We start from the raw sequence: 56,959 nt of genomic DNA, 5'->3' as shown, positions 1-56,959 counted from the left end.
CATTCCCAAATACATAGGCGGATCGGCCATGGGAAACCCCACATTAATCACCTCAACTTTGGGCGCTCCATAATAGTCTTCAAACTGTTGTTCTAAGAGTGCCGTATAGTTGCCATCTAGATTGCCTGCCCAGCTATAGGAATCTCCAACGACTACAATGCGGTAGGTTCCCGGTGCTTTCTCTAGGGGATAATCGCGATCGTTAAACCCAAATTTATTCGTGCCAGGAGTCTCAGGATTGACTCGAAATCCCAGATCTGCATCATACTGGAAAAAACCCTTAAATAGATAAGGTTCCATCACGATCATAAACAGTTCTGCGGCTAACCAGGGAACCCCTATCCACAGAAATCCTAAAAATGCCCAATTAACTACTCTACGAAAATTGAGTTTCTGCCACCCTTTCATATTATTTGGTTTTAACCTCATCCAATAAATTTTGATATAAAATATCTGATGCTAATTGATTCCCTGCCAGATTCCAATGGGTATCTCTGAGTAAATATAAGGTTTGGGTTTGACCCACTTGACGGAATTTATCGAGCATATTAATATAAGGAATCCCCTCTTGATCCAGAAACTCAATGAGCAACTTTTGCATCAGATTTAGATCGTAGTCTTCCCGATTGAGTTGATACGTTTCAAAGAGTTGATCGGCTAAGGCTTGACTAACTTGAAACTCATCGGGATAAATCGCTACTTTAAATTCGATTTGGCGCTCCGCCAAAATCTGCTTCATTTGGGTAATACTGTCAAACAAGTATTTAATTCTATCATCATATTTACCTTCTGCGTGCGCTCTAAGATTACAAAACTCTAATCTGGCTCGCTGAATTTTTAAGAAAGTTTCCTCGGTAAATGTACCCTGTTCCTCTTGTGGAGTCGGGTTGGCCCATGCCGGTTGTTCAATTTGAGCAGTTTCTTGAAAAACCTTATATTTTTGCTCGATAAACATCCATAGGCGAGACTTAAAAATAATTGGATATCCTAATATCTGAATTTCGTTGCGTTTATCAATATCAATTTGAGTATCATTGACCACAATACGCTTGCGGTAGGGGTCGGCATCAATAAAATCATTACCCACAAAAACCCCCAAGATAACTAAATCTGGTTGATATTGCAAACCGAATTTCTGCAACATAATTAACTGCTCCCCAGCATGGGTCATGGGATAGCCTGCATTAATAACTTCTACAGGAGGTAAATCTGGGGTTTGAGCGAACTGATTTTCGAGTAGGGTCGTATAGTTACCCTCTAACCCCCCCGCCCAGTTGAACGAATCACCAACAATCATCATTCTCACCGTTCCGGAAACTCGCTCAAGGGGATAGTCTTGGTCGTTAAATCCAAAACGGTTTGAGCCTAATGTATCGGGTCTGACTCGAAAGCCCATGTCGGGATCATACTGGTAGAAACCCTTGAAGAGAAAGGGATCGAGCAGGATCATGGCTATCTCAACGATAATCCAAGGGATGCCAATCCAGCAGATCAATAGAAGGGCAACTTGAGAGACTTTATTGACTTTGAGGGATTTTGTCGGTTTAATCATTAAGAAAGTTTACAATATGAACGCACCTGAAGATTATGCCAAGCGATCGTAATCATTAAGGTAGTCCAAGATGAGAGCGAACCGATGTTCGTCTTTCCTGAAAATAGTGAACACAGTGCTTATAGGGTAAACCCTAAGTTACAATCTCTATTCATGATCCCAAAAAAATCCCAAAATTGGCTTAAATTAACTGGCGTAGGGGTGAACTAAATGAAGATCCTAGGAATTTCAGCGTTTTATCATGATAGCGCGGCGGCAATCGTCTGTGATGGCGAAATCGTTGCGGCAGCGCAGGAAGAGCGATTTTCGCGCAAGAAGCACGATCCACGGTTTCCAAAACATGCGATCGCCTATTGCCTGGAAACAGCTCAAACCACGATCTCTGACCTAGATCATATCGTCTTCTACGACAAACCCCTACTCAAATTTGAACGGCTCCTGGAAACCTACCTCAGCTATGCCCCCAGAGGGTTTCGCTCATTCCTGGCGGCTATGCCCATCTGGTTAAAAGAAAAGCTCTATCTCAAAACTGTATTAAGAACCGAACTCTCAGAAATCGGCCAGTGCAAGAAAACCGAGCTGCCCAAACTGATGTTCACCGAGCATCACCAGTCCCACGCAGCCTCCGCCTTCTTCCCCAGTCCCTTTGAGAGGGCCGCCATTCTTTGTCTCGACGGTGTTGGCGAATGGGCAACCACCACCGCCTGGCTCGGAGAAGGAAACCAGCTCATTCCCCAATGGCAAATCGACTTTCCCCACTCCTTGGGCTTACTCTATTCTGCCTTCACCTACTACACCGGCTTCAAAGTCAACTCTGGGGAATACAAACTCATGGGACTCGCGCCCTATGGTGAACCCAAATATATTGACACCATCCTCAGCAACCTGATTGATGTCAAAGACGATGGCACATTCCGGTTAAACATGGATTACTTCAACTATGCCACCGGTCTGACGATGACCAACAGCAAGTTTGATGACCTCTTTGGCAGCCCTCCCCGGAAACCCGAAACCCCCATCAGTCAGCGAGAAATGGACATCGCCAGCTCCATCCAGTGGGTGACTGAAGATGTGGTCATCCGTCTGGCGAATACAGTGAAAAAAGAACTCCAGGTGGAAAACCTCTGTTTAGCCGGTGGAGTTGCCCTCAACTGCGTCGCCAATGGTCGGATTTTACGCGAATGTGGATTTAAGGAAGTCTGGGTACAACCGGCTGCTGGCGACGCGGGTGGAGCGTTAGGAGCTGCTCTATCTGCTTGGTACGAATACCACAGTATGCCACGCACAGTGACAGCCGAGAAAACGCCTGTAGTGTTCAGTAATGCTAAAGAAACAGCTACAGCAACAGTGGGAACCTTAACCCCAGAAAAAATTGCTGCTCCCGTACAAGACCAAATGCGTGGGTCTTATTTGGGACCGAAGTTCTCCGATGCTGAAATTCTCGACTATTTGAACGTGGTGAAAGCCTCCTATGTTTGCCTGGATGATGCGGAACTGATGCCTCGGTTAGCCGAAATTTTGGCGAATGAAAATGTGGTGGGCTGGTTCCAAGGGCGGATGGAGTTTGGCCCCCGTGCATTGGGTGGACGCTCCATTATTGGTGACCCCAGGTCGCCGAAAATGCAGTCGGTGATGAATCTGAAAATTAAGTATCGAGAGTCTTTCCGTCCCTTTGCTCCTTCCGTTTTGGCCGAGCGCGTTTCGGATTTCTTCGAGCAATATAGTCCCAGTCCCTATATGCTGATGGTGGCTCCAGTTAAGGAATCGTTGCGTATTCCAATGACAGAGGAGCAAAAACAACTATTTGGGATTGAAAAACTCAATATTCCCCGCTCAGAAATTCCTGCCATTACCCACGTGGACTATTCGGCGCGTATCCAAACCGTTCACCGGGAAACCAATCCTCGCTATCACAGCTTAATCAGTCATTTTGATAAACTGACGGGTTGCGGTCTGATTGTGAATACGTCCTTTAATGTGCGCGGAGAACCGATTGTTTGTACTCCAGAAGATGCGTATCGCTGCTTCATGCGTACCGAAATGGATTATCTGGTTCTGGAAAATTTCTTGTTAGCTAAGACTGACCAACCCGCTTGGGAAAAAGATGAGTCTTGGAAGACAGAGTTTGAATTAGATTAGGTTTTTGATCCCCCCAACCTCCCCTTTCACGTCCGCTTGCGGAAACGCTGTTTCATTCTCCCTTGAAAAATGGGATGGGGGAATGGGGAGATAGGGGGTAGGGGGGTTTAATCCTAGGATTAGAAGTTCACTACCGAAGAAAAGAAACTACAAATCACGATTAATCATTATGCAGCCAATCAAAAAACTCAATACAAAAGAACTCCGCCAATTTGGTCTCCTGTTTGGAGTAATGGTGGGTTTAGTTTTTGGGATTATCTGGCCATTGATCCTCGGTCATAGTAGTGCCCTGTGGCCCTGGATTGTGCTGGGTATTTTCTGGGCTTGGGCATTAGTTGCGCCGAAAACTCTCGACCCGTTTTATCAAGGTTTTGCCCGCTTTGGTTTGATGATGGGTTGGATTAATACCCGCTTGATTTTAGGGATTATTTTTTATGGGATGATCGTGCCGATGGGATTTCTGAGAAAACGGTTTGGAGGCGACCCCATGCGTCGAGAATGGCGTAAACCGGTGGAGACGTATCGAATTCCTTCCCATCCCAGAACAGCGAAGAGTTTAGAATATCCATTTTAGTCAATTGTTAATTTAAAGGCATTGGAGTGTCATATATGGAATTTTTTGAAGATCTTTGGGCTTTTTTAGGAGAGCGTAAAAAGTATTGGCTGTTGCCGTTAATTATTAGTTTGGTAATGGTGGGTGCTTTGATTATCCTCAGTCAAGCGTCTGTGATTGCACCGTTTATTTATACGTTGTTCTAGGGAGATTAGAGTAACCTTATCTGGTAGAGGCGAAGATTTTTTCGCCCCTACAAACAATTTTTATTTGTTATATCCAGGGAAGAGTTCTGCATTAGAGACTCTATCTTGTCAGTTATGGCAGTTAATAGCCAGCGATCGCACGAAACCTGGTTTTTTTGAGCCAAACATTGAATTTCCAGAAATAATTCGTCTGGTAAGTTTAGGCAAGAACTATGGCCTTTCTATTTGGCGTGAAGTATAGCTCTGACCCCTAACCCCCTCTCCCGTGCTAATCCTGTAGGGGTTTCGTACGGGAGAGGGGACTAAATCTGTCTCTCATCTATTAGAGAAAGGCTATATTCATGGGCTAACTTTCTCCTCTGATTGTAGATTCAGATAAACGTATGATTAGCGTTTCGTAGTCGGGAGACCATAACGGTGGTCATGGTCATGATCGTCGTCATGGTCATGATCGTCATGATCGTCATGATCGTCATCATCGTCATCGTCATGATCGTCATGATCGTCATCATAATGATCGACCCCATGCTCTTTGGCTTCGTAGGATGGATATGTAATGGAAATTTCTGACTCTTGGAGAGGCTCTTCCTGAGCAGGGAAAAGTGCTGATAGTGCGATACCATCAAGACTGAGTAGGAAAGAAATGATAACGGCGATCGCCAGAATCCCTTGATTGATCATTTGATTTACGATTTAACTGTAATAAATACTTGGGATCATTGTATCATAATTTGAATTGGTATCACTATGTCTCGATTCACCATTATCAAGCCAGAAGAATCGTATACTTTTGCAGATTACTTTAAGCTTAACTTTGCGCCGCAAGATATTCTGGCATGTTTTCAGGTTTTACTCTCTAGGCGATCGCTACAATTTCCCCAGTATACCGGTACTCTCGATCGCCTACTCGACCTCACAACTCGCATTGAAGAGAGCCTCCCGCGTCTTAGCCTCACCAGTGAAATGGCTCGTCGGGAATTCCTGATCGCCCCGGTTTTAACGGACGTGCTGCACTATACCCAAGCCACCCTCAATGTTGAATATCCCGTGTTCGTGAGCCATCAACTCAAAGGTTCCCTCGATTATTTGCTGCAAAGCGATGGTGTTTTCCTGGCGATCGAAGCTAAAAATGAAGATCTAGAACGGGGTTTTGTGCAACTGGCGATCGAATTGATTGCTCTCGATCAATGGATCGAGTCCGATCAAACCCTTCTCTACGGCGCAATTTCCACCGGCAATATTTGGCAATTTGGTCAATTCGATCGCCAGTCTCGTCAAGTCACCCAAGACCTCAATCTTTACCGTGTCCCTGCTGATCTAGAAGACCTGCTACGCATCCTAGTCCAAATTCTGAATAATTAAATATTCCCTTGATTGACGACTTGCTCTAAGGTAGCTTCCATGACCTTATTCGTGTGTCCCATAACCGATAAAACTAAGGCTTCTCGATAAATGCGTTGTGCAGGGTGATGTTTTTGGTTGGCGCTGCCTCTGGAAACGATAATCGTAGCTAAACTACATTGATGAGTCAAGGCGATCGCCTGAGCGCGTAGTTGCAACTGTTGCTCTAGGGACAACCGCTGTTCCTCTTTTTCTGTGTAAATCTTGGCACGCAAATGCTCCAGTTGCTCGGATAATACTAAAAATTGAGGGGCGATCGCAGCTTGAGTTTTACTCGCCTTTTCGACAATATCTAAACCCGATCGCGCCAAACCTAGCATAGAGAAGGTTGCATTTAAAACATTCTGGCGGTCTTTTTCCTTCATCCAGTCTTTGGACTGAAGGCTAACCACAGTTTCATCAGGAATAAAATAGCGATCGCATTCGGCACTCACCGTATTGGTTGATGACATTGCCGCTAAAGACATGGGAGCCGAAAATCGTAACTCTCCTTGAGCCGATGAGACAAACGGCATGAGGGCAAAAATAATACTATCATCTTCCAATCTCGCGGCAACAACCACCTGTTGAAATAAACTCCAACCGGTTATCCAGGGCAGATAGCCAGAGAATAGATAACCTCCTGGAACTTTTGTCGCTTCTAATGTTGGTTTTTCCCGGCGCAAATGGGCATAGGATACACCGATTAAAACTTCACCCGATCTCATTTTAGGGATATAATGGCTTTTCAGCTTTTCATTGTCTCCGTTGGCAATAAACGATACTGCGCTTTGATGTTGGGTTTGGGTAAAATTGAGAGTGCCAGAATATCGAGCGAGTCTTTCCAAAAACCGAAAATAATCTAATTTACCCCCTTGTGTTGCACTCCAGGGTGGAGGTACATTCAGAGCAAGTAGCGATCGCGCCCCTAAACCCACTAATCCTTCTCGCAAGATTTCCGTTTTTTCCTCCATTGCTTCTGGATTGGGGGCTGTTTTTAGATAATCTTCCGTTTGTTGGGCTAAATCTAAACCGGTAGCTGCTGACATTTTTTCTAGATTAAACGTTAAATAATTATTGTAATCTCAAATCGGTTATCTTTTTAAACCCCTCCATAATCCGAAAACTGGCGTATAAAAGGCGAATGTAAACCCAAAACAATATCCTGCTTCTTTACACCCATTGCTGCTAACTTCTCTCCCAAATCCACATCCGTAAAATTTCGTTGCACCCAGATTTTACCATCTTTAATATCCATGTGAATAAAAGAATCGTAAATATACTGCTTTCCTTTCCAACCCACATCTAACAAAAGATAATGATCTCGTTCCTTATCCAAAATGATTTCCGAAAAAACATCCTTTTCCTGACGAGAAGTATTATAATGATATAACTCTTCTAAGATTTGAATAACTGCACTGCGTAAATGTTCTAAGGTAGCCATTGTTCAATTATCTCCTCCTCTGAATTGTGAAAGGTTTTGCTAAAGACATGAAAACAGTTGCGATCGACAGTTGATTTGTAGTTATGTAGTGGATTGTTTCATCTAATGTGATGCATTAGATTTTGTTTGTAGTGAGGGCTTTAGCCCTCTCTAGCTAGGCTTTTAAGCACTCTTCGTGCTTACTACAAACAAAGCACTATTTTAGGTGAAACAGTCCAGTAGGGTGCGTTAGCGATAGCGTAACGCACCAGTTAGCGGGTAGGGTGAGCAGGGAATGAAGTTATCGAAGGTGAATCAATAGCTTATCCTCCTGCCCACCCTACGATGGTTGGCTAACGCACCCTACGGCTTGGGAGGCAAGTTGCTCTGGGCCCCTTGTTAACGTTCATTTTCTTCTAAGGAAACTTCTGGAGGTAGAGGTACAGTTAACTGTAAAAATACATCAATTCTGATTTGATTATTTTCAAATTTTATATTCGTCACATTTACCTGATTAGAATCAGGACAATCCTGCTCAATGTTAGCCTGTAATACAGAGCGCTCTTTGTACCCCGCATCCTCCATCCATTGACTAATCGTTCTCCAATTATCTATTTTTTCACTACCTTTACCGACAAAATTTTTAACATACTTATAAATCGTAGCGCATAGATCCGTTTCCACCCCCTTCGAGTTCTTTTGTAGCTTTTCAGCCATTTCCCCAGGACTATAGCCACAAAGCAACCCCCGTAAGTGCAGCTTCTCAACGGGGGTTAGCGGTTTTCCCTTAACAGCCGCTAAATCCGAGTACAGCGTTTTCAAGTCCCAGGAGTTAGCAGCTTCAGTGAATTGCTCGTCAGCAGGTGGCATAGTCTCAGTACCCTGTAAATTCCTGATGGAATTCTAACACAAATCCTGATGCCCATCAGCAAAGTCCTGAGATCGGTCAGGGTATTATGAAGGAAAATCACATACAGTAACCGATTCAGTCTAGATTCGGCTGTCTAGTGCATTTGAAAATTGTGCACTCTAACGTAGCTAGTCAGCCTTTGACCATGACTTCAAGTTAATTGACTCAATGAGGAATGTCAAATGCCTGTAGGAAAACCGGAATTTGTTGATAATCCAGAGCCACGTTGCCCAGTCGTTTTATTGCTTGATAACTCTGGCTCTATGTCTGGTCGGCCCATTCAGGAGTTAAATTCAGGCTTAAAAACCTTTAAGCAAGCCGTTGAACAAGATACACTAGCCTCTTTGAGAGTAGAAATAGCGATTATTTCATTTGGCCCTGTGGTCATGCGCCAGGATTTTGTCACCATTGACCAATTTTCCCCACCACAACTTCAAGCAGAAGAGCTTACTCCAATGGGATCGGCAATTGAGTATGCCCTAGATATCCTCGAAGACCGGAAACAAACCTACAAAGACAATGGCATTCAATACTATCGTCCTTGGGTTTTCCTCGTTACAGATGGTTCGCCGACTGATGATTGGGAAAATGCTGCCAACCGAGTCCGGCAATCTGAGGATGAGAAAAAAATCATGTTTTTCGCTGTGGGCGTAGAGGACGCAGATATGCAAACGCTGGCTCAAATTGCCCCTCCCGGACGTCCGCCTGTGCTTTTAAATGGATTAGATTTCAAATCGATGTTTGAGTGGTTGAGTGCTTCTCTAGAACGAGTTTCTCATAGTAAACCGGGTGGAGCACAGATTACATTGTCTGCCCCTGGATGGGGTCAGGTATCTAGCTGAGATTTTTACAATTTAAGGATAACTTATGGTTTGGAAGGCGATCGCCGCTTCTGCAACTGGAACCAGTCACACACGAAACCAACTCCCCTGTCAAGACTATGGAAACTTTGTAGTTCTTGAAGAGGAAGATATCATTATAGGTGCGGTTTCTGATGGTGCAGGCAGTGCAAAATACTCAGATATTGGCTCTCAGTTAGCTGTTCAATCAGCACTGGAGAGCTTACAAAAATGGTTAGGTATCCATATAAGCAAGGGTCATAATGTACAAGAACCTATTGCCGATCAAATGGCTGAAAGGGTTTTTACTACCGCTTTCAATCAAGTTGTTAGAAAGCTAGAAGAGAAAGTAAAAGATAATAAAAAAGATAATCCAGACTATTCCTTAAAGAATTTGTCTTGTACTTTGCTGTTATTTATTGCCACGCGTGATTGGATAGCAGGAATGCAAATAGGAGATGGTTTTATCGTCGCTCGCTCGGAAAACTCTGATTATCAGCTTTTGTTTAAACCCACTAAAGGAGAATATGCTAATCAAACTACATTTGTGACATCAAAATATGCCATGGAAGATATGCAAGTCAAGGTTCTATCTGATGGAAACTACTATTTTATTTGTGCTTCAACGGATGGATTAGAACGGTTATCTATTAATACTCGAACCTGGCATCCTTCTGCTAGTTTTTTTGAACCTTTTGAGAAAGGGCTAGAACAAGAAACATGCGAAAAAGAAGAAGAATCCGTAAAGGAATGGCTCAACTCCACTGAAGTTAATGATAGAACAGATGATGATAAAACAATGTTGGTTTGTGTCTATGATAAGACAATAATAAGTACGGATAAAACCGAGACAGAAGATGCAAAAACAGATCCACCAATAACTTATCTTGGGATCTAATACTTCTCGAAGAGAGAAACAAAAAATCCGTTGTGGAGGTGCTTGTTCGATAATTCTTTGGATATCTTGGTATTTTTTAGTAGTTAAAATAAAACAATGGCTGACTATCGTAACAGTAAAGGACAGGCTATTTCTCTGATTGAAAAGCGATCTAGTGGTGGGGAAGGAACCGTTTGGAGAACTAATAGAAGTGGTTGTTTAGCTAAAATTTATCATTCTCCAACGAATGAAGCGACAGAAAAATTAAAAGCTATGATAGCGAATCCACCAGATAATCCCACAAAAAGTCAAAATCATATTTCGATCGCTTGGCCAACTGATTTAGTTTACTCGAAAAATAAATGTGTCGGCTTTTTAATGCCTGAAATTCCAGATTCTCAACAGCTTCTTTTTGTTTATAATGCAAAATATCGTCAGAACAAAAGTCCTAAGTTTAACTGGTATTGCTTACATATAACGGCACTAAATCTGGCATCAGCCATGGAAGCTATCCATCAGAAAGGCTATGTAGTTGGAGATATGAAGACTCAAAACATACTGGTGACAGCTTTGGGTTTAGTTTCTATCATTGATACAGATTCTTTTCAAGTTAAAGTTTCTCAAACGGGAAAAGTGTATCGTTGCTCAGTGGGTTCAGAAGGATTTAATCCACCCGAATTAATTGGTAAGGATCTGAGAAATTTAACTCAGACTAGATTTCATGACCGTTTTCGTCTAGGGATCATTATTTATTATCTTTTGTTTGGCTCTCATCCCTTTCAAGGAAAGTGGAAAGGAACGGGAGATCCACCCGGTCAAGATGAATCAGTGAGCCAAAATTTATGGCCTTATAGTCAAAGTGGTGAGATGCAGCTTAGTCGAATTGGAATGCCTTTAGATATTTTGCATCCAGAACTTAAAAGATTATTTTTAAAGTGTTTCAATGATGGCTATCAATCGCCCAGTTCTAGACCGTCTCCAGGTGAATGGTTTGACGCATTAACCTCAGCAATTAAGCACTTAAAATCCTGTAGCCAAGTCACTAACCATATTTATAGTGGTACTTTTGGTCGGTGCTACTGGTGTGAGAGAGCGAATACTCTAGGCGTTGATATCTTTCCTCCTGTTGCCAACCCAATTAAACCATTTCAGCATAAATTATCCCCAAAAAAAACTCAAGCGCCCACCCCTAAACTAATAAACTGGATTTGGCTTGGCTTAGTTATCTTCTTTTGTTTACAGCTCTTGGGGCGGTAAAGTGTTCTTGAGAGGATCTCTCAAAGGATCGATATATCAATTAAAAATTATTGCGGAAACCCAGCCTACGACTGAATGTAGGGGTGATTCATGGATCACCCCTACATGGCGATCGCAACGACTCCCGACTCCCCACTGCCTACTCCCGACTCCCCGCGAAGCGATCGAGTAACTCTTGCCGAGATAACTTCATAATGGCTTCTGTTCTCTCCAAAGGCGATCGCTCAATCAGAGGATCGATAATTTGGGCTAGGCGATCGTCAATTTCCCCAAACTTCACTTGCAACATGCTCTCTACCATCATCCGCTCTCCTCGTTGAGTCGCTGCTTCTACGTCCCTTTCTAATCGTTGTAAAAAAACGGTTGTTAGTTCCATCATTAACTCCCGATCGCCGCGATCTAAATCTTGACGTTTTTCTAATAGGGTCAATAACCCGTAAAGCAATTCTAGCGTCTTTCCTCTAAAAGGATGAACTTCCGGCAAAGCTTTCAGTTCTGCGATCGCCTCTTTTTGAACTCTCCCCCTTCCCAACAGTCTTAACCACAAGGTTTCTGGACTCTTGTCGAGTTGATGAATCACCACAATTCCCGCTTTAAACCCTGATGCCAAGGGATAGATCCCTGGGGGATAATTTTCCGGTGCAGGGAAAGCCGCAAAGCTCCTTAACAGGTCTTCCGAAACTGTTGGAGATAAAATCCATAATTGGGGAATCTGGCGATCGCCAAATTCCGTCTCTTCCCGGTTCGCTTTACGCCTCAGTTGAGCCTCCAAATCCCAAGTTTTCCCTAGACAACTGCGGATGTCCTCTGCTTGAACTGGATTCCGAAAAGGTTCAAATACCGTTGGCACTTGGCTTAGAGTTGCCAATAGTCCCAATTGAGCTATTCCTTCGGGATTCGGAGAAGATGGCATAAAAAACACATCTATTTCGCGAACCTCTGAGACCACATCTAAACTGATTTTCACTTCTCCAAAAGGTTTGAGCAACTCTTGGAGATATTCTTTAGCAAACTGGTCGTGGACAAAACGAGTCATAATTATTTCTTAAAAATTGTGAAACTCAGTATTAGTGTAGGAATGGGAAATGGGGAATTATTGATTAATTCGTAGGGGCAGGTTATGCCAATATCTAGGACACTAACAAATTAATGAGGTAAACCCGCCCTCACCAACTGTAAATTCAGGCAACTCCTACGGAAAGCCCCGCTAACGCCCAATACTATGGTAGAGACAAGGCGTGCGTTGTCTCTACTGTACACATTTTTTACATTCTCGATGACCCAGAATAGACCAAACCTCGTGCCATATCCAAGGTCACAAATTCTCCATCGCGGATGACCTGTGTGGCTCGATCAACGCCCACAATAACTGGAATACCTAGGCGCAAACCAATAATCGCGGCATGGCAAGTGGTACTATCCATTTCCACAATAATTCCCCCGGCTTTACGAATTGCTTCAATAAAATCAGCTCCGGTTTCTGGAGCAACTAAGATATCACCGGGATGAAAATGAGTAGCCTCTAACCCATTTTGGGCAATTCTAGCTCGACCGCTAACTAATCCTTGACCAATACCTGTTCCTGTACCTAGAACAGCCGTAACGATTTGGACTTTAATCAAATCCGTTGAACCCGAAACGCCAGTTAACGTTCCCGCCGTCATCACAACTAAATCCCCTTCCTGGAGTAAATGTTGCTCTTGGGCTGCATTAATGGCGGCTTGAAAGGTCTGATTCATCGAAGGTAAATCTAGCACCAAGAGGGTGTCCACTCCCCAAACCAACTGCAATCGCCGCGCCACAGAAACTTGCGGAGTAATCGCTAAAATAGGAGGCTCGGGACGGAATTTAGATACATTACGGGCTGTTGCTCCAGTTTTAGTCAGAGTCATAATGGCGGCTGCATTGAGCTGTTCCGCAATCCGACTGACCCCTTTGGAAATGGCACTGGGAATGGACTGACGACCTTGGGTCTCTGCGTTGCGGGTATGGGGTTCCTTTTCGATCCGTTGGGCAATGCGCGCCATCGTAGCCACAGCTTCCACAGGAAATTTACCCACCGCAGTTTCATTCGAGAGCATCACCGCATCAGTTCCATCTAAGATGGCGTTGGCAACATCGGAAATTTCTGCACGGGTGGCGCGGGGAGAGTTAACCATGCTATCGAGCATTTGGGTTGCGGTAATGACGGGAATACCGAGACGGTTAGCGGTGGCAATCAGGCGTTTTTGCAGCATGGGTACATCTTCGGCAGGGACTTCTACCCCCAGATCTCCACGAGCCACCATCACGCCATCGGATAGGCTCAGAATTGGGTCCATTTGTTCGATCGCCTCATGTTTTTCGATTTTGACGATCACCGGCACTTGTTTGCCCGCATTGGAGATAATTTCCTTAATTTCCAGAACATCTTGGGGGTTACGGACAAAGGAGAGCGCTATCCAGTCTACCCCTTGATCTAAACCAAAGGCCAGATCGACCCGGTCTTTATCGGTTAACGCTTTTACGGAGAGATAAACCCCCGGAAAGTTCACCCCTTTGTTATTGGAGAGGGTTCCAGGAACGGTGACGCGACAGTGGAGTTGTTCAGTTTTTTGATCGATCTCTTCCACTTTCATTTCTACCCGACCATCGTCAAGGAGAATGGTTGAGCCAACAGGTACTTCTTCAGCCAGGCGATCGTAGCTGACAAAACTAATATCTTGCTTGCCCAGGATGCGATCGCTCGTTAAGGTAAAGCGATCTCCTTTTTTCAGCACCACCGATCCTTGCTCGAATTTACCCAAGCGGATCTTGGGGCCCTGTAAATCTTGTAAAATGCCCACTGGTCGATTCAGCTCAAACGAGATTTGGCGGATCAGACGGATATTGCGCTGATGATCCTCGTGGGTTCCGTGGGAAAAGTTCAGTCTGAGGGTCGTTGCTCCCGCTAAAATTAACTGGCGAAGCACGTCTGCACTGCTGGTAGCTGGGCCAATGGTAGCAACAATCTTGGTTCGACGGGGAGAATACTGCGATCGCATGGAGTGTTTATCAACGATGAAGTCGTTGTTCATTGTACCGAGCAACCTAGGCCAATGGATCGTTTCAGTCTAGCCATTGTGTGTCCGATTCGGCTACCATTCGCATTTGTTTTCTATCCCTAGAATAGGTTTTTGATTCGACCACAACAGTTGAAGCGTCTGTCAAAAAGACTGGCGACGACGGATTTCAGGAGACTGGGGATATTTTAACGGGGGTGTGGTCGGTGAAGATTTAGACTCTAGATTTAAGGGAATGGACAGGGGGCGACGAGCAGAGGGATCCATAGATAAAGGGGATTGCATTCCCTTCAGACTCTGCAAAAGGGACTCGCGCACCACCGGTTCTTGTTCGCGACTGAGCATCAATCGCAGAGCATTAAAAATCATCTCCGACTCTTTTTGTCCAGAGCGAGTATAGAGCAACCGATTCACCCGACGCACTGCCAACAACCGTAGTAGAGGTTCGGGGTGAGTCAAATCCATCAAGACCCGATCCAGCTCCAGTTCTTGCTGCTTATACTGGGAAAGTAGCGATCGCCCCACCAGCAGTCCTAAAATGGCTAAGATGCCCAATCCTTCCAGAATTTGGCTGGCTGCTATCCAACCATTTTCCGCCTCTATCCAGACCGCGATCGCCATATAAGTGACTAAAGTGACCCCACCACCACCCGTAACCGCGAATGCCAACTGACGATTCGGCCCAGTTACCCAGCGTCGCATTTGGGCCCATCGCCATTCCCAGTTCCAGGATTGCATCCGATAGAGAACCACCATCATCGTCATCCCTAAACCGGTTGCCAATACCAGTCGCCAGTTCCAGGCCATTAATACAGCAATCAGGGTGAGGAAAAACAACCAACTTCCTGACCCCTGAAATAGGGATTTCCTCATCAGGTTAACCTTTACCTTTCATAGTTGCCTTCAATTTGCTCTGTCTATCTTAACCTGAGTTCGCAGAACATTCAGAGAGAATGCGGCTCAAAATTGTTAGACCTGATTGACCCTCCAACGCTAAGGAATTGATTGCACTCGCGTCTAAATTTCATAGGTAGACGATTGTAGTCGAAACATCTGGGCATACATGCCATTCAAATCCATCAGTTCCTCATGGCTACCCATTTCTCGAATTGACCCCTGCTCAAGGACAATGATGCGATCGGCCATGCGTACAGTAGAAAATCGATGACTGACCAAGAATGTCATTTTACCCGATGCCAATTTTCGGAAACGCTGAAAGAGGTCATATTCAGATATCGCATCTAAAGCAGCCGTCGGTTCATCTAAAATCAGGATTTGTGCAGGAGTCATAAACGCCCGTGCCAACCCCACTTTTTGCCATTGTCCCCCCGATAATTCACTTCCTCCTGGAAAGATTTTTCCTAACAAGCTGTCATACCCATGGTCTAATCCTTGAATCACGTTATCCGCCCCAGAATCAATCCCGGCTTTGCGAATGCGATCGCGATTATCATATTCGTCAATATTACCAAACCCAATGTTATCACTGACACTCAAATGATAACGAGCGAAGTCTTGGAAAATCACTCCAATATTCTGCCGTAATTCCTTCAAATTTAATTGAGTGATGGGAATATTATCAATCGTAATCTCTCCAGATGTGACATCATAAAACCGGGTCAACAGCTTGAGTAAAGTCGTTTTCCCTGCTCCATTCATACCGACTAAAGCAATACTTTCCTGTGGTGCAATGGATAAATTAATATTTTTTAAGGTGTGCTTGCTCGCGCCTGAGTAGGTGAAGCTGACATTTTTAAACGTTAATCCTTGGTGCAAAGGAGAAGGAAAGGGTTGGGCATTTTCGGGATTAGTTACATAAGGTTGAAGAGCTAAAAAATCAAAAAACTGACTGACATGCAGATTCACTTCATATAATTTCGCAATTTCTTCGAGCAGTCCTTGGATCGCCGTTTGAGATTGACGAAATGCCCCCGAATACATCGTCAAAGAACCAATCGTAATTTCACCACTCAGGGTTGCCGCAACAATCCAAAAATAGGTCAAATAAAATCCCAGTTTAGAAATCAGAGTTGAACTGAGCAAGGCAACAACTTGCTGGCGAGACATTTCTTCTATTTCTGCATTGAATTTCCAGCGAATTTCTCGCCATTTCTTTAATAGGTGATCGCTCAAATTAAACAGACGAATTTCTTTGACAAAATCTTGATGGGTTAAAACTTGCTGTAAATAATCGGCAAATCGACCACTCTGAGTTTGTTTGCGGAGGACTCTAAAGCGCCGACCTGAAAATTGGACACTAATCATAAATGCAGGTAGGGCACTGAGCAGCAATATAACCGTTGCCAGGGGACTAAAGCTAATAATTAGGCCCAATAGGGCAAATAATTTCAGGCCTTGGCCGACAAAGGTGGTGAAGTAGGTTAGGGCACGAACGGGATAAGTGCTACCGCTTTGTTGGGCCCGGCTTAACAAATCGTAAAATTCGGGCAGTTCGTAATGGGCTAAATCCAAGTAAACTGCCTGTTTAAGCAGCAGTTGACTGGCATAGAGATTAAAACGATCGCCTAAAATTTGAGCAGTATAAGTCGATAATGACTTGAGGCTATCACTCAACAGATGCAGCAAAAAGACCGTAAACACCAAGATAAAGATGGGAGACCACTCAGAACTCGGGAGTCCAATGGCATTCAGGATGCGATCGATAATCAGCTTACCAATATAAAGCTGGATCGCAGGTAATACTGAAGCGCTCAGGGTGGTCAGCAAAGACAAGAGTAGCCACCGGGGACTCGCAGACCACACTAAGCGCAACAGTCGAGGCGTATTGCTGAGGACAGAAAAAAAGCGTAAGGACACTGGCTAAAGGAGGGATGTTGTTGCGCTTTAGCGCTTTGAACATTCTAGCGCTAAAGCGCAACAACGAACCGATTTTTCTAATCCGCTATTTTAGCTGAGACACTCCACTACCCATTGACTGACAAAAGGAGATCAATGGCAAAACCTAAAGAGAACTCATCACTTCCCGAGCTGCTGCTAGAGTCTTATCAATATCTGCCTCTGTATGAGCCAAAGAGGTAAACCCAGCCTCAAACTGAGAAGGCGCTAAATAAATTCCCCTTTCTAACATTCCCCGATGGAAGTGGCCAAACTTAGCAGTATCTGACTGTTTCGCATCACTAAAATTATGGACAGGGCCGGCTGTAAAGAAGAAGCCAAACATGGCACTAATAGAACCACCGCAAGCCTCATGGCCAGTTTCTTTGGCAATAGCGAGCAAGCCATCAATCAGTTTTTTAGTAATCTTCTCCAAAACATCATACTGGCCCTCCTTATTCAAGATGTCTAAGGTTTTAATCCCAGCCGTCATTGCCAGAGGATTACCTGATAGAGTTCCCGCTTGATACATGGGGCCAGCCGGAGCAACCAGGGACATAATCTCCTTACTACCACCATAAGCTCCAACCGGTAATCCGCCACCAATGACCTTACCCAAGGTTGTTAAATCAGGCGTTACGCCAAATTTGGCTTGCGCTCCACCATAGGAAATCCGAAATCCCGTCATCACTTCATCAAAAACCAATAAAGCACCATGGTCTTGAGTGAGCAGGCGCAATCCTTCTAAAAATCCCGCATCTGGGGGAATAAAGCCAGAGTTACCTACGACGGGTTCTAGGATGACTCCAGCAATTTCGTCAGGATTGTCATTAAATAGTTTTTTCACCGCTTCTAGGTCATTGTAGGGGGCGGTGAGGGTATTGGTGGTAGTGGATTTAGGAACTCCTGGAGAGTCCGGTAAGCCTAGGGTTGCTACCCCAGAACCGGCTTTAACCAGGAACATATCGGCGTGGCCATGGTAGCAGCCTTCAAATTTGATAATTTTTTCCCGTCCGGTAAAGGCTCGCATCAGTCGCAGGACGGACATACAGGCTTCAGTTCCAGAGTTGACAAACCGAACCATTTCAATGCTGGGAACGGCGTTAATCACCATGTCCGCGAGGATATTTTCTTGGGCACAGGGAGCGCCAAAGCTGGTTCCTTTGTCTAGGGATTCGTGCAGCGCTTGAATTACATCTGGATGAGCATGACCGCAAATAGCGGGGCCCCAAGTGCCTACATAATCAATATATTGGTTGCCATCGACATCCCAGATATAGGCTCCCTTTACACGGTCGAAAACAATGGGTTGGCCGCCCACAGATTTGAACGCCCGCACGGGAGAGCTAACCCCTCCAGGCATCAGGGTTTGGGCGGCAGTAAAGATTTCTTGAGATTTGGTGGTGTTTAGTGGTGTTGCAGTCAAGGTAATCTCCAGGCGCGAAAATACGGATAATTTTGGGCTAAATGCTCAAGTGTTTTTTAGCAATAAGGGCTAGATTACACTAAAACTTAGCTCCTTACATCACTTCCTCCGTTAGAGAAGGGGTAAGATTGGGTAAGGATGCTTACAAGGGTTTTAGAGCTACTGCAAGCGATCTGTTGTTTGTTGGGGTAATTGATTAAGTTTTATGTCTGTTGAGTCTTTTCCTTCCCAGGCGATCCCGATTGATCGCATTAAATATAATGATCAAGGTTTGGTTCCTGCCATTGTTCAAGACGATCTTGATGGTACGGTGCTGATGATGGCTTGGATGAATCAAGAATCGCTACACAAAACCTTGGAGACGGGAGAAACTTGGTTTTGGAGTCGTTCCCGTTCCCAGTTGTGGCATAAGGGGGAAACATCGGGTCATCTCCAGAAGGTGCGATCGCTTCGTTATGATTGTGATAGCGATGCTTTGTTAATTGGAGTCGAGCAAATTGGTGATATTGCTTGTCATACCGGAGAGCGCAGTTGTTTTCATCAGGTGGAAGGAACTATTACTGCTCCCCCTGCGGATATGCTCTCTCAAGTGTATGAGGTAATTTGCGATCGCCGCGATCGTCCTACCCCAGAATCCTATACTTGTAAATTATTGGCCGATGGAGACAATAAAATCCTCAAGAAAGTGGGTGAGGAAACAGCAGAAGTGGTGATGGCCTGTAAGGATGATAATCCAGAGTCCATTGCCTCAGAAGTAGCCGATTTGTTTTATCACACCTTGGTCGCCCTTGCCTATCATGGTGTCCCTTTGAAGGAAGTTTATCGACAACTGCAACAGCGTCGTCGTTAAATATAGCAACTGGGTTTCCCCTATTGCCATTCGTGCCTATTACCTATTGCCTAGCGGAGATTAACGTTCAACTATGCATCTTTCTCTTGACCTGCCTGATGCTCAAGCCACCGAAGAATTGGGGATCAAACTCGGTCAAATTTTAGCCCCCGGAAGTGTCGTCCTTCTCAATGGGGATTTGGGTACGGGGAAAACTACGTTAATTCAGGGACTCGGTAAGGGACTGGGTATTGAGGATCTCATTGACAGTCCCACGTTTACCTTAATTAATGAATATCTTGATGGCAGAGTACCCCTCTACCATTTCGATCTCTATCGCCTCAGTCCCGCCCAAGTGCCTAGCCTGAATCCAGAGTTATATTGGGAAGGTGTAGAAGTCCCTCTGGGTATTGTCGCCATTGAGTGGGCGGAGAAGTTGCCCTATTCTCCGCCAGAGGTGTTGATTTTGGATCTGAGCTATCAGGGCGACCAAAGACGAGTCGAGTTGTGGGCAAAAGGGCCCTTAGCAACGACTGCTCTACAGACGATTGCTCAAGAAGTCACTCCAGTGTACTTTGCCGAAATTGACATTCTCACCAGGCTGAAGCCACAGTGATTCCTAAATCTCACAATTTAAGTTTGATTCTAGGGTTAAAACTTTTAAAGTTTAGACTTTTTAAGGACGGGGTTTCAGACGCAAAATTTTGATGAACCCTTCTCGGCAATGTTTCAACTTAACTCCATTTCCCTACAATTACAAAACTTTAAAACGATGTCCTGTTTTGCACGTATTTTTGCTTTATCTTACTTAGTTTAATAGCATTGAGCAATGATGGTGAGGGAATTCTTTGTCTGTGTCCTAGATTACCTATCACCGTGACCAGCAACATACATTTGGGCATAGAAAACAATCAGAATGGAGGTGTCTCTAGTCAGTAACAGGTGAAATCCCATGGCAATTCAACCCAACTATCACTGGCAGTTTAATGAACGAGAAGGGTTCATTGCCAAAGACACTATCGGCGGTGTTGAAAGTCGCTTCCACAAAGTTTCTTTTGAGGGCCACGGTCGCATTGGCCATGGCGTTAAACTCAGTGCCCTCGATTCGCGGATGACTCTTCATGGTATGACCGAGCGATTCGGCACGAGAGATTTTACCATAGCCTTTGGCATCAAGATTTTGAATGTCTTTAAACAGAATGATACCGATATTATCGGCAATCGCAATGTCGGCGGTCACGGTAACTGGTTTTCATTATGCCTTCAGCACCAGGGAAAAAATCTCACCTTTGAAGTCGATGAAAATAGTAAAGGTAAAAACTATGCGTGTGCAAAAACTGAGCAGTTACCCAACCTAGTAGATAAGAAATGGCATCATGTCGCCCTTGTGCGCCAGGGAAAAACTTTGAAAATATACTTCGATGGTTCCCTGGTCAAAACAGGTACATCAAAAACAGGGGTAGCCAACATTACCAGTAAAGTAGAGATTAAACTCGGTCATCACACACGCCATACCCCAGCCGCCCAATACGAAGACCTGCGTATCTACCATACTGCCCTCAGCGATGCCGAGATCCAAGCCCTGATTCCCCCCGTCAATCCGTCCCTACGGCAGGGGGAAATCGAACTGGTGGCCAGCGACAATGCTGCCGTGATTCTCAGCCAAAATGTTGACGATCTCTCCCACTTTTCCAGTAGCTTTAAGCAGTTGCGGGTTGGTAACAATACTGGCGTTACTCTCTATCAGCAAAACGACTTTAAGGGCACGGCTCAAAAGTGCTATGCCGACCTGCCTGATATCCGTCACTCACGGCTCAGGAACTTTCCAAAGTCGATTCGGATTTGGTCAACCGTTGGCGAACCCTTTACCGGAAAGTGGATTATTAAAGCGCCGAATGGTCGGTTCTTAAGCCTGGGCAAGACTCGTCTGGTCACCACGTCCAAGCAGGGATCAAACGGGCTTTTCAAATTTCACTACAATCTACAACAGGATCGGCTACAGTTAATTCCCGGTTCCGATCAGGCAAATGCCCTTTTCACTCTATCTGCGGTGGAGGCTCCGGCTAGTCTGTTGGTGGATGATTCAGATAGTCTCCCCGGTGAGTTTTCGTTGATCGACCAAGCCAAGAACGAATGGTTAGAACTTATTGGGGGCAATACCTTTCGCTGGACTCAACAAAAAGAAAATCGTGCCGTTTTTGTACGTGCGGTCAAGTTTGCGGACAATGAAGGCCAGGTGGGCGAACTCGCACCGGGGGAAGTGGCTCTGTATGAACATGCGGCCTACCACGGCAAAACTTGGATTTTGTCCGATAGTGCGAAGGTTGCTTCTGGCGAACATAAACGCTTGGTAGACTTTCAAGGACTAAACGATCAGGTTTCGTCCATTCGCTTAGGCCCTGATACAGGAGCGACCTTATTTAAACATTCCAACTATCAGGTTGCAGAAGATAAACGGGAAGAAGAAATCGAAGATATTCTCAAAAATGTGCCTTGGCTTGGAGAGAGTCAGATCGGCAACGATGCTCTTTCCTCGGTCAAAATCTTTAGAACCATCGAGCCAGAGAATGTGTTTAGCTCTTACACCACCAAACTGAGCCAGGACTATCGCATGGTGGGGGACAACCTAGTGGAATTTTCAGCCTATCGCACTACGCTACGGTTTAAGCCTGGTGCTGGTGAGATCGAAGTTTCTGCCACAGATCTGACCCAAATCGAAGTTGAAGGTACTACTTACAACATTGACGAAGAGCGATCGGTGACCCTCAGCCCCAATGAACTCAGTTTCATCATGATTACTTCTGAGGCTGATGGCATTGACACTCCGGGTCTAAAGATTCGCACCAGCGAAATGGCTCTCAATGAGCAGGTGGTGATTTTCCCTAACCGAGAGGCTCACCAGCAAATTGCTGAACTCGAAGATGGCGCACTGTGGAATGCCAAAGATGCCAAAGGCAACTTAATTGTGGATCGCAATGCCCATACCCAAGCGGAGGTTGCCAGCGCCCAAAATACCATCAAACGGGTAATGGCAACAGTGGCTTACGGTGAGGATACCCCCACGGCTAAAAACCGCGTTCAGTCAGCTAATCGAGTTGTCTCTGGTGCAACTATCGACAAGCCATGGGAGCTAACCCTGGGCGCTACTGGGGGCAATACAGCAGCGCTGCGAGCTGACGGAAAACAATCGGTGGTTGCCAAACCTCTGATCACAGAAAGACAGGTCAGCTCAGACGAATGGCAACAACTGCTGGCTCAAGCCACACCTGCTGAAGCAGAGGAAAGTCCAGAAGCTGGCACTCCAGAGTCTAGTGGTGTAATCAGTCCGTTCCCTGTCAAGTTTTTGTCTCTGAGGATTGGCCGCCCCTTCAGAAGACTTAGAGATGCTATCAAAAACGCCGCATCAGTTGTCATTGGCAAGGTTAAAGATGTTGTTCATGTGATTGTCAAAACCGTTGAGGGGGTTATTGATTTTGTGGTGGACACGGTTGAAAAGGTGGTTGACTTTGTGGAAGGGGTGGTCGAAACGGTGGTGGAATCGATCAAACAGTTCATTGAGTTTCTACAGTTCTTGTTTGACTGGGAAGATATCCTGGAAACGCAAAAGTATTTGGTGAAAGCGATCAATGATGGCTTTGACTTTGCTGCCCAACAAGTGGATGCTCTCAAAGTCCCCGTCTCGAACTTCGTGGAGGATCTGCAAGATACGGTCGAAGAAGGGTTAAACCAGTTGGTGGAAACCTTGGGTGGCGACCCTTCGGAGGTGCAAAAGTCTGACTTTGAGCTGCCAGAAGTGGTCGAATGGTTTTTCTCCAAGCTGCTGGGCGGCTCTAAACAAGACGATGCTGAACCTGCACCGAAGTTAAGCGCACAGTTGAACGAAGATTCTCAATTAGGCAATTTCCTGTTCCATTTTACGGAGGCCTTTGAAGATACGACTGGAGCTGTCTTGCGAGGTTTTGAAGGGCTTGGTGAAGCCATTGCAGCATTGATTTCTAACCCGCTAAAACCGCAGTTAGCTGTGATTGTTCTGGTGGAAACTCTCCGGGATGTCGTTATCCAGATGTTGGATGCGGTTAAAAACTTAGTGTTGGGCTTTTTGGATGCGATCGCCGAGGCGGTGAAACAGCTCAAAAATCTGCTCAATGCCGAAATCAAGATTCCCTTTATCTCTGACCTATTCAAGCTAATTGGGGCTGGTAAGCTGACAGCGCTGAATCTGGCGAGCTTGCTGCTGGCGATTCCCACAACGGTGGTTTCTAAGCTGGTGTTTGGGGAAGCCCCCTTCAAAAATGAGCCGCCACTAGATTTCACCTCCCCAGCAACTGCTCAGGCGATCGCGCCCCCTGTGGCCGCCTTGCGGAGCGTGAATGCTGTCGGTGAGGATGCGATCGCTCAGGCCGTTGCTGAACCTCAGATCAGTATTCGGGAAACGAATTCAGCACGACGAAAATCGATTCAGCACTGGGGCACCACCGGACTCTTTGCCGATGTGATCAACGGTCTGATTACCGCTGTCCTAGATGCCACCCCTGAAGGTGCTGCTGATAAGCCCAATGAGCAAACGGCTGGTTTTGGCTTCGAGGTGGTGAGCCTGGTGTTGAGTGGCTATAGCTGGTTAGCCAGTTTCCCCTCCTCGCCCGATTTTCCGGGAGGACGACCCTATAACCTACTGGCCCACAAGGTCTCCAAAACCGAAAATGAACAGGAGTACTGGGAGCGGGTGATGTGGGGCTGGCGCAGTGCTTTGTATTGGCTCGATACCGTCGTCTTTATGGCTAAGGGAGCTGCGAAACTTGCCGGGAACAAAGAGGTCAAACTTCAGCGGATGAGGCGAGCCGACGCAGGCACCATCGGGTTCACCTTTGCCTGCTCAGTTGTGGATGCTGGGTTAGCCTCCCGGTATTTAGCGACGATCCCGAAAGCCGACAAGCCCGGCTTAGAAATCGCCAATGAGGTGGTCTCCTGGCTACCTAACCTCTTGTGTCCCATGAGACTTGCAGGCCCCAAAGGGGCGATTGCCCTGAGCGCTGTGGATTTTGTGGCAGCATTTGCCAACTTTGGCATGGGTCACGCGCTGCTCAATAACGATTTGGCAGAGTTGTAGGACGCGACTCCAAGAACCCAAAACGATGGGCGAACTACTACTCAAACCTGAGTTCTGGATAAGCTGAAAGGATGATTCTGGCGATCGCGAGAATCATCCTTCCATAAAACTGTCCGAACAATCACCTTAACCGAAACTCAGGTTGACATTACTCACATTGTTGCACCCATCAATCCAGATATTGCAAATCTCATCAAACGAGTGGGTTTTAAGGCAATGAGCGATGAGAGAATAGATGCACATTCAGGTTTGCCAATCCTCCCTGTTCTTTTAGATATCAATGATGTGAAAGACTTCTTTATGAACTTTGCGCATCAAAATCAGATGTATAACTTCATCAATTCTTATGAGTACCTTACCTATGATGAGGGGGAATACATTATCTATGCTGGGGATGTGGGTGATCAAGCATTTGTGATTGTATCTGGGACAGTTTCTATCCGCTTTCCAGGGACAGAAAAAGTAATTTATGATATGTCTGAGGGAGATGTGTTTGGAGAGCTTGCATTATTCACGGATACGACGCGATCGGCTGATGTTGTTGCCAAGACCAAAGTTCGCATTATGGCGCTGCCAAAATCAGCATTCTTGGCTCACCTCCGAAATAATCCAGACAAAGCAATTGAGTTTATGCGTAGCATAGGGAACCGTCTGAATACGCTCACTCAAAACTATTCGGTGACTCTAGATTGAGGAAATTGGGCACGGGCTAATGGCTGTAATTCGTATTCCTTCGTCAAATCAGCCGCCAAATGCCCTTAAGCAAAACTGACGTTCCACTAGAGCGGATAACGCCGGCCAAACTCCTCAGCACAGCGCACAAAGAGTTCTACGCCCATCTGTAATACAATCTCGTCAAAGTCAAACCGGGGATGGTGATGGGGATAGGCAAGATCTCGCTCTGGGTTGGCCGATCCCAGGAAGAAGTAGCATCCAGGAACTTGTTGCAGGAAGAAAGAGACATCTTCAGCCGCTAAGGTTTGATAGTCGGGCAGGAGTTCATTGGAGGTTTCTACGACTTCTTGGGCCACAGAATAGACAAAATCGGACATGCGGCGATCATTAATGACGGCTGGATATTGCTGCCAGTAGTTGAGATCGTAGGTTGCACCATGGATCTGGCAGATTCCAGCTATTGTTTGTTCAATCCGCTCTTGTAGATAACCTTGGAATTGGGGATCAAAATAGCGAACCGTTCCGCTCAGTTTAGCCGTATCTGCAATGACGTTATGGCGAGTTCCTGCATGGAGTTCTCCAATAGTAACGACAGCCGATTGCAAGGGGTTGACGTTGCGGGAGACAATCGTCTGGAGCGTATTGACAATTTGAGCACTGACCATGACTGAATCTATGGTTTGATGGGGCATGGCTCCATGGCCGCCTTTGCCCATAATCAAGAGTTTAAACGATTCTACGGCTGCCATAAATGGGCCGCTGCGAAAGGCAACTTTACCCATGGGTAGGACATTCCACAGGTGCAGACCGATGAGGGCATCGACATCAGGTTTTTTTAGCACCCCGGCTTCAATCATCGGTTTAGCACCCCCTGGTCCTTCCTCTGCGGGCTGGAAAATGATTTTTATGGTTCCGGAAAAGTTTTGCCGGTGTTTGGCTAAATAGTGGGCGGTTCCCAGGGCAATCGCCGTATGACCGTCATGGCCGCAGGCGTGCATTTTACCCTCATGCTGCGATCGATACGGGACTCGATTGAGTTCGTTAATCGGTAAAGCATCCATATCAGCGCGAATCGCTAAAACAGGGCCAGGGGTTTGGCCGGTAAGGGTGGCGACGATACCAGTCCCGGCAATCCCGGTTTGATGTTCAATCCCCCATCGGGTCAGCAGTTTGGACACAAAAGCTGAGGTCAAATATTCTTCAAAACCCAGCTCAGGACATTGATGAATTTGCCTTCGCCATTGGACCAGTTCAGGCTGTAGGGCGCGGATTTCTAATCTAACTGACTCAAGATTGACGGAAGGAGGAAGAAGGGTGGATGAAATCATGAGGTTCGCTGGCCCGATAAAATGTAGGATTCAAAGTAATATTGAGAACTTTCTTGTCCTGAATAACCACTTGTGTTGCCAAAATGAAGCAAGGAAAAGATCCTTAATTATAGTATAACGGGTCATGAAATTCGGTTATAGATTCTTTGATCGCATTGGATATATCTGCTACACGGATGTCTTTTTGAAGCGGTTTTGATATAATTAAACAATAGAAGAGCTTTAATTTATCCTTTCTGGAGCAATTGCTAACCCCCAATCCCTCCCAATCTAGGTGATGCGAACGGAGAACTAAAATATGAATCAAAGCCTCACCAATTGAACCGTCAACCCATTATTTTCATCGAGGAAAAGCTTTTAATTTCTTATGAATCATCAAAATTAGGTTAACGCGATCGCCATTTACACTCAGGTCATCTGACTTTCAAAACCATGCTATTTGCTCCGCTCAGATACTGTCCCTTTGTAATGATTAAGGATTTGAAGTTGTGATTGCTATTTCACCTCGTCCCGTGCGCCGGCAATGGAATACCATTAGTTTCGCGTCTACGTTGTACCTGTGTCCTGTACTCGATCTACTCCTCACTCACATCCCTTCCCATGTGCCTCTCGACTGGCAAGAACAGGTTAGACTCGGACTACAAGAAGCCCTGGTAAATGCGGCTAAACATGGTAATAATCTCGATCCGGGTAAGCAAGTTTCTGTGAGGTTTTCGGTATCCGAAGGCCATCACTGGTGGGTGATTTCAGATCAAGGATGCCAAAGCACGGATAGCCAAAGCAGGGAGAACTGTTCCTGTATTCCCATTGACTCGGCTGGGCTTCCTGAGCATGAGTCCGAATGTGGGCGCGGTTTGTTTATTCTGCACCAAATTTTCGATCAAGTCCATTGGTCTCCGGAAGATCGAGAACTGCGACTGTGCAAAAGTTGGAGATAGTCCAAGCTTTAGCGATGATCGGGACAAGGAGGAGCGCTAATAGAGCGATCGAGCCAACCGGTAGCTTGTTGCAGTCGGGGAAGTGCTTCTTCTTTTTGGTTTTTTAACAGGAAAATTAGAGCAGCGATCGCCTGTTCCTGGGCCCTCGCGGTACGATTAGATTTGAGCTTATGCCAATCTGCCGAGGAAATGGCCAACCGTTGAGCTAATACTTGTGCAATCTCTAGAGTCGTCAGATCTGAGAGGCGATCGGCGATCGGGGTCTGTGTACTGGAAAAATTAGACATTGGAGCAGATAACCTTGATAGAATACCGTTGTTCTTGATTGTAACGGAATAGTCCTAAATTCCAAAAATCATCCCATTCTCTGTGTCCCCCTGTCTTCCTCTGAAAGCCTTCTCCCATGTCCGACGATCGCTCCCCTCCCTCTGAAACCGATCCCCAAACTGACTGGGAACAGAGCTTGATGGACTTAGAAGAGAGCCTATCAAGTCTCAAACAACGGTATACCCAAGTCAAAGAAGGACAGCAGCAAAAACAGGATCTTCAGCACCGGTTAGGCCAACTGCAAACGGAACTTAAACACATTAAAGAACAACTGGCAACCTTAGAAGTAGAGCTAGAAAGTCGCCTCCTGTCCTGGTTAACAGTCAAAGAACCCTTTTGGCAAGCGGTGCGGTTTGGGGGATTAGGCTTTGCGATCGGCTGGGGTTTACACTGGTGGTTGAGACGATAAATTGAGAGGGACGTATGGCAACTCAAGACACATGCTGCACACTTGTGCCCTATTTCAAAGTTCATAGTGGGAAACTCGATCAGTTTAAGGAACTCTGTGAACGATTTGTAGAAAAAACGGCCCAGGAATTTAAGTGCCTCTACTATGGATTTACCTTTGATGGAGATCAAAGCCATTGTCGTGAAGGATATGTGGATGCAGAAGGAGTAATTGCCCATTTAGGTAATGTAGATGCGTTACTTAAAGAAGCCTTAACACTCGCCGATCTGACTCGTTTAGAAGTTCATGGTCCAGAAGAAGAGTTGGCAAAACTTAGACCTGCTTTAGCTGATTTAAATCCTCAGTTTTTTACCCTTGAGTACGGTTTTCGGCGATAAAGCTCAGTGTTAATCTTTGATGATGGGTCTTATGATATTTACCCTTGAGCAATTAGAAACCCAAATTACAGCCTCTCCACAAAATTGGCGGCCCTTGGTTCTAACCAATGGCTGCTTTGACTTGCTTCATATTGGTCATTTACGGTATTTACAACAGGCAAAGTCGTTTGGGCGATCGCTCATCGTCGGCATTAATAGCGATCGCTCTGTGGGCAACCTCAAGCCTAATCGCCCCATTGTACCTGAATCTCAACGAGCAGAACTGGTGATGGGCTTCAAACCGGTTGATGGGGTGGTCATTTTTGACTCTTTAACGGCTATTCCCTTAATTGAAACACTAAAACCTGATATTTATGCTAAAGGAGGAGACTATACACCAGACACTTTACCGGAAATGCCAGCCGTTAGAGCTTGTGGTTGTCGTCTAGAACTGATTCAGATTGAAGTGGCTACTTCTACGAGTGGTATCATTAACAAGATTTTGTTGAATTGAGTGAGAACAGTTTCTACTGTTATTAGGCCATAGGCAAGTCTGTTGTTTGCGTTCCCTATCCTCCGATCGCCGCCAAGCACTGTATGATGGCTTCAACCTCCATTGGTTACAGAAAGGGTAACACTTCAGGAATCAGAAACCCCTTGTGACATGCTGAGAAGTATAGACCCCTTATGCTGGAGCGCTAATCATGACTGTACTCACTCTGAAAAAGCTCGGTATGCTGATGACAACGGGTTTAGTCCTCTTGGGGTTATGGGGATGTTTTCGCCCTACTACTCCAGGAGCGATCGCCTCATCTCCCATTATCTCTGAAACCAATGCTGGTGTGAATCCCCAATTGACTGATGCTCATACCCGCTTTAGCTTTAAGCTATGGCAGCAATTATTAGCACAAGAAGAAACTCAAAATATCTTTATTTCGCCTTCGAGTGTGGCGATCGCCCTTACCATGACATACAATGGGGCATCCGGAGACACTCAAACGGCTATGGCGAATGCCTTAGAGCTACAAGGCATGAGTTTAAGTGACATTAATCAAGCCTATGCAACGCTCAAGCAGCGTCTAGAAAATACGGATAAGTCTATTGAACTGAGCATAGCTAATTCTCTATGGGGTAGAAATGATGTGAACTTTAAGTCGGATTTTCTACAACAAACGACAACCTATTACGATGCCAAGGTGCGATCGCTAGATTTTACCGATCCTGCTACTCCTAAGCACATCAATAATTGGGTGAAACGGCAAACTAAAGGTAAAATCCCCCAAATTGTCGATCAGATTAATCCTGACGATCTCCTATTCCTCATCAATGCCACCTATTTTAAGGGACAATGGCAAAATGAATTTAACCCAACTCTCACCCAAGAGCGTCCTTTTTATCTCCTCAACGGACAAGAAAAACAACATCCTATGATGTTTCAAACGGGGAGTTATGATTATCTAGAAAATGAGCAATTTCAAGCCATTCGCTTACCTTATGGTGACGGGCGATTTAGCCTCTACGTATTCTTGCCTCAACCTGAGCAAAACTTATCCCAATTTTATGCCCAACTCAACGGTAGCACCTGGCAAACTTGGCTCGGTCAATTTCAAGATCATGAAGGTTCGATTACCCTACCTAAATTTCAACTGGAATATGGTGTAGAACTCAAACCTGTGTTATCTGCATTAGGTATGGATCTGGCGTTCAGTCAACAGGCTGATTTTTCCAAAATCAGTGATATTTCTGCCAAAATCGATCAAGTCAAACATAAAACCTTTGTCGAAGTGAACGAAAAGGGAACAGAAGCGGCTGCGGTTACCTCCGTCGGTATTGTTGCTACTTCTATTCGTCCACCATCTAATCCATTTGAAATGGTTGTTGATCGCCCGTTTTTCTGCGCTATTTACGACCACGAAACCCAAACGCCTTTATTCTTTGGATCAATTGTTAACCCTGAATAATATAGCAGAGAAAGGGAGAGTTAGGACATTTTCTATTGCTATTCGTGCCTATTGCCTCAAACCATAACCTCACTGTCCTAATCAACTCTTTCACTGCTATAGCTTGAAGCCTTAGCCCCTAAGCAATACAAGCTATTCCCTAGCACGAAGCGCTATATCATGAGGTGACAAGGAGGCTTGATAGTAGAGAGTATGGGAGGAATAGGGAGAGGAAACTTGGTATCCCATTCAAGTAACTCCTTCAGCTTCCGTCCATTCCTTCCCAGTCTCGACAAGAAGTATCTTCTGGTCCGTAAGGATGCATCCCACAAACCAACAGATTACCCCCATAAACTTGTCCGTGGTAATGACGACATCCCACGCAAGCTTGATGTTCGGGGTTTATAGGAAATTGCTCTAGATCCCCAAAAGGATTGTAATATGGCTCCTCTTCCCTAGACTCTAATGGGGAGTCCTCACTGGGTTCTAACCATTCATTGAAATAAGCTTCTAGATCTCGAAAGAGCAGCTCATCGAGAGTTTCAGCAATCTCGACGGTGATTTCCGCCATCTCGCCAACCCACTCTCCTAGCTCTTCCTCAACTTCCCGAAAAAACTCTTCAACTCCAGTCGTAAAGCTCTCACAGAGGTTCTGCCACTCTTTTTCCCAATCTTCCATAACTTCACTTAATCTTTTTGAAGGCGCTTCAGTTCTTCTTTGAGTTGATTGACTTGATCGCGCAATTCGTTAACTTGCTCGTCATCTGTGGAAGGTTCTGGCTCCTCATCATCTACAATTTCGATCCGACGAGGTTCTTTGAGCGTTTCTACTGAATGGGTTTCGGTTGCTTGCTGATTGACTTGTTGTTGAGCGCGATTGACAATTTCTTCGACCATGCGCTTGGCTTCTTCAGCCGTAATTTCTCCGCGCTCTACCATTTCATTGGCTAACTTTTGGGCTTGAGGGCGCAGATCGGCGATCGCACTTCCAGCCTTTTCCCCTGCATAGGATGCCACCCCAACTCCCATATAGAATGCTTTCTTGACGAAATCTCCTAAACCTGGCATCTCTGAATCCTCGTTCTGACACAGGGCGACCCGGAGTTTACGCCTATTACAAGCATCTCGTATTGCTGCTACCTTCCGGTCCTGACAAGGTTTGAGCGTTGTAATCGCATAAGTCCGGGTCTAAATTCAGCATAACACTTTAATGGACAGTTGAGGAGACTTCTTTTAGAAAAAAGGGGATGTTTAAGGGAAAAGGGTTGACCTATTACCCAGTCTGTAGCGTCATACTGACTCACTCTGCCCATTTTCTGAGCAAATTAGCCACACTTTTGGTAATCAGATCGAATTCGCTCGTTTTACCCTCCCGAGCATATAACGAGCGTTTTACTGTTTCTAAGTCAAACAAAATTTCCCGCTGATCGCGATCGCGAATCACGCTTTGAACCCACCCAACCGCAACGAGACGCTCGCCCGTGAGAACTGACTCGACTCGATGCAGCGTGGTGGACGGATAGACAATAGCACTACCCGCCTCTAACTTGTAGCCTTTCTCATCATCTGCTTGCTCAATCACCAATTCACCCCCAGTATAACTATTGGGATCGCTCAGGAAAACAGTAAACGAGAGATCCGAGCGCAGAAAGTTTGAGCCACCCATCAAGGCATTATCAACATGTCGTCCATAAGACATTCCTTCCCTATAGCGACTCAATAAGATGGAATGAACTACTTTAGGGCGAGCGAGAACTTGAAAGAGTTGATTTCTTTCCAGTGCTTTAGAGATCAGAGAAGATAAATTTTTAGTCTTTCGATGATGCGGTAATTGTTGATTGTGCTTGACTTGCTGAGTATGCCATCCAGCAGTGAGTTTTCCCTCTACAAATTCGGCTTCAGCGAAGTACGTTGTCAGATGTTGAAGTTCTTCCTCTGTCAATACATTAGGAATACGAACAATCATAGATGGCCAAGTATAGTCATTCAAATAACAACAAGACATAATTGTAAGGCCGTTTCAGGTCAGCGACAGCCGAAAACGGCCGGAAAGCCAGATACAGTCGTTAGTCGAACCAAGAATTAAGTATTAACTATGATCTCCAATGAGAAAAACTAAGCTGAATACTTTACTCGGTTCTGCTAAAGGAGTATTGGGAGGATTAACGGAAGGCCAAATGGTCTGAAGTTCTTGTAAGCTCTCTAGAATAACTTGGTGGTCATCAGGACGAGATCGCTTCATCGTATCAGCAATGGTTGCATAAAGCTCATTGGCATAAATAACAAACCCTCTAGAATCTTGATATTCTATAATTTCTACAAATCGGTTATTGGCGATCGCCGCTTCATATTCGGCTGCTGCTGTTTCCAGCACTCTACCAATGACTTCCAATACAAACTCTGGAGACTCTCTTAAATCTTTAGGGACTGCCATCATTGCTCCATCAATGGCCCTTACAGAGGTTTGGAACCGAGTTCTGAGTCGGGCACTCTGAGGATCGAATTTAACTAAATCATGAAGTTCATTTAGGGTCGTATCAAATTGGGGTACATTGCGATCGGCCAATTGTTCCTCTACATCACCATAGAGTTCTTCTACTGGATGTCCGATATGTGGCTCTGCCTGATCGTATTCCCCTGCTTCGATCAATTCTTCCGCTACGATCAGATGGCCTTGCATCAGAGCTAGAGCAGTCATATAATCCACATCTGGATCGCCTGAACTCGCCCCTCCTTCACCCGCTTCACCCCCTTGCTTACTATGTCCATGGCCCTGTTCGCTTGCCATCTTAATCGTTTCCAGGGTTGAAACAGATTCTTGGTCTTGACTTTGGTGATACACAGTTGCCCCACTGCTTGCACCCATAGTTGTCACTAAACCGATCGCTAAGAACAGTTCTACAGATTTTAGTTGCTTTGTCATTATAATTAAGAATTAATTTCAAGAAAAGCTCATCTGGAGAGGATAGATCTATTTGATGATTAATGTCAATAGCTAGCCTATCTCCTCCATCGAGTTTGACAACCCACCCCCTAAACAGGCAAAACATCAAAAAAACCCATACAGCCACGCTCTGCAATATCATCTTGATGGGGATGAAACATATACTGACCGGGGTACTTATACGAAAACTCTAAGATATGTCGTTCTGCGGTTCCCATCGTAATCACATCTGATTCTGCTGAGGATTTTAAGGTGCGTCCGGTGGGAAAAATTTGAAACATATTGGCATGAATATGGAAGGTGACGGCCGGATCGAACTCAATCATATTCAGCAAGTACAAACGGATTAACTGATTTTGGTAAACGGGAATCGGATGGTCTCGATAGTAATTAGGGATACCATTAAAGGCATAGAGTTCATTTTGATGATCGTTATTGATATCAAAGCCTCCCATCACCATCACCATTTCATCGGCTGGAACTCGTCCCTCTGGGGGGTCAACAATTAATAAACCATAGAGTCCTTTACTAATATGGCGGGTTACGGGGGCAATATGGCAATGATAAGGATGAACTCCAAACGGCTCGGCATCAAATTCGTATACCATGGTTTTTCCGTGGCGGATGGGTTCAATCCCATCCATGTCTACAGGGTGTGTACCGTGAAAATGCATACTGTGGGAATGCCCGCCTTCATTATGGAAAACGATCCGAATCCGTTCGCCTTCTTTTGCTCGGAAGGTCGGCCCAGGAACTCTGTCGTTTAAGTTCCAACTGATAAAAGTAATTACACTGTTGAGCTGTAATGGAGAGCTTTTCGCGGTGACTTCAAACTCCCGCACCTTTTTACCTTGTTCATATTTGACGGTACCATAGTCAAATTCCCGTAATAAGACCATGGGATCGAAGGGATGTTCTGATGGTGGAGTATAGCCTGCTGGTAGAGAAGGAATACGGATAGCTTGAAATGCTTTGGAAATCCTGGGTTTGAGCAGGGCTGAAGCGATCAGTAAACTACCACTGGCAGCTCCAAAACCTAATAGTTTTCGTCTAGAGACTTGTTGATAAATATTTTTAGAATATTGAGGATTCATGGGAGAACTAAGCGAAACACTCTATTAAGAATAATTTCTAAAACCAAAAATGGAAAGTCGGATAAATGGAAAGTCGGATAAAGGGTAGGGGCAAGAGCGATCGCCAACCGAGCAATAGGGTTCAAGGTTTATTGCTATGAGGGTGGTTCTATACCCCTTGAATGAAGAGCGTGAAGATTGTTACTAAAATCACCTCTTTTAATGAACAAGCGTCATCATCTAGCTGTAGAATATTAGGAAATAGGGTTTAATTCTCTCTCACGATGTACTACGAGGCTATTCCCTATAACTTTCCCTATCCACAATAGCCCAAATCAGTATATTTAATGACCAATAGCCAGGAGTAAATACGATGACATCTCTTAAAGACTGGATCTGGAACGAGCGCCAACAAATTGGCAAAGATTACGAATCTATTGAAGAAGTGGCTTTATATGATGAAAGCCACTCAAAGTTTCGTGACCTCAAGCTAGAAAGCCATGAAATACTCAAGCTAATTGGGGCAAAGCCAGGAATGAAACTTCTTGATATTGGCTGTGGCACTGGTATCTTTTCCATAGAAGCCTCCAAGAAAGGATTGGACGTAACTGCTATTGATGTTTCTAAGACCATGCTTGAGTACGCTAAGACAAAGGCTAATGAAGCAGAAGTCTCAATCAACTTTGAAGAAGGTGGATTTCTGACTCATACCAGTCCCCCAAGTCATTACGATCTAATCACATCTTCTTTTTCCTTTCACCATCTCCCAGACTTCTTCAAATTCATTGCTCTGGATAGGCTGCGAGGATTGATCAAAAGTGATGGTAAATTATTCATTCAGGACGTGATCGTTGAACAGAATAACTATGAACCTAATGTGAACCAGTTTATAGATCGCCAGGAGTCAGTTGGTGGCGACTTTTTAAGAGAGGATGCAATTGTTCATTTCCAGGAAGAATATTCTACATTTGACTGGATTCTTGAGGAACTCTTTAGGAAAGCTGGCTTTCAGATTGTAGACAGCTCCATTCAAGGTGGATTGCTGGGTCGATATCTATGTAGCCTTGCCTAGCTCTCTATAAGTGCTACCCACTAGGGAATAGGGAATAGCTTATATTGCTTAGAGCTTAAAGATTTAAGCTGTATTCCTCCTGAAGAGAGAATCGCTCTACGGTTTTTGAATCAAGGTCTCCAGAATGCGCTGTTTGCGCGGGCGATCGATCGCAATTAACCGGATATATTCATGGGGATGCTCTTCTAAAATACCGCTCAATTGGAAGAGTGCCTCTTGCAGACTTTGAGCTGATATAGGGCCAGCATTTTGCCACGATCCTGTCCGAAATCTGCGAGAATCAGCGATTTCTACGCCTAAACTGTAGCCTCCCTCTAGAATTTGTTGCACTTGTTGGGTAATCTCTGAGGGGAGATTAACGGGGGGAGAACTTGGGGGGAATTCCTCTGTCACTCTGGGAGAGGGTACTGTTGTAGATTCGGGCTTGGGTTGGTAAGTGTGGGATAATTTCAGCCGGTTAATATGGTGCTGCTGTTCTTGCAATTGTTCTGCCATGTGCAGCAGTTGGTCTAAGCTCCAGGCTTGGCTGGGAAATTCGGGCGGTTTTTCTTTACTATTCACTAATCGTTTGCCAATTTGGTCATAGCCGACGGTTTCGAGCAGGTGTAAAATTTGGTCATCATATAGGCGCGATCGCAGTACGGCAAAGAAATCAATCGGCTGTTCGGGAAAGCGATCGATTAACTGTTCAATGGTTGCACTGGGAAGATTATCCGGAGCAAAGATACCTTTAACAATGCCACCTTTATCTTGGCGATCGGGTTCCCAATAGAATTTTTCCATCCGTCCATCCCGAATGAGGGGAGCATAGAGTGTGGAAAAGTCATTTCCGGTGACAATAATGGGGACGCGATGTAGGGGGGTGGGATCGTAGCTTCCGGGAAGTTGCACATCCGTGGGGCGATCGGCAATATTCATTAATGTCCCATGTACCAATTGCGTATTCACCGTATATTGGGTACGCTCATCTAAACGACCTGCTCCCGCATCCAAATCATTAATCATTAATACCGTCATTTTCCCCCGCACCTTAATTAATTCAGCCGCTTCCCGATAGCGCAACCGAATTAACCGAGACGGATCTCCCGCATCCGGACTTTCCAATTCTCCCGCAGACATATGGATAACTTCCACGCCCATCTTCTCAAAAATTAATTCACATTGAAATGTTTTCCCTTCTCCCTTGCGTCCATGAATCCCTAAAATCAGAGGAACCGGCACTTGGGGTAAATCTAAGAAATTCTTGGTGATATGGATGGCAACTTTATTGAGAAATCGAGGCGCAATATAATAAGTCATACAGATTCTGATGCCATCTATCCGATAAGGCGACTGAACTTCAGTATTGTATCAGGAAACATGCCGGCTGTATTACTTGCAGGAAATTTGTAATTAAATGGTTGACTTCAGTTAGCAGAAACCAGTGAGATCTTCGCCCAAACAGTCTCATGAGTTTCATCCATCATCACTGTTGTCACCTCTTCAACCTTCAGCCTAGAATTAGGAGGAATAATCCCCTTAATATTTGCCAACCTCGTACCTCGCTCTCTTAAATTAATCGAAGTTATCGTTTCCATATTGGTCTGCGCTTGAGGAATTGTATTTTGCTTAATTGTTTTAGTGTTATCGTCCTCCAACGTTTGACTGCCAGACCGGATTTTACCCAAATAAATCCATCCCTCTACATTCGATTGCTCTTCCGTGAGCTTTTGCAACAGTTCTTTATCCGGACGATTAGCTATTTCTGCGGTACTATAGAATTCTATCTCAGGATTCTGGGCAGTTTGCACACTGCTCAATTTCTCGCGAATATAACCTTTAAATTCGTCGGTCACAGAATCATCATCAAGGATTAACCCCGATATAGTTTGAGTCAGTGCCTGATTCTGACTCGATATGGGAATCGTGAACAAAATTCGTTTTTCATCATCATCTTCAGCTAAATTATAAAGACTAATGAGGGCTATTTTCGCTTTGGTGTTATCTTCCCCAGCCAAATTTTCCAACTGTGCCTGAATTAGCTCAACAAACTTTTGCACTCTTTGATTTTCTTGTGCCCGCTCTTTAAGTTCTGTCTGGATTTCTGCTGAATTTCTTGCCGCTATAGTCGCTTGCCACGATGTGTAAATCCCAAAAATAGCTACGATGATACTGACCCCAATCTGTAATTGTTCTAACAATACTTTACGGTTTCCAGACGGAGAGCTGCGATCTTTATTTATATTTTGCTGTGACTCACTCATAAAACAAATTTCTATGCATCAAATAAGATTAACTAAGTCTTTGTACTTTAATTTGAAAACATTATGATAGATAAATATTTTAGGGTAAAGTGTTTTTTAGCCTGATTTCCATCTCTTTTCTATAACTAATTAATACCTCTTCATGCCGTCCTAGTTTATCTAAACAAATACCAATCTTGTGCCAAGCAGATGAGAAATTTTGTTGCAATTCTGCTGCTTTCTCATAACTGATTAACGCCTCTTCATACCGTCTTAATTTATCCAAAGATATACCACGGTTGTACCATGAAGATGATGCATTTTCGTTAATGCCGATCGCCTTATCAAAACTGTTAATTGACTCATCATATCGCCCTAATTTAGCCAAAGTAGAACCATGATTATTCCATACCCACACAGGTAATAAAGTTGGTTGTAGTTCGATTGCTTTGTTATGATGTTGTAGCTCTATTGCTTTTTCATAACTAAATATGGCCTGTTCATATCGCTCCAATTCATACAAAGCAACACCACGACAGTACCATGCATATGCAAACTCTGGGGTGTTTTCTATAGCGATATCGAATTTAGGGATAGCATCTTCTGCTTGTCCTAAGTTATCGCACAGAGTCCGTCCCCATTTGTTCCAAACTCTTGCATCGCTTGGATAAATTTCAGTCGCCTTTTTATAGCACGAAATGGCATTCTGATAACTGTTTTCACATTCAAAGAATAAACTTTGTTTCACTAATAAATCCGCTTTTTTCTCTGCATCTATATTGGGCAATACTATAATATTTCTTAGCTCTGCAATTCGCTCTAGCCGTTCAACACTAGACAGTTGAGAATATTCTGTAGATTCAGACTCCAGACCCCAGTTAATCATTGCATTATTATTCTTGTCTTTAGGTAGAACAAATAATCCTACTCGCCAATCATAAAAATCGGGTGCGCGGAACCGAAAATACTGCACTGCAAAGTAAGGTAAGATAAAGACAATAGCCGAAGGAATGCTTGTCCATATGTTTTCTCGACATTCATTCAAATGATTTAATAAGGGGGGAAGATCATAGAAACTATAATTAATGATCTTATCTTCATCCCAACCTAACCAACGTTTAGCATCCTCATAAGCATACAACGCTTCGTCAATTCTCCGTACTACTAAGACAGTGAATTGCTCCTGTTCGTATTTAGCTCTTGCTTTCGAGTAAAATGTCTGGGTTTCGGAATCCAAATCCATGAGCGCAACCCAATTAATTCCAAAATTATTTTGCAATCGCTCAATCACTTCTCTTTCTTTATCTCGTCCGCATTGGACAAAAAACCAACCTGCACCCTCATTATGACGAATTGCACGAATTAACTGGGCAAAAATTTCTTCTTCCGTTTCAGGTTCTAATTCATCTTCATCCCAATCAAGAATCTCTTCAACTTTCATTGTCTTTCTCCTGATACTCTTGCCACCGTTCTTTGAATACCTTCGATCCGTAAATTAAAGGGTGTACATTGTGCCAAATATTTTCCTCATCATACTCATCTACAAAATAATATTCTAAAATACAACGTCTATAGAGTAAGTTACGATACTCTGGCTCGTTATATTTGCGCTTAACGCTATAAACATTGAATAGTAATGGCCAGTCTGACTCTTGTAGTGTCTCCATATATCCCCGTCGATATTTGCTAATCGTTCGTTTTACAGCTTTTTGCGTAATAGGTAACTCGCTACTTTTATTGATGGCATCCCGCACTATATACATCAAGTCCCGTAAATGTCCACCACAACTAACACATAGCAATTGGACCGTTTCTTCTGTATCAAAAATATAAGGAATTAATTCTAAATTGCTGGCACAGGCTACTCGTTTTTCTAAAGCTGTTCGTAACTTTTTCAGCCCATCTTCCAAAACTTCACCATCTTGAGATTCAACCATAATCATGGGTAGAATTTGAATAGTTTCGTAGATAGTTTGTAAGTCGCTGGCTGCTCTAGAATAAAGTAAAGCAATGGGTGCAGTGTAGACGATATCGCACTTTAAACCTCGCATTAATTCAGAGCGATTAATATAAATGTCTTCTAGATTCGTTTGTCCATTTTCCTCATTCGGAATGAGAGCAATCCGGTCAAGATTATCAGCAATAATCACTATTTTCTTTTCGCTGTTCTGACTAGATGCTTTCGCACTTTCAATAAATTCGTTCAGCGCTTTGACTAAAGATTCTGTATTGGGTTCAACTAACTCTCGAATTTTTCTTCGCTTACTAGGTTCTGTCCGCATCACTGCTGTAATTCGGGTAAATTGAGATAGAGCAATGTTGACATTAAAGTTATCGAGTGAAACTTCAGTTAAAGCAAGCTCGGTTAGTTCTTCCCAGCGCGACTTTAACCAATTTGTAATTGGTGATGGATCGGCCTTATCTTTTAACTGCTTCAGGAGTTGCCGGGTACAGGATAAAAGAATATCTTGATATTGCGTATCCTGAAAACTCAAGTCTCCTTCTTTTTCAGTAGCAGCGGCGAAATAAACCACTACAAATCCATAGTTTTCTAAGTCTTTTTTTAATCGTTTTAACTCTGTTGATTTACCATTTCCTCGATGTCCGGAGTAAAGCAAATAAGTATTATTATCATCCTTTTTGATCGTGCCGCCCAACTCCTCTAAAATATCTTGATCTCCACGCACTGAGTTACAATTAACATAGCGAGGATCATCCGGCTCCAATGGCATATCGGGCCGGAATGAATTAAATAAGGCTTTGAGGAGACGGTCAGTTTCATTCATGGGACATATTTTGAGGTGGCTGTGGAATGGTTTAGTCAATGTGCTGATTATAGCGTAAGACAAAGGAGGGGCAAGTGACTTACCCCTCCTCAAATCCGACTAATCTACTAATTTATCGCTTCTTTATAACTTAGTAACGACGGAGATTAGCATTAGGTTTGTGAACAATGAAGCTCAGAACTTGACATTGTTTGATGTTGTCAAATCCCATAACGCGAACGTAGCTTTCGCGATATTCTGCACGACAAGCATCAATTTCAGCCATTACTTCGTTAACGGTTTTAGCGTGGAAGAGAGGAAGTTTCCACAACGTCCAGTAGCGCATTTCGGGGCTGGAATCTTCACTAAATTCCACACCAGCAATATAGCCTTGATCCAAAATGTACTGAATTTGCATTTTGATCTGGGCATCAGTCAGGGGAGGCAGGTAAGAAAGCGTTTCGTAACGGCGCTCTTTGGGTAAAGTTTGCATGGTTTTTAATCAGTTGTGTCTAGAATTTGGACTCGAAGTGATCCAGCAATCATCAATCTGAATCGGTTGGTGATTGGGTATCAGAAGAAGAATCAGGGATATTAAGTCGCGTTACTCGTTCGAGATATTGACGGCGATGTTCCATATTGCCTTGTTGAATATTACTGCGAACCATTTCGGGTAAGAAATCAGTAACTTCTTCAGCGAGATGTTCTCGTACCGTCATCACCCGGAAAGCCATCTCTGGTTTGACTTGGAAAAGCTCATCAAGATAAGCTTCTCCATCCTGAATTTTTCCGGTTGAGGAAAATCCACTGAGCCAAATCGCTTCACCGGGATTGGTTTCTCTTAACTGATTCATCACTACTTTGACCGCTTGATAGGTGAGATAACTCGCCATTACACGGCTAGTAGCTTTGGCAACGTTTTTAATATCCATGTCCTGATCTCGGCCGCTAAGATGAAAGAATCCCCGATTTTAGAGGGAGATTTGGGGCAAGATTGTGATCGACAACACTCTTGCCTCTTCTTCCTCTTAACGGATGCTCTAACTCTGGGCAGAGATTAGAGGGTATCCATGGCCTCGAACTCGAACTTGATTTCTTTCCACAGTTCGCAAGCAACGGCCAATTCAGGAGACCATTTACAAGCTTCGCGGATTACGTCGCCACCTTCACGGAAGAGGTTGCGACCTTCGTTACGAGCTTGGATACAAGCTTCGAGAGCAACGCGGTTAGCGGTTGCACCAGGAGCGTTACCCCAGGGGTGACCCAAGGTTCCACCACCGAACTGTAAGCAGGAGTCGTCACCGAAGATTTCTACGAGAGCTGGCATGTGCCATACGTGAATACCTCCGGAAGCAACGGGCATTACACCAGGCATGGAAGCCCAATCTTGGGTGAAGTAGATTCCGCGTTGACGGTCTTGTTCGATGTGGTCTTCGCGCATGAGGTCAACGAAGCCCATGGTGATGCCTTTTTCACCTTCGAGTTTACCCACAACGGTTCCAGAGTGGAGGTGGTCACCACCCGACATGCGTAAGCATTTGGCGAGAACGCGGAAGTGAATTCCGTGGGCTTTCTGACGGTCGATAACGGCGTGCATGGCGCGGTGGATGTGCAGCAGTACGCCGTTGTCGCGACACCATCTAGCCAGGGTTGTGTTGGCGGTGAATCCTCCAGTGAGGTAGTCATGCATGATGATGGGGGTACCGATTTCTTTGGCGAATTCGGCCCGTTGCATCATTTGTTCAACGGTAGGAGCGGTTACGTTAAGGTAGTGACCTTTGATTTCACCAGTTTCTGCTTGAGCTTTTTCGATCGCTTCTTGAACGAATAGGAAGCGGTCTCTCCAGCGCATAAAGGGCTGAGAGTTGATGTTTTCGTCGTCTTTGGTGAAGTCTAGACCACCCCGCAGACACTCGTATACTGCACGACCGTAGTTTTTAGCCGACAAACCGAGTTTGGGTTTGATGGTACAGCCGAGTAGGGGACGACCGTATTTGTTGAGTTTGTCCCGTTCTACGGTGATACCGTGGGGAGGCCCTTGGAAGGTTTTCAGATAAGCGATTGGAATCCGCATATCTTCTAAACGTAGGGCGCGTAGGGCTTTGAAACCGAATACGTTACCTACGATGGAGGTTAACATATTGGTTACAGAACCTTCTTCAAACAGATCCAGAGGATAAGCTACATAACAAATGTATTGGTTATCTTCTCCAGGAACTGATTCAATATCGTAGCAACGACCTTTGTAGCGATCGAGATCGGTTAATAGGTCAGTCCATACAGTCGTCCAGGTTCCGGTAGATGATTCCGCAGCTACCGCAGCACCTGCTTCTTCGGGAGGAACGCCCGGTTGGGGGGTCATCCGGAATGCGGCCAGAACGTCGGTATCTTTCGGTGTGTAATCTGGTGTGTAGTAGGTTAATTTGTAATCCTTTACACCAGCTTGGTACCCAGCTTTAGACTGAGTTTGAGTTTGAGCGTAAGACATGAAATCCCTTCCTAAAAACTAGCACTTAATACGTTTTGTGCCGATTGGCTAGATGTTTAAGAATATATCAAGATTTGGGCCACTTTACGTTCACTTCTACTTGTTTTGCAAATAATCCTTACTTATATTTACAGCTACCATTAAGCTTTATGACGAAAATCTTGACAAAAGTCTACAATTATTAAGAAGATATTAAACCTATTTTTTTGATCTGGGTTGGCGATCGCCAGTAAACAGAACTCCTCTGGGGATCGGTGAGTAAAAAGCCCTATACTTGCGCCACACCTAACGCAACATAACTTTATCTAGCTGAAGAGGAACACTAGGGTCGATTGTTACGATATGGACATTATTTGTGACAAAAGGATATAGCGATTTCCCCTTTAAGAACAGGAAAGGTGCTAGTCCCTCATCAAGTAGGGGCGAAAGTTTTTTCGCCCTCATGCTTTTCTAGGAGGGGGGCATCTTTTGGTATAGTGCCTGTAGGATCATTGAGACGGTAATCATGGCTTTACTTCATACTCCACTGTTTGACTCGTGCGTAAAACTCAAGGCAAAGATGACTGAATTTTCCGGTTGGGAAATGCCAGTACAATTTTCAGGAATCAAACAAGAACATGAAGCGGTCAGAACCCATGTCGGAATGTTTGACATCTCCCATATGGGCAAATTCTTCCTCAGTGGCCCTTCAGTAATCGCCAGTTTACAAACTCTTGTTCCCTCAGATCTTGCTCGTCTTAAACCGGGTCAAGCGCAATATACGGTACTGCTGAATCCAGAAGGAGGTATTATTGACGATATTATTGTCTATCTGCAAAGCCAAGAAGACAACGGAGAGGAAAAAGTCGCGATTATCGTTAATGCTGCCACTTGTGAGGGCGATCGCCAATGGATACAGCAGCATCTCGATCCAGATAAAATCCAATTCGACGACCAAACCCTCAACCAAGCCCTCATTGCTCTGCAAGGCCCCAAAGCCATTGAAACCCTACAAGCGCTCACCACAACCGATCTATCATCCATTCCTCGCTTCGGTCACACGACCCTTTCCCTGCTCGGGGGTTCGGCTTTTCTCGCTCACACCGGCTACACAGGTGAAGACGGAGTAGAAATCATGCTCGATCCAGACACGGCTCTTCAACTCTGGGATACCCTACTGCAAACCGGTGTTATCCCCTGTGGTTTAGGAGCTAGGGATACCCTACGCTTAGAAGCTGCTTTAGCGCTCTACGGTCAAGATATCGATCTCACCACAACTCCTCTAGAAGCGGGTTTGAAGTGGTTAGTCCATTTAAAAACTAAAGGCGATTTTATCGGTCGATCTGTGTTAGAAGAGCAGCAAGCAAACGGAGTTTCTAAGCGCTTGGTGGGACTACAAGGTGAAGGTCGCCATATTGCGCGTCATGACTATCCCCTTTTAGCTGCTGGAAAAGTCGTTTCTAAAGTGGCCAGTGGAACCCTTTCTCCGACCCTCGGTTATCCCATTGCCATGGCATACCTACCGAAGCAATGGGCAAAAATTGGGCAAGAAATTGAAGTGGAAATTCGTGGAAAACGGTATCCGATGAAAGTCGTTAAAAAACCGTTTTATCGCGCTGGGTAATGGGTCCACTCAGCAGTTGTCATACAGTATATAGCGCTTAATCTTCCCAAAGTCTGCGGCTTTGTTTTCCTTTTAGTAACTCATGGGTTTCATTCAAGAGTTGGGGAATGTTGAGTTGGGTGGGGCATCGGGGTAAGCATTCTCCACATTCGGTACATCGGGAGGCTTTGTTTCCGGGAAACCAATGACCGGCATTTTCAAACATGCCATAGCGATATTTTCCATACTCCACCAAGTCATAGGCAACAGCTAAATTTCGTAGGCGTAAGACTTCCGGGATATTAATTTCTTCGGGACAGGGTAAGCACTGATAGCATTGATGACATTGAGTTTTCCCCAAGGTGTCGCTCATGTGGTGTTCTAGATGGGATAAAACCTGCTGTTCTGTTTCTGTAAGGGGACGATCGCCCATTTCTAGGAATGAGCCTAACTCTTGTACTGTAGCGGGCCCTATACTTAAGGTTGTAATCCGAGGATCGCCCAATAAAAACCGATAACTCAATTCTAGGGGTGAAAACGGTTCGCACAAGGCTTGCAGTTGAGCCGGTGGAGAATACAAGCGCCCCCCCTTATCGGCTGGAGAGATAATAAAAACCCCCATATCTAATTCATTGGCGATCGCCAACAGGGGAGCATGGCGTTGAAACGACCAATAATAATGTAAATTTACAAACTCAAATAAACCCGTTTCTAAGGTAGATTGGATTAACTCTCGGGAACCATGGGTGGAAAATCCCACATGATTTACCTTATCGTTGGCGATCGCCTCCTGCACCGCCTGCATACACCCGCGATCGCCCTGTATCCATTCCAGATGCTCCCCAGTATTAATCCCATGGATCGCCAAACAATCGATTCGTTTGACCCCCAAACGGGACAAAGACTCATCGATCCACCCTGCCATTATTTTTGGATCGGGAGTCGGTGGCACTTTAGTGGTTAAATAAACAGACTCGTGGTCTAACTGACGCAACATCGTGCCCAAATAGACTTCACTTGCACCATATCCCCTAGCCGTTTCAATATGATTGATCCCTCTTGAGAGGGCCTGTAAAACAATCTGGCCAAACCCTTCCTCCGACCCCAACGGTCGCATTGTACCCAGGGAAAACACTGATAAATCCAGATTCGTTTTACCAAAGCGCCGATATTTCACGCTACTCACTGTTTGAACTCAACTTAGTGGACGATGATGGGAATCGAATTTTGATCATCCTCCCCATCTCCACCTCCCCGCGTCTCTGCGTTCCCGCGCCTCCGTGTCTCCGCCAGCTACTCTCCATTCACCGATCGCCCTTTACCCCGTTGGGCAAAATCTTCCGGTCGCAAACCCGATAGAAAATTGCGGAATTCTTCCCGCTCGGCATCATCCGCTTCTTGATCGACTGGAATTGAGGCATCCGCGATCACCTCTTCCATCACCCAAATGGAAGTCCCCGTTCGTAGAGCTAAGGCAATAGCATCAGAGGGCCGAGCATCAATTTCATGGACAACATCTCCTTGACGCATCGTCAGCAGGGCATAAAACGTATTATCATGGAGCGCGTGAACCACTACTCTCTCTAGGGACATCTCCCAAACTTCTAAGACATTCACCATCAAATCGTGGGTCAGGGGTCGAGGAGGTTTTTGCCTCTCCAAAGCATTAATGATCGCCCTGGCTTGGTCTTGACCAATATAAATGGGCAAGGCACGGCGCTCCGTCGTATCCTTTAATAGAACAATGGGGCTGCGCGTGCCCGCATCTAATGCAATTCCAGCAACTCTCATTTCAATCATCGGGTAAAGCCTCTAGATCACTCTCTGGCAAGGGATGCTTATCCTTGGGCTGCATGGCTCGTAGATAAGATCGGGTGTTGTCTGGGGTTTCCTAAAGGATAAACTGATTCAGGAAACCCATATAGTATTCTCTACCTTAAAATCGATTATCCTAATTAGACCATAAGTTTATATAAAATCTGTAATCTGTCTCCTTCTCATCTTAAGCTCACTTTTCTAGAACGTTACCCGTGTTTACCGGATTAATTCAAACCTTAGGGACACTCACTCCTCTGAATGATTACCAAGTCCAAATTATCTGTTCTCCTCAAGGGAGAGGGCTAATTTTGGCGGATTTAGCCATAGGTGATAGTGTCGCAGTTGATGGCGTATGCCTGACAGTAGAAACCCTGCTTTCCCAGGGGTTTATTGCTGCTGTCTCACCAGAAACTCTTAATCGCACTACCTTGAACCATCGAGCGATGAGCCAAGTCCCTGTCAATCTCGAAACCTCTTTGAAGGTGGGGAGTAAATTAGGGGGTCACTTTGTGACGGGTCATGTGGATGGTACGGGGGAAGTTCTGTCGATTATACAGACGGCGATCGCCTGGGAAATGGTTTTTCACCTCAACACCCCCAGTCTAGCCCGCTATATTGTCCCCAAAGGCAGTATTGCCGTGAATGGGATTAGCTTAACTCTCGCTCAAGACCAGGGTGCAACCCACGCTTTTAAGGTCGCGGTGATTCCCCATACTTTCGACCATACTAATTTACAGTATCTACATCCCGGAGATGTAGTCAATTTGGAGGGAGACATTTTAGGTAAATATGTGGAAGGATTATTGCGAACGCCACATGATAAACCCGAAAACCCTATTACTGCGGATTTCTTAAGCGAACATGGGTACGGGGAGATGGGGGGATAGGGAGATAGGGGGCGCTTACAAGGGAATAATTTTCATCATTAGACCTCTTGCATAAGTGGGCAGAAAACAAATGGCAATAGAGTCATCCTATTCCCTGTTCCCTGTTCCCTATTCCCTATTCCCTGACTTCTGAAAGAAGTTTGTGTCTTCTCCTACATCGGGCGAATGTTCACATAGGGCAGCTCTTCAACCGCCAGTTCCGGAGCCGGTAATTGTTGCAGTTCCTTGGCATTGCCACCAGTATAAGGAGTTGCTGAGGCCGTTTCCCAGGATTGGATAAACCGAGCTAAGGCATATTCCAACTGGGCACCAGCGTCCACGGCGACCCAACCCTCTTCTGTTTGTTCTCGCAATTCAAAATGCAGGTGGGGTCCTGTAGAATTTCCTGTGCTACCCACACTTCCAATGACCGTACCTTGTTCTACTTCTTCGCCTGGTTCAACAAATACTTCAGACAAGTGAGCGTAGAGGGTTTCTTGGGTTCCATTACTATGTTCAAGAACCACCGTTAAGCCGTATCCGCCTAAAAAATTGGCGATCGCCACCCGTCCAGCCAAAGCAGCTAACACATGGGTTCCCGTAGCTGCCGCAATATCCGTACCGCTATGGAATCTCCAGTCCCCATGAATGGGATGCAATCTCCAGCCAAAATGGGAGCTAACTTGAGCAGGAATCGCCAGAGGATACAACAAACTCACATTACCATTGCCCGGTAGACCCGTGGGTTTTTGGGTATTGAAATAAGACCGACCACTAGCCGTCGTTCCCCCAACCACAGGTGCAGGGGCAGGGGCAGGCGCATACTCTTGATGAGTGCTTCCACTGGAGGGAGCGGGCTGATAATTTTCTGGAGACCAAGCAGGGATCGGCTCCGATGGGGCGCTAGGAGCCGGCGTAGCAGCGGTATAACCCCTAGGTTCAGGTGCAGGAGCCGCAGGAGCCGCAGGTTCATAAACCATCACGTCCGTGGGTTCCTCATACGCAGCCGTTGCTCCCGTATCAAAATCGTTCGAGGTATCAATATAGGCATTCTCTTGAGCAGTATTCTCTTGAGCCGTAGTTGTATTTTCTGGCATCAAGTCCGAAGCAGAATAGGAAATCGGAGGCTCTTCATAGGTTTCTACCACCACCGGTACAGAGGTATCATCCCAGGTTTCCGGTTCGTAGGCAGCCGGTTCCGGAGTCCATTCTGGCTCATAAGCGGTTGGTTCGGGTTCCGGAGTCCATTCTGGTTCATAAGCGGCGGGTTCCGGAGTCCATTGCGGCTCATAAGCTGGCTCATAGGCTGGTTCATAAGCTGGTTCATAAGCTGGCTCATAGGCTGGTTCATAGGCTGGCTCATAAGCTGGTTCATAAGCCGGTTCTGCCCATTCGACTTCAGGAACCGCATCATAGGCAACGGGGTCAATGGAGTCTTGTTCGTAGGCAACGCCTCGGTTGGAAGTCCAAACCATGCTACCACTGAGTAAACCTAGGGCCCCTAACCAACCGAGTCCTTGCATGAGCAGGGAACGGTGACAGGTGAGGCAAAACAAAGTGCGGGTATATTGGCGATCTGGGCTGCGATTGGGAGTTGGTGTTGTCTTATCCGTACTCATCTGAATTCGTTGGCGGTTAAGTGTTTTCACGATTAGTGGCTCGATCTCTATCCCATTATTGGGTCTCTGACAAGTTTTATCATATATTTCTTAACTTCTGTAGGAGTTCTTATAGCCTAGTTGAATTTCGCCCGGGTTGAAGAGGACTTGGGAGGAGTTCAGATCAATACAGAGCTGACCTGTCTGTGTAATTCCTTGAATCTTGCCGTTTTGTCCCTGGATAATGATGGGTTGCCCAACATGGGTCAGCAGTTGATTGTAGGCAGAGATGAGACCTGCTCCTTTTTTCCGATCGATCGCCTCGTATCCGGAGATTAAGCCCCTTAAGATTAGGGCTAAGAGATCTTCTAAACTGGTGAGATCGCTGGTAACCGATCGCTCCTTGAATCCTTCTTTGAGGCTAATTCCCGGCTCAGGTACTGGGTTTTCCCAATTTATCCCTACCCCAACAACGGCCTGGTGAATCTGGTTTTGATGCACGCGAGTTTCGGTGAGAATGCCGCCCACTTTTCTTTGATTAAGGATTAAGTCATTGGGCCATTTGATTTGGATGGGGAGTTGGGTTTCTGAGTGAGGTGGTTGATGATATTGACGCAGGAGGGTGGCTATTCCCCAAGCACTGCTGATGGTGAGCAATAGGGCTTTCTCAGTAGGTAATTTAGGGGCGATCGCCCAAGACAGATACAGCCCTCCATTACCAGAAGACCACGATCTTCCCCATTGTCCTCGCCCAGCCGTTTGCTGCCTGGCGATCGCCACTGTACCAGTTGGGGCCCCTTCCCTAAGCAGTTGCCACAGAGTTTGATTAGTCGATTCTAGGGTCTCGAAGGAGTGAATAGGGGGCAAGGGAAGAGGTTCTAGATTTAATTGGTTGGCGATTTTTTCCCAGGTTTTGTCAATTCGTTCTCGATTCAGGTTCATTTAGTTCAGGCTGAAGTCGCATATATAGTTTTCTCTGATAAGTGGGAGCGCGATCGCATTAATCAATTGTGCAAGCATATTAATGGTTTTTTGAAGTATCAGTGCTACGAATCAAGTACTGATACTCAATATTTCCAGATATTGATGGACAAAATTCTTTTGTAAAAAGATCGTCAATCTTAATTTCAACTGGATTTCCATGTTGAACACATAAATCTATGACATCATAATCACGATAATAGAAAATTTGATTATTGCTAGATATTGACAATAAATAATCCACAACAAGACGGATTTTAGGTTCTTCCTCTTTTTCAAAAAGGATGTACTCTAACACACAAAGATAAATATTTTCTTCTTTTTTATTTCTTGATTCTCTTGGGATAACATCTACTCTGCGGCCATTACACCAAAATTCAGATAGTTTTTTTTTGATTTCATTAATCTTAAGATTTGTCGCAAACTCAAATGTCGCTACGGAAGTCATTTTTAACTCTTATTTTTCAAGTACAATTAGTTGTTGGTTCTTGCTCAAGTTAATTTTCACGATCTAATTCCTCTAGAGAGCCGCTTTGGATCATTCGTATAAGACCACAAATCCATCCGAGTTATTTTGTGTATATTGCTATAGGATAATGGACGATAACGATAGCAAAAAGCATCAAAAAAACCTTCAATAATGACATAATTTAAGCTCATATTTTTATTCTCTTTAACTAATGCATTGATCTCTACAGCAATTTGATCTTGTAGGGCATGCAGATAAGAGTTTTGTGATGGATATAGGGATGCATGTTTATGATCATACTCTAAAAAACCAATTACTCTCACTTTCCTATTGTGAAACAAAATAGAATTAGCTATTAGTTGAATCGGAGAAACTGTTGCTTCATAAAATTGAAAATAAGTAGTGGGCGCAGGAAGGAACGGAAGTTGCAAATACAAGAAAAATAATATAATCAACAGGGGGGAAAGAGCTAACACATCCCCTAGCTTTAAATTAAGTTTTTTGCCATAATATTTTATTTATAAATTGTTCAATTCTTGATCAACTAGAAATGTTTCCAGAATAGCATATGGTTTGTGATCGTGGTAAAATAGGAGAGTAAAGCCCTCCTAGAAGGATGGGGTTTCAGACTCCAAATTTTTGATGAGTTCACTTTGGCATTGGCAGATGGCTCAAGGGTTGACCTATCTGACCTGTAGCTTACTCGACCCTTGGAAGCATGGTTTTTTTACCCGCCAGTTTGCGCCCCAAACGCCTGAATCTTTAGCGCATCTTCTAGATGAGCAGGTGCGAGTATATCGGGTGAAACAAGTCCACGGTCAACGGATTTTGACCCCTTCAGAAGTGGAAAGTTTGGGGGTTGAGCGTCCAGAAGCCGATGGTTTGTTATCGGAAAATGCCCATGATTCGGTTTGGGTGTGTTCGGCTGATTGTGTGCCGGTGTTAATGGGCGATTTAGGTACGGGACAGGTGGCAGCTCTTCATGCAGGCTGGCGCGGGACGGCAGCGGAAATTGTCCCGGAGGCGATCGCCCGTTTTCAAGCATTAGGAACGCGGCTCGAAGATCTACGGATCGCCCTAGGGCCGGCGATTTCTGGAGGAGAGTATCAGGTGGGATTAGATGTGGCTCAACAGGTAGGAAAAACTCTGATTCAAGGCGAGAGTGCCCCAGATTGGATCGAGCAGTTATCAGGAGGGAAACATCCAGTCTTGTTGCCCGACTCTGAACCCGATCGCATCCGCTTAGATGTACGCCAGGTTAATCTCAGGCAACTGCGACAATTGGGAGTCCATGCAGAACAAGTAGCGATCGCTCCCTATTGTACCTATCAAAATCAGGATTTGTTCTTTTCTTATCGGCGCGATCGACTCAAATCAGTTCAGTGGTCAGGTATCGTGAATTCAATGAAACATTAAACATTACACTTGCCCTCAAGGGAGTCTTGAAAGGCAAGTGGCTCTGAGTCATTCCTTAATCATCCGATTGCATTTGAGGGGTATTGATAAACGTACTATGTTTATCAGCTTCACTCAGTTCCGTATTCAGTTTGCGATCGCATTTTCTCACCAGCTTCGCCTTCGGATCGCTAACCCCTAGACGAATTCGCAATCTGGGCCCAGAATTGCCTAAACGGACGATCGAGCCATCCTCTAAGACATCCTGTGTGACCAACTGTTGGTTAACAAACGTACCATTTGAACCAAATCCCTTGAGATTCCAACCCTCTTCACTTGGCCATAGCTCTGCGTGATGGCGGGAGACCACAGAACTATACACTACAATGTCGTTATCGTGAGAACGACCAATACGAATGGGTTCGTCTCGATCGGGTTCAAACGTCCAACTATGCATCGCTACGGGTTGAGTTGGATGCATCAAAGATATTGTAAGCGCTGGCATAAAATTATCCTGATAGAGTTTAAATTAAGCAAAACTATAGTCAACAATAGGAAAAATACAGGGACTCATTATAGATCATCATTATAACTCGACTCGACTGACTCAGGCGATCGGTTTCTATTTATTCAAATAATAAATACTCTGCTTCTCACCCCTGTATTCCAACCCATTTTGAAAGTTTGTTTCTGAAGAAAAATAGAGCTTCGTACGGGTAATGGATAATGGATAATGGGTAAACAGCAGAAGCTGCTGTATTCAGGATTGAATCTCGATATAAAAGCATTACTCTCTCAGAGAGAAGATTAGACATACCGCACTTTGTACCGTTATGGAGTAAACTGTTGAATTCCTAAAGCCATGTACCACAATCCCATTCCCTATTGCCTAGACGCTTTACACTATATGTTGTTGCCTCGATCGAGTAGTTTGCTCGCCTATAGAGTACATCAAGAGCAGTTTTTAAAGGTTGCTAGAATAACTCAAAGCGAATCAAAATATCCCAATCACTTTTTTCCGTTGTAGTGTTCCTAGCCGTTGAACTAAATAGTGCAAGTTTTTAAATTCTATATTTTTCCTTAAGTAGAATTTTTCTTTGAGTAAGATGTTCAAAAACTCGTTATTTTTTTATTATTTTCATTCCTACGATCCCTAGGGATCGATCGCTGTCGTCATTTTATTAACTTTCTCCTTAATTGCCGGTATAGATGGATCGATAGATTTTCGATCCAGAGGAGAAGAAGACGATTGCTCCTGGTCAAAATCGGTTTTAATCTGAATCTTCGGCCCAGAACGAGCCAGTCGAATCACCACTTCACCAGTAATCGGCATTTGTTCAATCCGCTGATCGTCGAGATATGTACCATTAGTTCCCAGGTTCACTACATCCCAAGATTCCTCTCCAAGACGGAGTTCCACATGGTGACGGGAAACCACCGCACTATAGAGAACGACATGATTATCTGTAGAGCGTCCAATTCGCACAAGGGATTCTTGTGTAAATTGCCAATGCTGAATGGGGGTATCTTTGAGAGGATGTAACAAGGTTAGGGTAATCACATCAGTAACAGGTAAATAACGAGGAGTAGGGGTCTGCTGTTTGTTTTCGTTGAGTTAAGGAATAATCTGGAGATAATCACAGTTCAAATACAAAGCTTACCAGATCATTTTTACCTAATGTAATGCGATCGCCTGTTTTTAAGCGATAGCGATTGCCTGGACTTAGGGGTAAGTGATTAATATAGGTTCCATTGGAACTTGCGAGATCTTCGATATAATACTCGCCATTTTCGATGCGAATAGCAGCATGAACTCGCGAGATTACATCTGCATGGGCAAACCCAGAAACATCTATATCTGGGGGAATACGGTCATTGGGTTTCCCGATATGCAAGACCGAAAGATGATTGGATAACTCGAGTCGATCCTTGGTAGAGACATGAACCAGAGAGGCACTGGCTGATTGCAGTTCAGTTAACCGGTTGATTTTGACTCGAGTGGAGGGTTCGGCTTCCACTTCTGTGATTATGGATGATTCAGAGCTAGAGCTGGCAAGGGGTTCCGGAGTCACCAGAGGATCGGGTTCGACTAAGGGAGGAATTTCTAAGACTTCTTCCTCTGCATCAAGATCGGCAGTGGAAACAGGCGTGATTTTTAAGGCGGTTCCACATTGACCACAAAACGTGGCATCTTGCTGAACGGCTGCTCCACAGTTAGGACAAGTCGTTAGAGCAGGAAGCTCAGTATAACAAGCTTCGCACACTTGAGCGCCATCAGGGTTTTGGTGAGTACAATTTGGACAAACAATCATAGGATCAATGGAAAGGCAAGAGGCAAGAGGCAATAGGAAAAAAATTGAATTCGATGTAATGATTTAAGTGTTAATTGATCCCCCTGCTGCTTCATCTAAAAGCCACCACAGCTCTCCTTTAGGGGCAATTAAACGAGAGGGATAGGCTTTGCTGTCTCCTTCCGGGGCAAAGACTTGGGTTAAAGCGTTGATTTTATTGGCTCCAGCGACTAGAAAAATGACACAGCGAGCCTCATTAATCAGAGGAACCGTAAAAGTAAGACGGGGTTGGCCATCTTTATTACCCACGGTAACCCGGCGATCGCCAACTGCTAAAGCTTCAGTATGGGGAAATAGGGAAGCCGTATGCCCATCATCCCCCATCCCTAACAAAATAATGTCGAAGGCGGGAAACTCACCAGACGACTCACCAAAAAACTGCCGTAAGTGAGTATCATGGGTTTCGGCATCCTGCTGGGGGTCTTGCGCTCTGGTGGGCATGGCATGGATATTCTGTGGGGGAATAGGAACCTGATTAAGCCAGGCTTGGCGAGCCATGTTTTCATTACTATCCGGATGATCGCAGGGGACGTAGCGCTCGTCTCCCCAAAAAACATGAATTTTGTCCCAGGGAAGAGTTTCTTTACTCAGAGCTTCATAGAGTGGCTTAGGGGTACTGCCTCCAGCGAGGGCAATGGTACTGTAGCCATGGGAGGCGATCGCCGTTTCTATTTTTTCTTTCACTAAGGCGAGGGCGCGGCTGACGAGAGCGCCTTTATCCGGTAAAACTTCTATGATTTTAGTCATGTTCCCAACAATAAAAGAGGTAAGCGTGAGCGATTTTCCCGATTTATCTTCCCCATTATCTAGCCTATGCCAACTCCTAGTCTTTACTCGATATCCAGAATTGGGTAAGGCCAAAACCCGCTTAATTCCTGCATTAGGGGTGCAGGGAGCGACGGAATTACATCGTCAACTGGCCGAATGGGCGATCGCCCAAGCACGGCAGCTACAAGATCGCCATAAAGGGGCAATACAGCTCGTGGTTTATTTTACAGGCTCAACCGTTCAGGCCATGCAGACCTGGTTAGGTGCTGATCTAGTTTATCGCAGTCAGGGACAAGGGGATCTAGGGGAAAAACTCTACAGGGCAATTGAGCAGAGTTTTGCTGAAGGAATGGAGCATATCGTTGTTATCGGAACAGACTGCCCGAGTCTCACCCCAGAACTTTTTACCCAAGCCTTTCATGCTTTAGATTCCCACGATTTAGTCCTCGGCCCAGCCGCTGATGGGGGTTATTATTTAATCGGTCTATCGCGCCCTATCTCTGAATTATTTCAAAATATTCATTGGGGAACCTCAGAAGTTTTTTCCCAAACTCTCAAGATTGCCCATGCTCTCGAATTATCCTATGTTCTTTTACCAGTTCTCTCCGACATTGATCGCCCAGCAGACTTACAGTGTCAATTAAAAATTAATCCTTAAAAATCATTGAGGAATCATCCCTCTCTTCCCTACTCCATTTCCTGAAGCGTTTTCCATCCCGGTTGCCATAAGGAACGGTCTTTAAGTTGGGCGGCATTTAACCAAAAGCGAACATTCGGGTCACAAGAAGCTACCATTTCCGCAAAAATAAACTTTCCTTGATTTTTGCGGTTGGTCACTTGAAAATGTCGCCATCCCCAAGTCGTTTGTTGGGCGGTCCATTTCGAGCCAACTAGGAAAGGAAATTTTTGTTTTTTAGCCATGATCTGCGGGTTAAATGGATAGAGGATATTCTTGGGTAATTAAAGCAATAATGCCTTGGTCATCAAATTCAAAGACAAACTCCATAATGCGATCGCAAAATGGGTAGTAGGTGGGATCTAATGCTCGCAGTCTAGCCACTTCTGCTTCAATCCCATCAATATATCCCACAGCCGCAGTTTTTACTAACCCTTGCAATTCTTCCTGGGGAGGGTAAACAAACTCCACTGAAGACTCCAAGGAGGGAGGCGAATTGACCTCTGGAACTTCTTCATAAATCCAGGTCAGATTTAAATACTGTTTCAATTTATGTAATAGTAACTCTATATCGACAGGTTTGGGGAGAAAATCATTGCAACCCGCCACTAAACTATTTTCCTGATCTTGCTTTAATACACTCGCTGAAGAAGCCAGAATAATCACTCGATCCTCACCACTCTGACGAAGTTGACGTACCATTTCAAATCCATCTAACTCTGGCATGACTAAATCAGTAATGATAAAATCAGGTTCCCATTGATGACAGTGTTCTAAACCCAATTGGCCATTCTCTGCTTGTGCCACTTCAAATCCGAGTGGAGATAAAACTTCGAGAATTACTTTACGATTGACAATTTTATCATCAACCACGAGGATTTTTTGGGGTTGACCAACATAACCAATGATTTTTCCTTGTTCGGTTTGAGTGGAAGATAGCGCCCAATTTTCGGCCACTGGGACATTGATTTCAAAGCTAAATTGACTGCCGACATCAAGCTGACTTTCAACTTCAATTTGTCCTCCCATCATTTGTACAATTTGACGAGTAATGGCCAATCCCAAACCCGTGCCGTCATGTTTACGGGAACTGGCTCCTACTTGTTCAAAAGGTAAGAAAATTTTCTGGATTTGCTCAGGGGTCATACCTACACCTGTATCCCCAATTTCAAAGCGTAAGGTGGCGGTAGATGCAGGAGAAATTTCACTCAGATGAATAACAGAAAATACAATTTCTCCTTGATGGGTAAATTTGGTAGCATTCCCTAATAAATTGAGGAGGACTTGGCGTAAGCGTTTATCATCAATATCAATTCCCTGGGGTAAATTGGGATCGATGAGACAGCAAAATGCTAGTCCTTTTTCTTCAGCTTGGATACGGATGACTTCAGCTACACCACTAATGAAGGAGGGAAAATGAATTTCTCTAGGGAGTAGTTCCATTTTTCTGGCTTCGATTTTGGCCAAATCTAGGACATCGTTAATCAGGGTTAGGAGATGGGAACCAGCTTCTTCAATAACCATAATTCCTTCACGTTGTTTGG

The 56,959-nt window shown here is 44.8% G+C and carries 57 protein-coding genes, 1 other RNA gene and 1 pseudogene (2 of these 59 only partly in view); 21 read left to right on the top strand and 38 right to left on the bottom strand.

Going from position 1 to position 56,959, the window contains the following annotated elements:
* Both PN466_RS18875 and PN466_RS18870 read right to left on the bottom strand, forming a co-directional pair.
* Window positions 1–408, bottom strand: the start of a protein-coding gene (locus PN466_RS18875; RefSeq protein ID WP_271942367.1) for an alginate O-acetyltransferase AlgX-related protein. The gene continues 789 nt to the left of window position 1, outside the view; 408 of the gene's 1,197 nt are visible here — the first part of the coding sequence; its start codon is at window positions 406–408; the stop codon falls past the left edge of the window.
* Between the two features lies 1 nt (window position 409).
* Window positions 410–1,552 (bottom strand): alginate O-acetyltransferase AlgX-related protein, encoded by a 1,143-nt coding sequence (locus tag PN466_RS18870; RefSeq protein WP_271942364.1) that lies wholly within the window; start codon window positions 1,550–1,552, stop codon window positions 410–412.
* A 210-nt stretch (window positions 1,553–1,762) separates the two neighbouring features.
* Between PN466_RS18870 and PN466_RS18865 the strand changes: the two genes are divergently transcribed.
* The 3 genes from PN466_RS18865 (at window position 1,763) to PN466_RS18855 (ending at window position 4,450) form a co-directional block, all read left to right on the top strand.
* Window positions 1,763–3,691: a carbamoyltransferase family protein gene (locus tag PN466_RS18865; RefSeq protein WP_271942361.1), complete on the top strand. Its 1,929-nt coding sequence runs from the start codon at window positions 1,763–1,765 to the stop codon at window positions 3,689–3,691.
* 169 nt (window positions 3,692–3,860) lie between these two features.
* Window positions 3,861–4,265 carry an SxtJ family membrane protein gene (locus PN466_RS18860; protein WP_271942358.1) on the top strand — a complete coding sequence of 135 codons (405 nt, stop codon included), beginning with the start codon at window positions 3,861–3,863 and terminating at the stop codon, window positions 4,263–4,265.
* Between the two features lie 35 nt (window positions 4,266–4,300).
* The gene (locus PN466_RS18855; protein WP_271942356.1) at window positions 4,301–4,450 is read left to right on the top strand and encodes a DUF5989 family protein; all 150 of its coding nucleotides are present in this window, start codon (window positions 4,301–4,303) and stop codon (window positions 4,448–4,450) included.
* Between the two features lie 387 nt (window positions 4,451–4,837).
* Here PN466_RS18855 and PN466_RS18850 read toward each other — a convergent pair whose 3' ends face one another.
* Window positions 4,838–5,131: a hypothetical protein gene (locus PN466_RS18850; protein ID WP_271942354.1), complete on the bottom strand. Its 294-nt coding sequence runs from the start codon at window positions 5,129–5,131 to the stop codon at window positions 4,838–4,840.
* 66 nt (window positions 5,132–5,197) lie between these two features.
* Here PN466_RS18850 and PN466_RS18845 point away from each other — a divergent pair, with 66 nt between their 5' ends.
* The gene (locus tag PN466_RS18845; protein WP_271942351.1) at window positions 5,198–5,812 is read left to right on the top strand and encodes a hypothetical protein; all 615 of its coding nucleotides are present in this window, start codon (window positions 5,198–5,200) and stop codon (window positions 5,810–5,812) included.
* Here the strand turns inward: PN466_RS18845 and PN466_RS18840 are convergent.
* From PN466_RS18840 to PN466_RS18830, 3 genes are all read right to left on the bottom strand, one after another.
* Complete coding sequence (locus tag PN466_RS18840; RefSeq protein WP_271942348.1) at window positions 5,809–6,879, bottom strand: acyl-CoA dehydrogenase family protein; 1,071 nt, start codon at window positions 6,877–6,879, stop codon at window positions 5,809–5,811. The two genes, PN466_RS18845 and PN466_RS18840, sit on opposite strands and share 4 nt — an antisense overlap.
* A gap of 53 nt (window positions 6,880–6,932) precedes the next feature.
* Complete coding sequence (locus PN466_RS18835) at window positions 6,933–7,274, bottom strand: XisI protein (RefSeq protein ID WP_271942345.1); 342 nt, start codon at window positions 7,272–7,274, stop codon at window positions 6,933–6,935.
* Window positions 7,275–7,652: 378 nt separating this feature from the next.
* On the bottom strand, window positions 7,653–8,123 hold the full coding sequence (locus PN466_RS18830) for a helix-turn-helix domain-containing protein (protein WP_271942343.1): 471 nt from the start codon (window positions 8,121–8,123) through the stop codon (window positions 7,653–7,655).
* Between the two features lie 222 nt (window positions 8,124–8,345).
* Here PN466_RS18830 and PN466_RS18825 point away from each other — a divergent pair, with 222 nt between their 5' ends.
* The 3 genes from PN466_RS18825 (at window position 8,346) to PN466_RS18815 (ending at window position 11,136) form a co-directional block, all read left to right on the top strand.
* Window positions 8,346–9,005 (top strand): vWA domain-containing protein, encoded by a 660-nt coding sequence (locus PN466_RS18825; protein ID WP_271942340.1) that lies wholly within the window; start codon window positions 8,346–8,348, stop codon window positions 9,003–9,005.
* Window positions 9,006–9,030: 25 nt separating this feature from the next.
* On the top strand, window positions 9,031–9,900 hold the full coding sequence (locus PN466_RS18820; RefSeq protein ID WP_271942337.1) for a PP2C family serine/threonine-protein phosphatase: 870 nt from the start codon (window positions 9,031–9,033) through the stop codon (window positions 9,898–9,900).
* Between the two features lie 96 nt (window positions 9,901–9,996).
* Entirely contained in the window at window positions 9,997–11,136 is a 1,140-nt protein-coding gene (locus PN466_RS18815; RefSeq protein WP_271942335.1) for a helix-hairpin-helix domain-containing protein, read from the top strand.
* A gap of 139 nt (window positions 11,137–11,275) precedes the next feature.
* Here the strand turns inward: PN466_RS18815 and PN466_RS18810 are convergent, their stop codons facing one another.
* The 5 genes from PN466_RS18810 to hemL form a co-directional block, all read right to left on the bottom strand.
* Window positions 11,276–12,172, bottom strand: a complete 897-nt coding sequence (locus tag PN466_RS18810; RefSeq protein ID WP_271942332.1) for a hypothetical protein — start codon at window positions 12,170–12,172, stop codon at window positions 11,276–11,278.
* Between the two features lie 229 nt (window positions 12,173–12,401).
* On the bottom strand, window positions 12,402–14,159 hold the full coding sequence (gene pyk, locus PN466_RS18805; protein WP_271942410.1) for a pyruvate kinase: 1,758 nt from the start codon (window positions 14,157–14,159) through the stop codon (window positions 12,402–12,404).
* Between the two features lie 162 nt (window positions 14,160–14,321).
* Complete coding sequence (locus PN466_RS18800; protein ID WP_271942329.1) at window positions 14,322–15,050, bottom strand: hypothetical protein; 729 nt, start codon at window positions 15,048–15,050, stop codon at window positions 14,322–14,324.
* A 144-nt stretch (window positions 15,051–15,194) separates the two neighbouring features.
* Window positions 15,195–16,994, bottom strand: coding sequence for an ABC transporter ATP-binding protein (locus tag PN466_RS18795; RefSeq protein ID WP_271942327.1), 1,800 nt, complete (start codon window positions 16,992–16,994; stop codon window positions 15,195–15,197).
* Window positions 16,995–17,139: 145 nt separating this feature from the next.
* Entirely contained in the window at window positions 17,140–18,438 is a 1,299-nt protein-coding gene (gene hemL / locus PN466_RS18790) for a glutamate-1-semialdehyde 2,1-aminomutase (protein ID WP_271942324.1), read from the bottom strand.
* A 205-nt stretch (window positions 18,439–18,643) separates the two neighbouring features.
* Here hemL and hisIE point away from each other — a divergent pair, with 205 nt between their 5' ends.
* The 4 genes from hisIE (at window position 18,644) to PN466_RS18770 (ending at window position 25,067) form a co-directional block, all read left to right on the top strand.
* On the top strand, window positions 18,644–19,288 hold the full coding sequence (hisIE, locus tag PN466_RS18785) for a bifunctional phosphoribosyl-AMP cyclohydrolase/phosphoribosyl-ATP diphosphatase HisIE (RefSeq protein WP_271942321.1): 645 nt from the start codon (window positions 18,644–18,646) through the stop codon (window positions 19,286–19,288).
* Window positions 19,289–19,361: 73 nt separating this feature from the next.
* Window positions 19,362–19,883, top strand: coding sequence for a tRNA (adenosine(37)-N6)-threonylcarbamoyltransferase complex ATPase subunit type 1 TsaE (gene tsaE / locus PN466_RS18780; RefSeq protein ID WP_271942318.1), 522 nt, complete (start codon window positions 19,362–19,364; stop codon window positions 19,881–19,883).
* A gap of 336 nt (window positions 19,884–20,219) precedes the next feature.
* The gene (locus PN466_RS18775; protein ID WP_271942315.1) at window positions 20,220–24,374 is read left to right on the top strand and encodes a LamG-like jellyroll fold domain-containing protein; all 4,155 of its coding nucleotides are present in this window, start codon (window positions 20,220–20,222) and stop codon (window positions 24,372–24,374) included.
* A 216-nt stretch (window positions 24,375–24,590) separates the two neighbouring features.
* Window positions 24,591–25,067 (top strand): cyclic nucleotide-binding domain-containing protein, encoded by a 477-nt coding sequence (locus PN466_RS18770; RefSeq protein ID WP_271942312.1) that lies wholly within the window; start codon window positions 24,591–24,593, stop codon window positions 25,065–25,067.
* A gap of 86 nt (window positions 25,068–25,153) precedes the next feature.
* Here PN466_RS18770 and PN466_RS18765 read toward each other — a convergent pair whose 3' ends face one another.
* On the bottom strand, window positions 25,154–26,377 hold the full coding sequence (locus PN466_RS18765) for a M20 metallopeptidase family protein (RefSeq protein WP_271942309.1): 1,224 nt from the start codon (window positions 26,375–26,377) through the stop codon (window positions 25,154–25,156).
* 488 nt (window positions 26,378–26,865) lie between these two features.
* Between PN466_RS18765 and PN466_RS18760 the strand changes: the two genes are divergently transcribed.
* Window positions 26,866–27,315, top strand: coding sequence for an ATP-binding protein (locus PN466_RS18760; RefSeq protein ID WP_271942306.1), 450 nt, complete (start codon window positions 26,866–26,868; stop codon window positions 27,313–27,315).
* 8 nt (window positions 27,316–27,323) lie between these two features.
* Here the strand turns inward: PN466_RS18760 and PN466_RS18755 are convergent, their stop codons facing one another.
* A complete protein-coding gene (locus PN466_RS18755; RefSeq protein ID WP_271942304.1) occupies window positions 27,324–27,602 on the bottom strand; it encodes a DUF6439 family protein in 279 nt (92 codons plus the stop codon).
* A 116-nt stretch (window positions 27,603–27,718) separates the two neighbouring features.
* Here PN466_RS18755 and PN466_RS18750 point away from each other — a divergent pair, with 116 nt between their 5' ends.
* From PN466_RS18750 to PN466_RS18735, 4 genes are all read left to right on the top strand, one after another.
* Complete coding sequence (locus PN466_RS18750) at window positions 27,719–28,051, top strand: DUF2203 domain-containing protein (protein ID WP_271942301.1); 333 nt, start codon at window positions 27,719–27,721, stop codon at window positions 28,049–28,051.
* A gap of 14 nt (window positions 28,052–28,065) precedes the next feature.
* Window positions 28,066–28,428, top strand: a complete 363-nt coding sequence (locus PN466_RS18745) for a putative quinol monooxygenase (protein ID WP_271942299.1) — start codon at window positions 28,066–28,068, stop codon at window positions 28,426–28,428.
* A gap of 22 nt (window positions 28,429–28,450) precedes the next feature.
* On the top strand, window positions 28,451–28,921 hold the full coding sequence (locus PN466_RS18740) for an adenylyltransferase/cytidyltransferase family protein (RefSeq protein ID WP_271942407.1): 471 nt from the start codon (window positions 28,451–28,453) through the stop codon (window positions 28,919–28,921).
* A 190-nt stretch (window positions 28,922–29,111) separates the two neighbouring features.
* Entirely contained in the window at window positions 29,112–30,368 is a 1,257-nt protein-coding gene (locus tag PN466_RS18735; RefSeq protein ID WP_271942295.1) for a serpin family protein, read from the top strand.
* A 241-nt stretch (window positions 30,369–30,609) separates the two neighbouring features.
* On the opposite strand, the gene PN466_RS18730 is transcribed toward PN466_RS18735, so the two are convergent.
* From PN466_RS18730 to PN466_RS18705, 6 genes are all read right to left on the bottom strand, one after another.
* Window positions 30,610–31,026, bottom strand: coding sequence for a hypothetical protein (locus PN466_RS18730; protein WP_271942294.1), 417 nt, complete (start codon window positions 31,024–31,026; stop codon window positions 30,610–30,612).
* Between the two features lie 8 nt (window positions 31,027–31,034).
* Window positions 31,035–31,415, bottom strand: coding sequence for a phasin family protein (locus tag PN466_RS18725; protein ID WP_271942291.1), 381 nt, complete (start codon window positions 31,413–31,415; stop codon window positions 31,035–31,037).
* 24 nt (window positions 31,416–31,439) lie between these two features.
* Window positions 31,440–31,536: signal recognition particle sRNA small type (gene ffs, locus PN466_RS18720), an RNA gene on the bottom strand.
* Between the two features lie 111 nt (window positions 31,537–31,647).
* Window positions 31,648–32,313, bottom strand: a complete 666-nt coding sequence (locus PN466_RS18715) for a Fe2+-dependent dioxygenase (RefSeq protein ID WP_271942288.1) — start codon at window positions 32,311–32,313, stop codon at window positions 31,648–31,650.
* A gap of 123 nt (window positions 32,314–32,436) precedes the next feature.
* Entirely contained in the window at window positions 32,437–33,270 is an 834-nt protein-coding gene (locus PN466_RS18710; RefSeq protein ID WP_271942285.1) for a hypothetical protein, read from the bottom strand.
* A 110-nt stretch (window positions 33,271–33,380) separates the two neighbouring features.
* Window positions 33,381–34,385 (bottom strand): multicopper oxidase domain-containing protein, encoded by a 1,005-nt coding sequence (locus PN466_RS18705; protein ID WP_271942282.1) that lies wholly within the window; start codon window positions 34,383–34,385, stop codon window positions 33,381–33,383.
* A 352-nt stretch (window positions 34,386–34,737) separates the two neighbouring features.
* Between PN466_RS18705 and PN466_RS18700 the strand changes: the two genes are divergently transcribed.
* Window positions 34,738–35,436, top strand: a complete 699-nt coding sequence (locus tag PN466_RS18700) for a class I SAM-dependent methyltransferase (protein ID WP_271942279.1) — start codon at window positions 34,738–34,740, stop codon at window positions 35,434–35,436.
* 96 nt (window positions 35,437–35,532) lie between these two features.
* Here the strand turns inward: PN466_RS18700 and PN466_RS18695 are convergent, their stop codons facing one another.
* The 7 genes from PN466_RS18695 to PN466_RS18665 all read right to left on the bottom strand — a co-directional run bounded on the left by PN466_RS18695 (window position 35,533) and on the right by PN466_RS18665 (window position 42,911).
* Window positions 35,533–36,735 carry a ribulose bisphosphate carboxylase small subunit gene (locus PN466_RS18695; RefSeq protein ID WP_271942277.1) on the bottom strand — a complete coding sequence of 401 codons (1,203 nt, stop codon included), beginning with the start codon at window positions 36,733–36,735 and terminating at the stop codon, window positions 35,533–35,535.
* Between the two features lie 107 nt (window positions 36,736–36,842).
* Complete coding sequence (locus tag PN466_RS18690) at window positions 36,843–37,679, bottom strand: hypothetical protein (protein ID WP_271942274.1); 837 nt, start codon at window positions 37,677–37,679, stop codon at window positions 36,843–36,845.
* Between the two features lie 79 nt (window positions 37,680–37,758).
* Window positions 37,759–39,099 carry a tetratricopeptide repeat protein gene (locus PN466_RS18685; RefSeq protein ID WP_271942271.1) on the bottom strand — a complete coding sequence of 447 codons (1,341 nt, stop codon included), beginning with the start codon at window positions 39,097–39,099 and terminating at the stop codon, window positions 37,759–37,761.
* A complete protein-coding gene (locus PN466_RS18680) occupies window positions 39,089–40,444 on the bottom strand; it encodes a P-loop NTPase fold protein (protein ID WP_271942269.1) in 1,356 nt (451 codons plus the stop codon). The genes PN466_RS18685 and PN466_RS18680 overlap by 11 nt, the downstream gene beginning before the upstream one ends.
* A gap of 130 nt (window positions 40,445–40,574) precedes the next feature.
* Complete coding sequence (locus PN466_RS18675) at window positions 40,575–40,916, bottom strand: ribulose bisphosphate carboxylase small subunit (RefSeq protein ID WP_271942267.1); 342 nt, start codon at window positions 40,914–40,916, stop codon at window positions 40,575–40,577.
* A gap of 52 nt (window positions 40,917–40,968) precedes the next feature.
* A complete protein-coding gene (gene rcbX, locus PN466_RS18670; RefSeq protein WP_271942264.1) occupies window positions 40,969–41,355 on the bottom strand; it encodes a RuBisCO chaperone RbcX in 387 nt (128 codons plus the stop codon).
* A 125-nt stretch (window positions 41,356–41,480) separates the two neighbouring features.
* Entirely contained in the window at window positions 41,481–42,911 is a 1,431-nt protein-coding gene (locus PN466_RS18665; protein ID WP_271942261.1) for a form I ribulose bisphosphate carboxylase large subunit, read from the bottom strand.
* A 505-nt stretch (window positions 42,912–43,416) separates the two neighbouring features.
* On the opposite strand from PN466_RS18665, the gene gcvT reads away from it, so the two are divergent.
* Window positions 43,417–44,514, top strand: coding sequence for a glycine cleavage system aminomethyltransferase GcvT (gcvT, locus tag PN466_RS18660; protein WP_271942259.1), 1,098 nt, complete (start codon window positions 43,417–43,419; stop codon window positions 44,512–44,514).
* Window positions 44,515–44,551: 37 nt separating this feature from the next.
* On the opposite strand, the gene PN466_RS18655 is transcribed toward gcvT, so the two are convergent.
* Complete coding sequence (locus PN466_RS18655; protein ID WP_271942405.1) at window positions 44,552–45,670, bottom strand: aldo/keto reductase; 1,119 nt, start codon at window positions 45,668–45,670, stop codon at window positions 44,552–44,554.
* Between the two features lie 116 nt (window positions 45,671–45,786).
* Window positions 45,787–46,293, bottom strand: a complete 507-nt coding sequence (locus tag PN466_RS18650; protein WP_271942256.1) for a bifunctional nuclease family protein — start codon at window positions 46,291–46,293, stop codon at window positions 45,787–45,789.
* A gap of 230 nt (window positions 46,294–46,523) precedes the next feature.
* On the opposite strand from PN466_RS18650, the gene PN466_RS18645 reads away from it, so the two are divergent.
* Window positions 46,524–47,198, top strand: a complete 675-nt coding sequence (locus PN466_RS18645; protein ID WP_271942254.1) for a riboflavin synthase — start codon at window positions 46,524–46,526, stop codon at window positions 47,196–47,198.
* A 152-nt stretch (window positions 47,199–47,350) separates the two neighbouring features.
* Here PN466_RS18645 and PN466_RS18640 read toward each other — a convergent pair whose 3' ends face one another.
* The 3 genes from PN466_RS18640 to PN466_RS18630 form a co-directional block, all read right to left on the bottom strand.
* On the bottom strand, window positions 47,351–48,826 hold the full coding sequence (locus tag PN466_RS18640) for a peptidoglycan DD-metalloendopeptidase family protein (RefSeq protein WP_271942251.1): 1,476 nt from the start codon (window positions 48,824–48,826) through the stop codon (window positions 47,351–47,353).
* A gap of 60 nt (window positions 48,827–48,886) precedes the next feature.
* A complete protein-coding gene (locus PN466_RS18635) occupies window positions 48,887–49,717 on the bottom strand; it encodes a biotin--[acetyl-CoA-carboxylase] ligase (protein ID WP_271942248.1) in 831 nt (276 codons plus the stop codon).
* Window positions 49,718–49,796: 79 nt separating this feature from the next.
* A complete protein-coding gene (locus tag PN466_RS18630) occupies window positions 49,797–50,204 on the bottom strand; it encodes a hypothetical protein (RefSeq protein ID WP_271942245.1) in 408 nt (135 codons plus the stop codon).
* A 663-nt stretch (window positions 50,205–50,867) separates the two neighbouring features.
* Between PN466_RS18630 and pgeF the strand changes: the two genes are divergently transcribed.
* A complete protein-coding gene (gene pgeF, locus PN466_RS18625) occupies window positions 50,868–51,641 on the top strand; it encodes a peptidoglycan editing factor PgeF (protein WP_271942242.1) in 774 nt (257 codons plus the stop codon).
* Between the two features lie 55 nt (window positions 51,642–51,696).
* Here the strand turns inward: pgeF and PN466_RS18620 are convergent, their stop codons facing one another.
* From PN466_RS18620 to pgl, 5 genes and pseudogenes are all read right to left on the bottom strand, one after another.
* Window positions 51,697–52,125, bottom strand: coding sequence for an FHA domain-containing protein (locus tag PN466_RS18620; RefSeq protein WP_271942239.1), 429 nt, complete (start codon window positions 52,123–52,125; stop codon window positions 51,697–51,699).
* Between the two features lie 469 nt (window positions 52,126–52,594).
* Window positions 52,595–52,669 (bottom strand): annotated as a pseudogene (locus tag PN466_RS26465) (hypothetical protein); the annotation flags it as partial.
* 104 nt (window positions 52,670–52,773) lie between these two features.
* A complete protein-coding gene (locus PN466_RS18615; RefSeq protein ID WP_271942236.1) occupies window positions 52,774–53,181 on the bottom strand; it encodes an FHA domain-containing protein in 408 nt (135 codons plus the stop codon).
* Between the two features lie 76 nt (window positions 53,182–53,257).
* Window positions 53,258–53,932 carry an FHA domain-containing protein gene (locus tag PN466_RS18610; protein ID WP_271942234.1) on the bottom strand — a complete coding sequence of 225 codons (675 nt, stop codon included), beginning with the start codon at window positions 53,930–53,932 and terminating at the stop codon, window positions 53,258–53,260.
* 63 nt (window positions 53,933–53,995) lie between these two features.
* On the bottom strand, window positions 53,996–54,718 hold the full coding sequence (gene pgl, locus PN466_RS18605; protein WP_271942233.1) for a 6-phosphogluconolactonase: 723 nt from the start codon (window positions 54,716–54,718) through the stop codon (window positions 53,996–53,998).
* A 25-nt stretch (window positions 54,719–54,743) separates the two neighbouring features.
* On the opposite strand from pgl, the gene PN466_RS18600 reads away from it, so the two are divergent.
* Window positions 54,744–55,397, top strand: a complete 654-nt coding sequence (locus PN466_RS18600) for a TIGR04282 family arsenosugar biosynthesis glycosyltransferase (RefSeq protein ID WP_271942230.1) — start codon at window positions 54,744–54,746, stop codon at window positions 55,395–55,397.
* Between the two features lie 29 nt (window positions 55,398–55,426).
* On the opposite strand, the gene PN466_RS18595 is transcribed toward PN466_RS18600, so the two are convergent.
* Window positions 55,427–55,660, bottom strand: a complete 234-nt coding sequence (locus PN466_RS18595; RefSeq protein ID WP_271942228.1) for a TIGR02450 family Trp-rich protein — start codon at window positions 55,658–55,660, stop codon at window positions 55,427–55,429.
* A 10-nt stretch (window positions 55,661–55,670) separates the two neighbouring features.
* Window positions 55,671–56,959 carry the end of an ATP-binding protein gene (locus tag PN466_RS18590; protein ID WP_271942225.1) on the bottom strand. 1,957 nt of this gene lie beyond the right edge of the window, so 1,289 of the gene's 3,246 nt are visible here — the last part of the coding sequence; the start codon falls outside the window, past its right edge; the stop codon is at window positions 55,671–55,673.

It is taken from the genome of Roseofilum reptotaenium CS-1145 (assembly GCF_028330985.1).
GTDB classification, from domain to species: Bacteria; Cyanobacteriota; Cyanobacteriia; order Cyanobacteriales; family Desertifilaceae; genus Roseofilum; species Roseofilum reptotaenium.
Note: the sequence above shows the minus strand (reverse complement) of the source record. Positions and strands in the feature narration are given on the sequence as shown.

What these genes read in the sequence shown, in the direction of transcription:
- PN466_RS18695 (WP_271942277.1), bottom strand. Translation starts at nt 36,735, where the DNA reads ATGACTTATTATATTGCGCCTCGATTTCTCAATAAAGTTGCCATCCAT.
- PN466_RS18835 (WP_271942345.1), bottom strand. Translation starts at nt 7,274, where the DNA reads ATGGCTACCTTAGAACATTTACGCAGTGCAGTTATTCAAATCTTAGAA.
- PN466_RS18715 (WP_271942288.1), bottom strand. Translation starts at nt 32,313, where the DNA reads ATGATTGTTCGTATTCCTAATGTATTGACAGAGGAAGAACTTCAACAT.
- PN466_RS18610 (WP_271942234.1), bottom strand. Translation starts at nt 53,932, where the DNA reads ATGATTGTTTGTCCAAATTGTACTCACCAAAACCCTGATGGCGCTCAA.
- PN466_RS18775 (WP_271942315.1), top strand. Translation starts at nt 20,220, where the DNA reads ATGGCAATTCAACCCAACTATCACTGGCAGTTTAATGAACGAGAAGGG.
- pyk (WP_271942410.1), bottom strand. Translation starts at nt 14,159, where the DNA reads ATGCGATCGCAGTATTCTCCCCGTCGAACCAAGATTGTTGCTACCATT.
- PN466_RS18595 (WP_271942228.1), bottom strand. Translation starts at nt 55,660, where the DNA reads ATGGCTAAAAAACAAAAATTTCCTTTCCTAGTTGGCTCGAAATGGACC.
- PN466_RS18765 (WP_271942309.1), bottom strand. Translation starts at nt 26,377, where the DNA reads ATGATTTCATCCACCCTTCTTCCTCCTTCCGTCAATCTTGAGTCAGTT.
- PN466_RS18685 (WP_271942271.1), bottom strand. Translation starts at nt 39,099, where the DNA reads ATGAAAGTTGAAGAGATTCTTGATTGGGATGAAGATGAATTAGAACCT.
- tsaE (WP_271942318.1), top strand. Translation starts at nt 19,362, where the DNA reads ATGCATCTTTCTCTTGACCTGCCTGATGCTCAAGCCACCGAAGAATTG.
- PN466_RS18830 (WP_271942343.1), bottom strand. Translation starts at nt 8,123, where the DNA reads ATGCCACCTGCTGACGAGCAATTCACTGAAGCTGCTAACTCCTGGGAC.
- PN466_RS18630 (WP_271942245.1), bottom strand. Translation starts at nt 50,204, where the DNA reads ATGACTTCCGTAGCGACATTTGAGTTTGCGACAAATCTTAAGATTAAT.
- PN466_RS18850 (WP_271942354.1), bottom strand. Translation starts at nt 5,131, where the DNA reads ATGATCAATCAAGGGATTCTGGCGATCGCCGTTATCATTTCTTTCCTA.
- PN466_RS18745 (WP_271942299.1), top strand. Translation starts at nt 28,066, where the DNA reads ATGGCAACTCAAGACACATGCTGCACACTTGTGCCCTATTTCAAAGTT.
- rcbX (WP_271942264.1), bottom strand. Translation starts at nt 41,355, where the DNA reads ATGGATATTAAAAACGTTGCCAAAGCTACTAGCCGTGTAATGGCGAGT.
- PN466_RS18845 (WP_271942351.1), top strand. Translation starts at nt 5,198, where the DNA reads ATGTCTCGATTCACCATTATCAAGCCAGAAGAATCGTATACTTTTGCA.
- PN466_RS18700 (WP_271942279.1), top strand. Translation starts at nt 34,738, where the DNA reads ATGACATCTCTTAAAGACTGGATCTGGAACGAGCGCCAACAAATTGGC.
- PN466_RS18675 (WP_271942267.1), bottom strand. Translation starts at nt 40,916, where the DNA reads ATGCAAACTTTACCCAAAGAGCGCCGTTACGAAACGCTTTCTTACCTG.
- pgeF (WP_271942242.1), top strand. Translation starts at nt 50,868, where the DNA reads ATGAGTTCACTTTGGCATTGGCAGATGGCTCAAGGGTTGACCTATCTG.
- PN466_RS18815 (WP_271942335.1), top strand. Translation starts at nt 9,997, where the DNA reads ATGGCTGACTATCGTAACAGTAAAGGACAGGCTATTTCTCTGATTGAA.
- PN466_RS18860 (WP_271942358.1), top strand. Translation starts at nt 3,861, where the DNA reads ATGCAGCCAATCAAAAAACTCAATACAAAAGAACTCCGCCAATTTGGT.
- PN466_RS18870 (WP_271942364.1), bottom strand. Translation starts at nt 1,552, where the DNA reads ATGATTAAACCGACAAAATCCCTCAAAGTCAATAAAGTCTCTCAAGTT.
- PN466_RS18750 (WP_271942301.1), top strand. Translation starts at nt 27,719, where the DNA reads ATGTCCGACGATCGCTCCCCTCCCTCTGAAACCGATCCCCAAACTGAC.
- PN466_RS18620 (WP_271942239.1), bottom strand. Translation starts at nt 52,125, where the DNA reads ATGCCAGCGCTTACAATATCTTTGATGCATCCAACTCAACCCGTAGCG.
- gcvT (WP_271942259.1), top strand. Translation starts at nt 43,417, where the DNA reads ATGGCTTTACTTCATACTCCACTGTTTGACTCGTGCGTAAAACTCAAG.
- PN466_RS18730 (WP_271942294.1), bottom strand. Translation starts at nt 31,026, where the DNA reads ATGGAAGATTGGGAAAAAGAGTGGCAGAACCTCTGTGAGAGCTTTACG.
- PN466_RS18650 (WP_271942256.1), bottom strand. Translation starts at nt 46,293, where the DNA reads ATGATTGAAATGAGAGTTGCTGGAATTGCATTAGATGCGGGCACGCGC.
- hisIE (WP_271942321.1), top strand. Translation starts at nt 18,644, where the DNA reads ATGTCTGTTGAGTCTTTTCCTTCCCAGGCGATCCCGATTGATCGCATT.
- PN466_RS18855 (WP_271942356.1), top strand. Translation starts at nt 4,301, where the DNA reads ATGGAATTTTTTGAAGATCTTTGGGCTTTTTTAGGAGAGCGTAAAAAG.
- PN466_RS18840 (WP_271942348.1), bottom strand. Translation starts at nt 6,879, where the DNA reads ATGTCAGCAGCTACCGGTTTAGATTTAGCCCAACAAACGGAAGATTAT.
- PN466_RS18825 (WP_271942340.1), top strand. Translation starts at nt 8,346, where the DNA reads ATGCCTGTAGGAAAACCGGAATTTGTTGATAATCCAGAGCCACGTTGC.
- PN466_RS18740 (WP_271942407.1), top strand. Translation starts at nt 28,451, where the DNA reads ATGGGTCTTATGATATTTACCCTTGAGCAATTAGAAACCCAAATTACA.
- PN466_RS18865 (WP_271942361.1), top strand. Translation starts at nt 1,763, where the DNA reads ATGAAGATCCTAGGAATTTCAGCGTTTTATCATGATAGCGCGGCGGCA.
- PN466_RS18705 (WP_271942282.1), bottom strand. Translation starts at nt 34,385, where the DNA reads ATGAATCCTCAATATTCTAAAAATATTTATCAACAAGTCTCTAGACGA.
- PN466_RS18800 (WP_271942329.1), bottom strand. Translation starts at nt 15,050, where the DNA reads ATGAGGAAATCCCTATTTCAGGGGTCAGGAAGTTGGTTGTTTTTCCTC.
- PN466_RS18665 (WP_271942261.1), bottom strand. Translation starts at nt 42,911, where the DNA reads ATGTCTTACGCTCAAACTCAAACTCAGTCTAAAGCTGGGTACCAAGCT.
- pgl (WP_271942233.1), bottom strand. Translation starts at nt 54,718, where the DNA reads ATGACTAAAATCATAGAAGTTTTACCGGATAAAGGCGCTCTCGTCAGC.
- PN466_RS18725 (WP_271942291.1), bottom strand. Translation starts at nt 31,415, where the DNA reads ATGCCAGGTTTAGGAGATTTCGTCAAGAAAGCATTCTATATGGGAGTT.
- PN466_RS18810 (WP_271942332.1), bottom strand. Translation starts at nt 12,172, where the DNA reads ATGACTCGTTTTGTCCACGACCAGTTTGCTAAAGAATATCTCCAAGAG.
- PN466_RS18755 (WP_271942304.1), bottom strand. Translation starts at nt 27,602, where the DNA reads ATGTCTAATTTTTCCAGTACACAGACCCCGATCGCCGATCGCCTCTCA.
- PN466_RS18820 (WP_271942337.1), top strand. Translation starts at nt 9,031, where the DNA reads ATGGTTTGGAAGGCGATCGCCGCTTCTGCAACTGGAACCAGTCACACA.
- PN466_RS18770 (WP_271942312.1), top strand. Translation starts at nt 24,591, where the DNA reads ATGAGCGATGAGAGAATAGATGCACATTCAGGTTTGCCAATCCTCCCT.
- PN466_RS18710 (WP_271942285.1), bottom strand. Translation starts at nt 33,270, where the DNA reads ATGACAAAGCAACTAAAATCTGTAGAACTGTTCTTAGCGATCGGTTTA.
- PN466_RS18680 (WP_271942269.1), bottom strand. Translation starts at nt 40,444, where the DNA reads ATGAATGAAACTGACCGTCTCCTCAAAGCCTTATTTAATTCATTCCGG.
- PN466_RS18635 (WP_271942248.1), bottom strand. Translation starts at nt 49,717, where the DNA reads ATGAACCTGAATCGAGAACGAATTGACAAAACCTGGGAAAAAATCGCC.
- PN466_RS18690 (WP_271942274.1), bottom strand. Translation starts at nt 37,679, where the DNA reads ATGAGTGAGTCACAGCAAAATATAAATAAAGATCGCAGCTCTCCGTCT.
- PN466_RS18735 (WP_271942295.1), top strand. Translation starts at nt 29,112, where the DNA reads ATGACTGTACTCACTCTGAAAAAGCTCGGTATGCTGATGACAACGGGT.